We start from the raw sequence: 57,671 nt of genomic DNA, 5'->3' as shown, positions 1-57,671 counted from the left end.
AAGAACCGCGGGCCAGGGAAGTATTTGCGCATCTGCCAAAAAGGGGGGATCACCAATGGCGAATATCATCACAATGGCCGCAAGGCGCCGCCGGACTGCCGAAGACATGTTGGCGGGAACCGCGCTGGCGGGAGAATTCGGCACGCGCGGATTCTCCCGCTCGCTGCTGCTGCTCGCGGCCGGCGCCGCGCTCTCCGTCGCCGGCCAGGCGCATGCGCAGCAGGCTGCCGAAGCCGAGGTGGAACAGGGTGAAGACATCATCGTCACCGGTTCGCAGATCGCACGCACCGGCTTCGACACGCCGACCCCCGTCACCGTCGTCAGCACCGCCGACTTCGAACGCGTCGGCGCCCCCAATATCGCCGATGCGCTCAACCAATTGCCCGCGCTGAAAGCGAGCGTCACGCCCGAAGCGACAACCAATCTGTCGAAGCTGTCGGGCGCCAATTATCTCGATCTGCGCGGCCTGACCTATCTGCGCACATTGACGCTGCTCGACGGCAAGCGCCCGACGCCCTCGTCGCCCGAAGGTGTCGTCAATATCAACACCATCCCGCAATCGGTGATCTCCGGCGCCGAAGTCGTGACCGGTGGCGCATCGGCCGCTTATGGTTCGGACGCAGTCGCGGGCGTCGTCAATTTCAAGATCGACCACAAGCTGCAGGGCGTGCGCGGTAGCGCGCAATACGGCATCAGCGACTATGGCGACAATAAGGGCTATCTCGTCAGCCTCGCTGCGGGCACCCGCTTCGCCGACGGTCGCGGCCACATCATCGTCGGCGGCGAAATGGCCGGCAGCAAGGGCATCCCGAACTATGCGGGCCGCGGCTGGGGCGACTATGGCGTCATCGACAATCCGGCGAGCACGCCGACCAACGGCGAACCGACCTATATCCTCGTCAACCAGCCGCGCGATTCGACCGCCTCCTATGGCGGCCTGATCAACAGCGCGACGGGCACCAACGGCACCGCATTGCTGCGCGGCATCCAGTTCGGCGCCGGCGGCTCGACGTCGATGTTCAATTACGGCACGAATCAAACCGCCTTCTCGCACCAGGGCGGCGACGGCGTCTGCGGCATCTGCGACGCGGTGTTGAAGCAACCCTATAAGCGCTGGTCGGCGATCGCGTCCGGCGAATTCGAATTCTCGGAAGCCGCGACTCTCTATGCCACGGGCAGCTATGCACGTTCCGATGTGAAGAATGCCCCGTCGATCACCGGCAACGACCAGATCACCATCCAGGCCGACAATGTCTTCATCCCGGCTTCGGTGCGCTCGATCCTGACCGCCAATCCGACGATCACCAGCTTCACCATGGGTCGCGCTCTCAACGATTATGCGCGCGGCTATATCAACAAGAAGGCGACCAACTGGCAGGGCATCATCGGCCTGCGCGGCAATATCGGCGGCGGCTGGAGCTATGATGCGTCCTACGCCTATGGCAAGGCGCGCGACTACACCAACTTCGCCGGTGCACGCATCACCGCGAACTGGCGCAATGCTCTCGACGCGATCGACGATCCGCGCACGGCGGGCGTTGTCGATCCGATCTGCCGCTCGACATTAACCAACCCCACCAATGGATGCGTTCCGCTCAACCTGTTCGGCGTGATCGCGCCGGGTCAGCAGGCTGCGGCCATCGATTACATCACCGGCGATTCGATCCGCGACTGGCACATGAAGCAGCAGACCGCGGACCTGATCATCCGCGGCACGCCGTTCTCGCTGCCGGCCGGCGATGTCGGTCTGGCGGCCGGCGTCCACTGGCGCAAGTTCGAGGTCGACGTTCGCTCCGATCCGCTCTCGGCCAGCCGTCCCGGCGGCGCGACGGTGTTCCGCGTCGGCAACACGATCCCCTTCAAGGGCGCACAGGAAGTCAAGGAAGCCTTTGGCGAAGTCCTGATCCCGATTTTCCGCGATCAGCCTTGGGCGAAGAGCCTCGAACTCGACCTCGCCGGCCGTATCACCGATTATCAGACGTCGGGACAGGTCGAGACCTGGAAGGCTGGCCTCAACTACACGATCAACGATGTCGTCCGTCTGCGCGCCACGCGCTCGCGCGACATCCGCGCACCCAACCTGCAGGAGTTGTTCGCCAAGGGCCAGACGCTGATCTATCCGATCACAGATTCGGCGCGCAGCGAAAACTATACGATATCGGGTACGTCGTCGGGCAACCGCTTCCTCGTACCGGAGATCGCGAACACCTTCACCGGCGGCCTCGTCCTGTCGCCGGCGCGCAACCTGCAGGTCTCGCTCGATTATTATAATATCAAGATCGGCGGTGCCGTCGCCGCGCTGAGCGCCCAGCAGATCATCACCCGTTGCAATGGCGGCGATGCCGGTGCGTGCCTGCTCATCACGCGTGAGGCCGCTTCGGGCGGCCTGCCCGGCCGCATCAGCGGCGTCACCCTGGCGCCGGTCAACTTCCAGTCGATCAAGACCTCGGGCCTCGATATCGAGGCGCGGTACCGGACCAGCCTGTGGAACGGCGATCTCGATCTGCGGTTGCTCGCCAACTATATCGACAAGCTGACGCTGGTCGGCGATGGCGGCGCGGCATTCGAGCAGGCGGGCGCGCTGTCGCAGGACTTCATCGACGGCGTCAACGGCTCTCCGCATGTCCGCATCACGGGCACGGCGAGCTACAGCACCGAACGGTTCACCACCGCCCTGACCGGGCGTTGGGTGGGTGGCGGCATCATCACCCGCGACCAGTCCGACTCCACCAAGCCGCCTTTGACGCCGTTGCTCGACAAGCTCTATGCCAAGGGCCGTCTCTACCTCGACCTCTCGGCGGAAGTGACCTTGTTCAGGCCGATCGGCAGCGACAGCAAAGTCGCGTTGTTCGGTTCGATCCTGAACGTGCTGAACACCGATCCGCCAATTATGGGCTATGACTGGGCGACCGCACGTCACCTCTACGACGTGATCGGCCGGCAGTTCACCGGCGGCGTCCGCTTCAACTTCTAAATTCCAGGACCCGATAGTCCGCCGCCGCTCCCTTGAGGCGGCGGACCATGCTAGGCGGCAACCTCGGTTGCCGCCTTTTTTTGTCCGGCGATCGCGATATCGCGCGTGTTGCCCGAGCGATGTTTTCGATCTTTGAAAAAACTGGCGACGCAGCGCCTCGGATCGCCCTATTCCCCGCTTTCGGTGCTCGTGGGAACGATCCGCCCCTTTTTCCGATCGAGCCACGCCGGATTCGTCGGACTGCCTCAAAATCGTAGACTGGATCGGGAAAGACAGCTCGCGAAGCCGCATTATCCGGCACGGCTGCGCGTTTAGCACTTGACGCCCATTCTTCTAATTGAGAAAAAATTATCAGAATCGAAAATTTGCCTGACCGCGAACAGGGGCGTGCAGGCGGAGGAGGCTTTTTCCGCAAATCCGCGATACACAGGGGGAACAATAATGCCGAACACTATCTCAACGACCGAAAGGCATCGTCGCATTGCCGGGGCAATGATGGCGGGGACGGCACTCGCGGGGGATTTCCAGATGCACCGGGCGTCGCGCTCGCTGCTCCTGCTCGCGGCCGGTGCCGCGCTCTCCGTCGCCGGTCAGGCCCATGCGCAACAGGCCACCGCAGCCGAAGTCGAAACGGGTGAGGACATCATCGTCACCGGTTCGCAGATCGCGCGTACCGGCTTCGATACACCGACCCCGGTCACCGTCGTCAGCACCGCCGACTTCGAACGCGTCGGCGCCCCCAACATCGCCGATGCGCTCAACCAGCTGCCCGCGCTGAAAGCGAGCGTCACGCCGGAAGCGACGACCAACCTGTCGAAGCTGTCGGGCGGCAACTATCTCGATCTGCGTGGCCTGACCTATCTGCGCACATTGACGCTGGTCGATGGCAAGCGCCCGACACCATCCTCGCCCGAAGGCGTGGTCAACATCAACAATATCCCGCAATCGGTGATCGCCGGTGCCGAAGTCGTGACCGGCGGTGCATCGGCCGCTTACGGTTCCGACGCGGTCGCGGGCGTCGTCAACTTCAAGATCGACCACAAGCTGCAGGGCGTGCGCGGCAGCGTCCAGTACGGCGTCAGCGACTATGGCGACAATAAGAGCTATCTCGGCAGCTTCGCCGCGGGCACCCGCTTCGGCGACGGTCGCGGCCATATCATCATCGGCGGCGAAATCGCCGAGAGCAAGGGCATTCCCAACTATGCCGGCCGCGAATGGGGCGACTATGCCGTCATTGCCAATCCGGCGAGCACCACGACAAATGGCGAGCCGACCTTCATACTCGTCAACCAGCCGCGCAGTTCGAACACATCCTATGGCGGTCTGATCAACAGCGCGACAGGCACCAACGGCACCGCGCTGCTGCGCGGCATCCAGTTCCTGGGGGGTGGCCAGACCTCCGCGTTCAACTATGGCGATCTGCAGACCACCAACTCGCATCGCGGCGGCGACGGCGTCTGCGGCATCTGCGATGCGGTGCTGAAGCAGCCCTATAAGCGCTGGTCGGCATTCGGATCGGCGGAATTCGAGTTCTCGCCGGCAGCCACTCTCTATGCCACCGGCAGCTATGCGAATTCCAAGGTGAACAGGGGCGCGTCGATCACCGGCAACGACCAGATCACCATCCAGGCCGACAATGTCTTCATCCCGGCTTCGGTGCGCTCGATCCTGACCGCCAATCCGACGATCACCAGCTTCGTCATGGGCCGGGCCCTCAACGACTATGCGCGCGGCTATATCAACAAGGACACGTATAACTGGCAGGGAATCATCGGCCTACGCGGCAATATCGGTGGATCGTGGAGCTATGACGTGGCCTATGCCTATGGCAAGGGCCGCGACTATACCGACTTTGCCGGCGCCCGGCATACCGCCAACTGGCAGAGAGCGCTCGACGCGGTCGACGATCCGCGCACGCCGGGCGTGGTCGATCCCATCTGCCGCTCGACACTGACCAACCCCACCAATGGCTGCGTTCCGCTCAACCTGTTCGGCGTGATCGCGCCGGGACAACAGGCCGCCGCGATCGACTATGTCACCGGCAGCTCGATCCGCGACTGGCACATGAAGCAGCAGACCGCGGACGTGATCATCCGCGGCGAGCCCTTCTCGCTGCCGGCCGGTGCGGTCGCCATCGCGGCGGGCGTCCACTGGCGCAAGTTCCAAGTGAACGTGCTCTCCGATGAGCTTTCGGCGAGCCGGCCGGGCGGCGCAACGGTGTACCGCGTCGGCAACACCATTCCCTTCGCCGGCACCGAGGAAGTCAAGGAAGCCTTCGGCGAAATCCTGATCCCGATCTTCAGCGACCAGCCCTGGGCGAAGAATTTCGACCTGAATCTCGCCGGCCGCATCACCGACTACAAGACGTCGGGACAGGTCGAAACCTGGAAGATCGGCGCCAACTACACCGTCAACGATGTCGTCCGCCTTCGCGCGACGCGGTCGCGCGACATTCGCGCGCCCAACCTCCAGGAACTGTTCGCCAAGGGCCAGACGCTGATCTATCCGATCACCGATTCGGCACGCGGAGAGAATTATTCGGTGTCGGGCACCTCGTCGGGCAACCCGTTCCTGAAGCCGGAGATCGCGAACACCTTCACCGGCGGCCTCGTGCTGTCGCCGGCACGCAACCTCCAGATCTCACTAGACTATTATAATATCAGCATCGAGGGTGCGGTCGCGGCGCTCAGCGCGCAGCAGATCATCACGCGTTGCAACGATCAGGCCGATGCCGGTGCGTGTCTGCTCATCACGCGCGACGCGGGCGGCGGCCGCATCTCCGGCGTGAAGCTTGCGCCGGTCAACTTCCAGTCGATCAAGACCGAAGGCCTCGATGTCGAGGCGCGTTACCGGACCAGCTTCTGGAACGGCAATGTCGATCTGCGCGTGCTGGCCAACTACGTCAACAAGCTGACCTTGATCGGCGACGGCGGCGTGAAGACCGAGATGGCGGGCGCCCTCTCGCAGGTCTTCATCGACGGCATCAACGGCTCGCCGCATCTGCGCGTCACCGGCACCGCGGGCTACAGCACCGATCAGTTCAACGTGAACCTGACCGGCCGTTATATCGGCGGCGGCATCGTCACCCGCGACAAGCCCGTGGCGACCAAGCCCTATCCGGCGCAGATCACCGACAAGCTTCATGCGAACGGTCGTCTCTATTTCGACCTGTCGGGTGAAGTGACCTTGTTCCGGCCCACGGGCAGCGACAGCAAGATCGCGCTCTTCGGCTCGATCCTGAACCTGCTCAACACCGATCCGCCGATCACCGGTTACGACTGGGCGACCGCGCGGCATCTGTACGACGTGGTCGGACGTCAGTTCATCGGCGGCGTCCGCGTCGCCTTCTAAAGCACTGTGTCCCGCCGTCTGCCCCCATGGGCGGCGGGTCCATTCCCCGGCGGCGGCTTCGGCTGCCGCCTTTTTTGTGTCCGGTTGCGGATGGCAGCGATGTCGCCCATGAAGCATCCGACGCACATATGAGGCACACGGGACTGGACATGACACGGATCGGAATCATCGGAAGCGCGGGGCGGATGGGCAAGGCGATCGCCGACGCCGTGGCGGATGCCGGTGCGACGCTCGCGGGCGGTATCGATGCCGGCGGTGACGTCATGGCATTGGCCCGGGCCAGCGACGTGCTCGTCGATTTCTCGGTGCCCAAGGCGCTGGTCGGCAATGTCGGTGCGGCGGTCGCGGCAGGCGTGCCGATCGTGATCGGCACCACCGGACTCGGCCCCGACGATCATCAGACCGTCGACGACGCCGCGCGCCATGTTGCCGTCCTTCAGACCGGCAATACCTCGCTCGGCGTCACCCTGCTCGCCGCTCTGGTCCGCCAGGCGGCCGAACGGCTGGGCTCCGATTGGGACATCGAGATCGCCGAGATGCACCATCGCCACAAGGTCGATGCGCCATCGGGTACGGCATTGCTGCTCGGTCAGGCTGCTGCCGACGGGCGCGGCATCGATCTGACCAGCCACAGCGATCGCGGCCGCGACGGCATGACCGGTGCGCGCACCGAAGGACATATCGGCTTCGCGGCATTGCGCGGCGGATCGGTCGCCGGCGACCATTTTGTCGTCTTCGCGGGCGAGGGCGAGCGGATCGAACTCAACCACCGCGCCGAGAGTCGCGAGATCTTCGCGCGCGGCGCGGTCCGCGCGGCGCTCTGGCTCGCGGGCAAGCCCGCCGGCCGATACCGGATGGCGGACGTGCTCGGGCTGTGAAGAAAGCCGATATCTTCGAGTTCTTCTCGCGCCTGCACGAGGACAACCCCTCGCCCGAGACCGAGCTTGAATACGTCAACACCTATACCCTGCTCGTTGCGGTCGTGCTGTCGGCGCAGGCCACCGATGCCGGCGTCAACAAGGCGACACGCCGGCTGTTCCATGAAGTGACCACGCCCGAGGAGATGGTCGCGCTCGGCGAGGCCGGGCTGAAACAGCACATCAAGACGATCGGCCTGTTCAACGCCAAGGCGAAGAACGTCATCGCCCTGTCGGAAATGCTGATCGCCGAGCATGGTAGCGAAGTGCCCGCCGACCGCGACGCGCTCGAACGGCTGCCTGGCGTCGGCCGCAAGACCGCCAATGTCGTAATGAACACCGCGTTCGGCGCCGAGACTTTCGCCGTCGACACGCATATCTTCCGGATCTGCAACCGCACCGGACTGGCCCCCGGCAAGACGGTGCTCGCGGTGGAAAAGGGGCTGGAAAAGGTGACGCCCCAGCCGTTCAGACTTCCGGCGCATCACTTACTGATCCTGCATGGTCGCTATGTCTGCAAGGCCAGGAAGCCCGAATGCTGGCGATGCATCGTCCATGATCTTTGTGCGTTCAGGCCAAAGACACCTCCGCCGGCGCATGCGGGCGGGAGAGCAGGAAAGGACGAGTCGTGAAGCGCTCAATCATCTTCGCCGCTGCCGCCTTCGCCGCCACGGCCATGCTCGGCGCTGGAGCCGCCCAGGCCGGCAAGGACAGGAAGGCGATCCCCACCGCGACCCCCGCCGGCAAACCGCTGAGCTGCATCCCGATCACCCAGATTCGCGAGACGCGGGTCCATGGCGACAGGACCATCGATTTCCACATGTCGGGCGGCAAGGTCTATCGCAACACCCTGCCCTATGATTGCAGCTCGCTGGGTTTCGAGGAGCGGTTTTCGTACAAGACCTCGCTCAACCAGCTCTGCTCGACCGACATCATCACCGTGATCCGTACGCCGATCTCGGTTTCGGGCCCAAGCTGCGGTCTCGGCCAGTTCCAGCCGGTCACGCTCGCCAAGACCAAACGCGGAAACTGAAAATCTCTCGCCAAGCGCGCGGCGCTTTGCTAAGCGCCCCGAAGCTTGCCGCCTGGCGTGCATGCACCCATAGCTCAGCTGGATAGAGCGCTGCCCTCCGAAGGCAGAGGCCAGAGGTTCGAATCCTCTTGGGTGCGCCACGCGGTTCACGGCTCCTGAAACATTCCGCGCACTGCACATATCGGGGAAATCGCCCTGGGGCGTTTCGGCGGCCAGCGCCGGCAGGAGGAGCAGCGACGCTTTTGACGGCCGCAATATGCGGAGCGAGGGCTCGCCGATCAGATCTCAAATTCGCTGAGCGAAGAGACCTGTTCCCCCGGGCCATAGTCATCATCCGCGCACAACGACGGGATGGCGCAACCGCAGCGTATCGAGAAGATGTTCCACCCGGGCGACTTCGCTGGTGCTCCCGCTCGGCGTGATCGACCAATTGCAATGCGGATGGGTCGACAGGCTGTAGACCCGCACATCGCCGACGACGGCGCGCCAGCGCCGCCGGCTGCCCGCTTCGCGCGTGAGCATCGTGATGAGAAGATCCTGGAGGTCGCGCGCGGTCATGGGTCGGGGCGCGTGTCGCGCCGAATGCCGGAATTTGCAATGCCCCATGTCGTGGCGCGATCGGCGACATATCCGCAGAGTCCGCGATATCGCGACCACCGATATCGATTTGATCGGACATGGCGCAATTTGTACCTATGACCGCGATGCACGCGCCTTTCGACAGTTTCGCAGCCGGGATGACCGGCACGGCGCCCGATCCGCGCATCGAAAAATGGAGCATGACGCGTGGCGGATGAAGCGGTTGCGCTGACGCCGGCGCTGATCGTCGAAGACGATCCGGCGATGCAGTGCAGATTGACCCGGCTCGTTGCGGACATCGCGCAGAGCGACGCACCGATCGCGACGGCCGGCAGCATCGCGGCGGCGCGGCGCATCCTCGACGACCGGCACTTCGCCTTCGCGCTAGTTGATATCGGCCTGCCCGACGGCGATGGCTGCGACCTGATCGCCTGGCTGCACGATCATCGGCCGGCGATGACGGTGGTCGTCATTTCGGCCTGGGGCGACGACGCGGTCGTGCTCGCCGCGCTCAAATCGGGCGCGATCGGTTATCTGCTGAAGGAACGCGAGGATAGCGAACTCGCCTTGTGGCTGCGCAGCATCGAGCGCGGTGGCGCGCCGATCGATCCGCTGATCGCACGCCGCATCCTCACTTTGCTTCCCGCCCAGCCGCCAGCGCGCAAAAGCGAGCCGTCCACCGACCTGCACCTGACCGCGCGCGAGCGCGGGATATTGGAGCTGGTCTCGCGCGGGCACAGCAACCGCGAGATCGCCGAACGGCTCGCGCTCTCCCGCCTAACGGTGGAGGGCTATACCAAGGCGATCTATCGCAAGCTGGCGGTGGGATCGCGCACCGCCGCCGTGCATGAAGCCAAGAGCCTGGGCCTGCTCGATTGAGCCCCCTTATCCCCGTGCGATGGCTGCCGGTGCGATGGCTGCTCTGGGGCCTCTGCCTTTTGCTCGCCGCTTCGTGCGCGCCAACCCCGCCGCGCGATGCCCCGGCGCCGACCACGATTCTCGCCGCCGAAGCGGTGCCCGCCGGATGGGACGGCGCGACGCCGCCCGCCACCGGCTGGACGCGCGTCGCGCTGCCGGACGGATGGGACGCGCGCTGGCCCCGGCATGACGGCGTCGTCTGGTACCGCGTCCATTGGCGGCAGACCGCCGCGCGGCCGGCCGGCCTGCTGGTCGACTATGCCTCGCTCGCCAGCGCGATCTTCGTCAATGGCAGTCTGGTCGCGCGCGACGCCAGCCTGGCCGAGCCGCTGTCGAGAAGCTGGACCCGGCCGCATTATTTCCTGCTGGACCCGCCGGTGCTGAAGAAGGGCGAGAATATCCTGCTCGTCCGAGTTTCCGGCCTGGCGGCCTATCAGCCGGGTTTCGGCACGGTGACGGTCGGCGATCCCGCCGTGGTGAAGGCCGAATTCGCGCGCCGGCAGTTCATGCGCTTCGACATCAAATTCGTCACCATCGCACTCAACGGCGCGCTGGGTGCCTTTTTCCTGATGATCTGGCTGCTGCGCCGCAAGGAAACTGTGTTCGGCTGGTTCGCGCTCGCCCAGTTCGCCACCCTGGTCTTCAACTGGAATTTCCTGGCGCAAAGCCCCGGCCCCTTCACCACCACCCATGGCTGGCAGGCGATGAACATCGTCGCCAATCTGGGCATGAGCATCTGCTACGCCATCTTCCTGTTCCGCTTCGGCGAGCGGCGATATCCGCGGACGGAGGCGGTGATGGGCGCGGCATGGCTGGGGCTGGCGCTGCTGGCGATGGCGGCGCCCGCCTGGATCGGCGCCAATCGCGCGCCCTGCTATCTGGCGAGCGGCGTCATCTATTATGCCAGCATCGCATGGCTGGCGGGGCGCGCGCTCGATTGCCGCAGGCTGGATTATAATGTGCTGCTCGCCTGCCAGCTCGTGCCGGTGCTGGCCTCGCTCCACGATTATGCGCTGCTGTTCGGCTGGATCCGGGGCAGCGACTATATCTTCGGCATCGCCACCATCTTCATGCTGGCCGCCAGCGGCTTCGTCATCGCCTATCGCCTCGTCGCGGCGACGCGCCGTATCGAGGGCTTCAACGCCGAGCTGCGCGACGAGGTCGATGCCGCCACCGTCGCGCTTTCCGACACGCTCGCGCGCGAGCACCGGCTGGCGCTCGCCCATGCCCGCGCCGAAGAACGGCTGCAGCTTGTCCGCGATCTGCATGACGGCTTCGGCGGCACGCTGGTCGGCGCGATCACGCGGCTGGAACAGGCGACGCGCGACATGCCCGACGGCCATATGGCCGCGATCCTGCGCGAGATGCGCGACGATCTCCGCCTCGTCATCGACACCACGACACGCGAAGAGGATGATCTGGTCGGCCTGCTCGCCCCATTCCGGCATCGATCCGGCCTGCTGCTCGAGGCCATGGACATCGACAGCCGCTGGCATCTGGAGGGGATCGACGGCATCCTGCTCGACAGCGCCGCCAGCCTCGATCTGCTGCGGCTGTTGCAGGAAGCGCTGACCAATGTGCTGAAGCACAGCCGGGCCACGCGGGTGGACGTGCGGATCGCGCGGGCCGGAGGCCGCATCTGCGTGGAAGTGCGCGACAACGGCAAGGGGTTCGCGGCGGGGACGGGTTCGGGAACCGGGCTCGCGAGCATGAAGCGCCGCGCCGCGCGGCTGGGCGGATCGCTCGAGATCAGCGGAGACACGGGCGGCACCACGCTCCGCCTCGACTTTCCCGAACCGGCATAATTGCCGATCTTTACAGAGATTTAACAACATATACCCCCGGTTTCGGGGATACCAACGCGGCCTGAGCCCGCCTAATTCTCCGGCCATGGCGATGCCCGGAGATCGGTCCGGCGCGGGCCGCGTTGAAAGATGATCCATGGCATATAGTCGCTCGGGCAGTGAGTTCCTCGTCAACACGCAAACCGCGCTCGACCAGATGGAGCCGGCGATCACCGGGTTGGCCGGCGGCGGCTTCGTCGTAACCTGGCGCGACGAAAGCGGCATCGGCGACGACACCAGCCTGTTCGGCATCAAGGCGCAGATCTACAACGCCAGCGGCGTGCCGGTCGGCGGTGAATTCCTCGTCAACAGCGAGACCGCCAATCCCCAGGCCGAACCCGCCATCACCGCGCTTGTCGGCGGCGGTTTCGTCGTAAGCTGGACCGATTTCAGCGGCGTGGGCGGCGACGCCAGCGCCTCCGGGATCAAGGCGCAGATTTATGACGCCACCGGCGCGCGCGTCGGCGGCGAATTCCTCGTCAACACCCAGACGACGAGCCAGCAGGTCGCACCCAGCATCACCGGACTTGTCGGCGGCGGTTTCGTCGTGAACTGGGCCGATTTCAGCCAGTCGGGTGGCGACACCAGCGGCTATGGCGTCAAGGCGCAGATCTACGACGCGGCCGGCGCGCGCGTTGGCGGCGAATTCCTCGTCAACACCCAGGTGACGGGCTGGCAGCTCGAACCGGCGGTCGCCAGCCTGACCAATGGCGGCTTCGTGATGAGCTGGAGCGACGCCAATGGCGACGGCAGCAGCTACGGCATCAAGGCGCAGCTCTATGACGCGACCGGCGCGCGCATCGGCGGTGAATTTCTCGTCAACACGCAGAAAGCGGGTTTCCAGACATTGCCGACGATCACCGGTCTCGCCAATGGCGGCTTCGTGATCGCGTGGAGCGACACCAATGGCGACAGCAGCGGCAATGCCGTCAAGGCGCAGGTCTATGACGCTGCCGGCGCGCGCGTCGGCGGTGAGATCCTGGTCAACACCCAGACGACGGGCTGGCAGTACGAACCGTCAATCACCAGCCTCGCCAATGGCGGCTTCGTTATCAGCTGGACCGATGAAAGCGGCATCGGCGCGGACGCCAGCAATGCCGGGGTGAAGGTTCAGATCTTCAGCGCGACGGGCGCCCGCGCCGGCGGCGAATTCCTCGTCAACAGCAAGACCGATTTCACCCAGGCGGCGCCGACGATCACCGATCTCGCCGATGGCGGCTTCGTCGTGAGCTGGCGGGATTTCAACGACGACGGCACCATCTACAATATCAAGGCGCAGGTCTATCAGTTCGTCAACGAGGCGCCGGGCGCCATCTCGGTCACTCCCACCGCGGTGGATGAGAACGTGCCGGCGGACACGACGGTGGGCATCGCATCCGCCGTCAACCTCGACGGCGACACGCTGAGCTGGTCGCTGGAGGGCGCGGACGCGGCGCTGTTCGCGATCGACCCGGCCACCGGCGCGATCACGACGGCGGCGGTGTTCGATCACGAAACCTGCGCCAGCTACGAGATCACGGTCAAGGCCACCGATGCGGGCGGGCTTTCGAACAGCGCCGCCCTCGCCATCACCATCGGCGACGTCAACGAGGCACCGGTGCTGATCGGGCTCGATACGACGCTGTTCAACGAGGGCGCTCCCGCCGGCACGCTGGTGGGCACGGCCTCCGCCGGCGATGTCGATGGCGACACGCTGAACTGGTCGCTCGGCGGTACCGACGCCGCCCTTTTCCAGATCGATGCGGCGACCGGCGCGGTCACGACGAAAAGCGATCTCGCGGCCATCGCGGGCGGCCAGTACAGCATCACCATCCGCGCGACCGATGGCGGCGGCCTGTTCGACGAGGAGACCGTCTCGCTCACCGTCAACAACCGCCCGGCGGCGACGGGCGACAGCCTGACGCTCGACGAGAATGCGGCGAGCGGCAACCTCACCGCCCTGCTGCTCGGCAATGATCTCGACGAAGGCGTGCTCACCATCACGGGCGTGGGCACGGGCGGGACGCTGGGCGTCGTCATCTTCGACCCCGCCACGCAGCGGCTGGAATATGTGGCGGACGCGGCGGCGTTCGACGCGCTGCGCCCCGGCGAGACCGCGACCGACAGCTTCACCTATGCGGTGACCGACGCGGGCGGGCTCACCAGCATGGCGACGGTGACCATCACCATCACCGGCATCGTCGACGGCAAACAGATCGTGGGCGGCGGACGCGGCGGCAACATGCTCACCGGAACGGCGGACGAGGACCGGCTCTACGGCTTCGCCGGCAACCAGCGGCTGGACGGCATGGGCGGGGATGACACGCTGATCGGCGGCGGCGGCAACGACACGCTGACCGGCGGGGCCGGCCATGACATATTCGTGATCAACTTTCAGGACGGCGCCGACGTGATCACCGATTATACCCCCGGCGAAGACACGATCGATCTGGCCGATGGCCTCGATATCATGGGCAGTGTCGTCGGCGATACCAATGGCGACGGCATCGCCGACCTCACGCTCACTCTCGAACTCGGCGGTTCGGTCACCCTGCTCGGCATCTCCGACATTGGCCAGGTCACGTTTGCCTGAGGCGACCTGCGGTTCGACGGAATCATCGAACGGCTCGAACATCGCGGTCAAACAAACATCTGGAGCAGGATCAGATGCCAGCGAAGGACTCGACATAGCGGCTCGGCGAACGGCCGAGCGTGCGGCTGAACATCTCGGTAAAAGCGCTGGCGCTGCCATAGCCGACGTCGAACGCCACCTGCGTCACGCTATGCCCGACGGCCAGCAAGGATAGCGCCTTGAGCAGGCGGACATCGCGAACCCAGGCGGTGAAGGCCATGCCGGTCTCCTCGCGGAAGGCACGGGTGAAATTGCGGCGGCTCATCCCCGCCGCCGACGCCCAGCGATCGAGCCCGGCATCCTGCGACGGATCGTCGAGCATCGATCGGCAGATCTTCGCAAGGCTGCGGCGCTGCGGCATCGGCACCGAGAGTGGCGTGATCGGCGTGCGGACGATCTCGTCGAGCAACAGCGCGATCAGCCGGCCGTCGCGACCCGCTTCGTCGTACAGCACCGGCATCGACGCCGCAGCCAGGATCAGTTCGCGGAGCAGCTTCGAAACCTCGACCACCCGGCAGACCGCGGGAAGCGACGCCTCGCCAGGATCGACATAGAGCGTGCGCAGCGAAACCGGACCGACGCACTGCAATGCATGATCGACCTCGGGCGGCACCCAGACGGCGCGCTGCGGCGGTACCGTCAGGCTGAAATCCGCCGTCGTGACCGTCATCACGCCATCCATCGCGAAGATCAGCTGCCCGCGCGCATGGCGATGGACCGGATCATAATGGCCCGACGGATAATCCTCGGCGAGCACTGCGACCCGCCGGGGGATATGCTGGCAATCGGCGCTCGATCTGCGGCGCGCCATGATCAGTCGCCGCGTTTCAAAAGGGCGCTCAGCCAGTCCGCGGTGTCGACATGCGCGCGTTCGGCGACAGCCGCCACCGACACGGCTTCGAGAAAGCTGTGCGACGCGCCCGGATAGATCTTCATCACCGTATCGACCCCCGCCGCACGCAGGCGCCGTTCCATGTCGATATTTTCGTCATACAGGACATCGCAGTCGGGAACGCACAGAAAGGCGGGCGGAAGCGCATCGAGCGTCGCATGGAGCGGGACCGCCAGCGGGTGCTTCTCATCATAGCGATCGCCAAGATAGTTCTGCCAGAAATCGTCCATCTCCTGCCCGCCCAGCATATATCCGGGTCCGCCGTAGATGCGATAGGAGCCGGTGTCGCAATCATTGTCGAAGGCACCATAGTTGAGCACCATGCCGGCGACGGCATCGCCCTCCCCAGCGTCGCGCAGCACGATCGCAGCCGACAGCGCCAGATTGGCGCCTGCCGAGTCTCCACCGGTCAGGATCCTACCGGGATCGATGCCGAGCGTTTCGCCATGATCGCGCAGCCAACGGACAACGGCCACCGTCTCGTCGAGCGCGCGCGGAAAGCGCACCTCCGGCGACAGGCTGTAATCGACACCGACGACGCAGATGCCGGCGCGTCCCGCATATTCGCGCATCAGCCGGTCATGCGTGTCGATGCTGAAGATCGTCCACCCGCCACCGTGAAGATAAACGAGCGCCGGCTTGGCGACTCCGGCCGGACCGGGGTCGAGGATACGGATGCGCACGCTCGAACCGCCGACCGGGACCTGGTGTTCCCGGACCTCGGCCATTTCCGGTCCACCCTTGGTCCAGGGCCCGCGGACCGCCTCCGCAACCTTGCGCGCTTCGGTCACCGGCAGGCTGTCGAGCGGCGGATGCTGGGACCATCCCTCTCCCATCGCCCGGATGAATGCCGCGATCTCCGGGTCGAGCGCCTCCGCCCTGCGTGTCGGATCGCCGATGGCGGTTTCGATGGTCTTCATGGGATATCCGGTCTCCGTCCGTAAGCAACGTCCTCGCACTATCGGAAACAACCGCCCCGCCCGCATTCCGTATCAGGACGAATATTTTCGTTTGCGGGCCAAAGCGGACAATCCGGCCCACCGCCGAACGGGCTGGCCCACATGCCGAATATTCCGGCCCGTCCAAGCGAGCGTCTGTGCGAGACTTGACGATCGCATCGCGGCAGACTGGATGTGCCGTCGCGCCCAGCAGGAGTCCTCCACCATGTTTGCCATCTCGCCTTCGATCGACGTCCGCAACGAACCCGTGCGCAGCTACGCGCCCGGATCGTCCGAGCGCGAGAGCCTGCGCGCCACACTCCGGACAATGGCGGGCGAGCGGATCGAGCTGCCGCTGGTGATCGGCGGCCGAACGGTGACGACGGGCCGGCTGGAGACCGCGATCTGCCCGCACGACCATGCGCATATCCTGGCGGACGCGCATCTGGCGGGATCGGAAGAGGTCGGCCAGGCCATCGCCGCCGCCAAGGCCGCCTGGCCCGACTGGTCGCGCACCCCCTGGGAAGCGCGGGCGCGGATCTTCCTGAAGGCGGCCGATCTCGTTTCCGGTCCATGGCGCGACCGGCTCAATGCCGCGACGATGCTCGGCCAGTCCAAGACCGCGCCGCAGGCGGAGATCGATGCCGCCGCCGAACTTGCCGATTATTTCCGGTTCAACGTCTCCTTCATGCTGCGCATCTATGGCGAGCAGCCGATTTCGTCGGACGGTGTGCGGAACCGGTTGGACTATCGTCCGCTCGAAGGCTTCATCTACGCGATCACGCCGTTCAATTTCACCGCGATCGCCGGCAATCTGCCCGCCGCGCCGGCGCTGATGGGCAACACGATCGTCTGGAAACCATCGACGACCGCGAAATATTCGGCGCATTTCGTGATGGCATTGCTGCGCGAGGCGGGATTGCCCGACGGGGTGATCAACCTGATCTACGGCGACGCCGCGGCGATGAGCGCGCAGATCCTGGCCGATCCCGATCTGGCCGGCATCCATTTCACCGGATCGACCGGGATATTCGACGCGATTCTGCGCGACGTCGCGGGCCGGAAATACCGTAACTATCCCCGGATCGTCGGCGAAACCGGCGGCAAGAACTTCACCCTCGCCCACCCGTCCGCCGATATCGATGCGCTGGCGACCGCGATCATCCGCGGCGGATATGAATATCAGGGCCAGAAATGCTCGGCGACCTCGCGGGTCTATGCGCCGCGCTCCTTATGGCCTGCGCTGCGCGACCGGCTGGTCGCCGATATCGAGACGATCCGGGTCGGCGACGTTTCCGACTTCACCAATTTCATGGGTGCGGTGATCGACGAGAAATCATGGCACAGGCAGGTCGCGGCGCGCGACGCCGCCGAACATTCGGCATCGGAGACGCTGATCGCCGGCGCCGCACCCGATATGAGCCGGGGCTATTTCGTGCCGCCGACCTTGATCGAAACCGTCGATCCGGCCTCGCGCTTCCTGACCGAGGAGTTTTTCGGGCCGATCGTCACCGCCTTCGTCTATGAGGACGACGCGTTCGAGACGATGCTGGACACGATCGATGCGGGAAGCGCCTATGGCCTGACCGGCTCGATCTTCTCCCGCGACGCCTGCGCGATCGAAACCGCGCTCGACCGGCTGCGCCACACCGCCGGCAATATCTATGTCAACGACAAGTCGGCGGGTGCCGTCGTCGGCCAGCAGCCCTTTGGCGGCGCGCGCGCCTCGGGGACCAACGACAAGGCGGGATCGATGTGGAATCTGGCGCGCTGGGTATCGCCGCGCACGATCAAGGAGACGTTCGTTTCCCCAACCGATTATCGTTATCCCGCAATGCTGCCCGATCAGGCGTAGAAGCCCAGTTAAACCACGCGATCGGGCGGCTCATCGCCCGCCAGCCAGGCTTCCAGATTGGCGAATGCGCGCATGCCCATCGCCGTCCGTGCCTCGCGCGTCGCGCTGCCCAAATGCGGCAGCATGACGAGATTGGGCGCATCATGCAGCGCGGGGGCGATGTTCGGTTCGCCGACGAACACATCCAACCCGGCACCCGCTATCGTGCCGGCGTGCAATGCGTCGACGAGCGCCGCTTCGTCGACTACGCTGCCGCGTGCGGTGTTGATCAGAATGCCCGTCGGCCGCATGGCCCGAAGTTCGGCAGCCCCGATGAAGCGTTCGGTCTCCGCGCCGCCGGGCATGTGCAGCGAAACCACATCTGCAACCGACAGCAGCCCGGTCAGTTCGGGCTCGAACCGCGCGTCCAGGGCCCGCTCCACCGTGGAATCCGCGCGGCGGCGGCTGTGATAGACGATCTCCATGCCAAGCGCCCTGGCCTTGCGCGCCGTTGCCTGGGCGATCCGCCCAAAGCCGATCAGGCCAAGCGTCTTGCCCGCCAATTGCATGCCGATCATGTGCGTCGGCCGCCACCCCGTCCATTGCCCCGCGCGCAATTCGCCGGCGCCTTCGCCCGCGCGGCGCGCGACCATCAGCATCAGCAGGATCGCGATTTCGGCGGTCGCCTCGGTCAGCACATCGGGCGTGTTGGTGACGATCACGCCGTTGCGGCGACAGGCCTCCAGATCGATATGATCGACGCCCGCGCCGTAATTGCACAACAGCCGCACCGTCCGGCCGGGCTGGTCGAGCATCTCGGCAGTGATCCGGTCGGTCACGGTCGGGCAGATCACGTCGTACCGCGCCATCGCGTCGGTCAGCGCCGCCGCACCCATCGGCGCGTCGCCATCGTTCAGGCGAACATCGAGACGTGCGGCGAGCAGCGTCTCTACTTCGGTCGGCCATTTCCGGGTAACGAGGATAGGAGCGGTCATCACATGGTCCGGATGCTGGAGGAATGATGGGCATATCGAGCGAAACGGCGGTCGCGGCAATACGCGCCGTCTTCGCAGCCGAACGCATCGCACCCGCCGACGGAGAGGCCGTGCTGCCCAGCTATCTCGCCATCGCCGACTGGCTGCTGGCGAGGTGCGAAGCCGCCGGCCAGCCGCTCATCGCCGGAATCTGCGGCGCGCAGGGCAGCGGAAAATCGACGATGAGCCTCGTGCTCGCCGCGGCGCTCGATCGCGCGGCCGGGCTCAAGGTGGCAAATCTCTCGCTCGACGATTTCTATGTGTCGCGCAGGATCCGGGCCGAACTGGCCCATGACATCCATCCGCTCTTCGCATCGCGCGGCGTTCCCGGAACCCACGATATCGGTCTGGCGATGGATGTCATCGACCGCCTGCGCACCGCGTCGGACGGCTCGACGGTCAAGCTGCCACGCTTCGACAAGGCCATCGACGACATCGTCGCCGCAAGCGAATGGCCGATCTTCATGGGCAAGCCGGACCTGATCCTGCTCGAGGGCTGGTGCGTCGGTGCCCGCCCCCAGGCCGATGCCGCACTGAGCGATCCGGTCAACCGCCTCGAGCGCGAAGAGGATGTGGACAAACTCTGGCGCAGCGCGGTCAATGCCCGCCTCGCCGACGACTATCAGGCATTGTTCGCTGAGCTCGATCTGCTGATCATGATTGCCGCGCCGTCGTTCGACGCGGTCTTCGCCTGGCGACGCGAACAGGAACACAAGCTCGCCGCGCGCGTCGCAGCCACAGGCAATGCGGGCAACGCGATCATGGACGACGCAGCGATCGCACGCTTCATCGCGCATTATGAGCGGCTGACCCGGCACATATTGTCCGAGATGCCGGATCGCGCCGACGGCGTGCTCGCACTCGATAGCGAGCGCAGCGTCCGTTCGCTCAGGCTTCGACCGGCGAAGGAACGGGTCTGATCGTTCAGCGCTTCATGTCAGGCGAGACAGGCGTCGAGCAGCCGCTCGAATGCCGGCCCGCCGCGGATCGGATCGGCGGCGGGCAATCCCAGCCGCTCGGCATAGGCCGCGATCTCGGCCTCGGCCGCTTCGGCGGAAAGCGCGCCGGTGTTGAGGCTGATCCCGACGCAACGGATCGCCGGATTGGTCCGGCGCCCCAGAGCGACGGTCTGTTCGATCACCGCCTCGACCGATGGCAGCGCATAGCCGGGATGACCGAGCACCTCGCTGCGGCCGGGTTCATGGCAAACCACGAATATATCGGGCTGGCTGCCATGCAATAGTCCGAGCGAGACCGCGGCATAAGCGGGGTGGAAGATCGACCCCTGCCCCTCGATGACGTCCCAGTGATCGGCTGGCGCATCGGGGCTCAGCATCTCCGCGGCCCCTGACAGGAAATCCGATACGACCGCATCCATCGGCATGCCGCCGCCCGCGATCATGATCCCGGTCTGCCCCGACGCCCGGAAAGTCGCGTCGACTCCTCGGGCCTGCAATCCGCTGGCGATGGCGAGCGCAGTGTATTTCTTGCCGAGCGCACAATCGGTGCCGACCGTAAGCAGCCGCCGGCCACTGCGCTTCTTGCCGCTTCCCACGCCGATTTTCGCCGGCGGGGTACGAACGTCGATCAGACGGCGACCAAGCCGCTCGGCCGTGTCGTGCAGTTCCGGAATGTCACCCAGCCTGGCATGCATGCCGCTGACCAGATCGAGCCCGGCCTCCAGCGCTTCGACCAGGGCCGCGATCCAGCCGGTCGGAATCACCCCGCCGACATTGGCGACGCCGATCACCAGCGACTGCGCGCCCTTTGCGCGCGCTTCGGCGGGCGTCATCGGTGTCAGGCCGGCCGAAACCGTCGCGCCGGCAAGCGCGAATTCGCCCACGCAGCGATCGCCGGCCCAGTCGCGCAGGCCGAATGCGGTCTTCGCATAGCCCGACAGGGTCGTGTCCCCCAGGAACAGCAGATAGGGCTGCGGCAGGGCCTGCGCGCCCGTGTCTGTGAAGCGTTGTTGAATCGTCATCTCCTGTCGTCACGGGTTACGGGGCCGATCGGAACGACATCTCGCGCCGGACCGGATGGTCGGTCGTTCATTTCCAGATCGTGCCGAGCAGCCGCTTGAAATTGCCGCCCAGCACCAGGCCGATATTCGCGTCGGACCATCCGCGCCGGATCAGCTCCTCGGTCAGGTCGAACATCTTCATCGGATGATCGAAACCCTCGATGTCGATCTTGTCGCGGAACGCGTAGCTCGCCTTGTAGAACGCCTTGAGCTGCTTGTACTGTTCGGGCGGCATATCGTCATAGCCGTTGAGATCGGCGTCCGATCCGATGCCGACATGATCCACGCCGATCAGCTTCACGACATGCTCGATATGATCGACCATGTCGGACAGCGTCGTCGGCTCCTTGTCCTTCACGAACATGCGCACGCCGGTGATCCCCATCACGCCGCCGGCCTTGCCGAGCGCCAGGATCGCCTCGTCGGTCTTCGCGCGCGGGTGGTTGGAAAGCGCGCGGCAGTTCGAGTGGGTGAAGGCCAGCGCGGGCTTGGACAGCGCGATCGCGTCGAGCGTGGTCTTGTCGCCCGAGTGCGAGACGTCGACGAGCATGCCCGTCTTGTTCATCGCCTCGATGATCTCAGCGCCGAAATCGCTGACGCCGCCGTCGACACGCTCGGTGCTGCCCGATCCGATCAGGTTCTGGGTGTTATAGGTCAATTGGGCGCAGCGCAGGCCGAGCCGGTAGAACAGGGTGACATCGTCGGGGCCGTTGAATTGCTCGGCATTCTGCAGCCCCATGATCATGCCGATCTTGCGTTCGGCCTTGGCGCGCTCGAGATCCTTGATCGTGCCGACCAGCGAGAACAGGTCAGAGTTGCGCCCGGCAAAGCCCTGCCACGCCGCCAGAAAGGTCAGCGCTTCCTCGCGTGCCTTCGCGCCACCGATCCCCTCGGCATTGTGGAAACCGGTGATCCCGCACGATTTGAAATCGGCGATCTGCTGCGGCGTGAGCGGCCGTGCGAACACGTCGGGCGACATGTCGATCTTGGGCACCGCCAGCATGTCGATCACCAGCGTCTTTTCGATCAGGTCGAGCGTGCGCTTCGAATAGCGCTTCGCGGAGCCCGGGGCGGCGGCATAGCTGCCCGCATTGATCATCGGGAAACCGAGCGCGGTCGCGACGGCGGCCCCTTGCAGGATCGCGCGGCGGCCCAGGCGCATATGTTCGGACATCAAAGCCTCCCCTGCAACATCCATCCAATCAAGGATGGTATTGTCCTGATTGGAAAAATGTCAATCGACTTTGGCGATCCATGTCGGGTCGACCGCGCGGACCGGACGATCGAGCATCCGCAGCAGTCCGGCAGCGACCGTCGCGATCACCGCAAGCAGCGCGAAGAAGCCGCCATGATCCATCCGGCTCCAGAAGGTGCCGACCAGCCCGGCAGAGAGGCTGCCGGTGAAAATCGCGAGATACCAGGCCGCGACTGTCGTCGCGCCCAGCCGTGGCGGCGCGAGCCGCGCGAACAGGCCAAGGCCGGTGGGCAGGATGAACAGCTCGCCCAGCGTGAAGATCACGAAGAAGATCGCCAGCCAGATCCAGCCAGCGCGCGCATCCGACGACCATTCGACACAGGCCAGCATCAGATAGGCGGCAGCGACGATCAGCGCGCCCGTCGCCATGCGCCGCGCCGGCGGCGTATCACGCCCCGCATCGGCGCGCCTCCGCCAATAAGCGAGCAGCGCCGGCGTCATCAGCATCACCATCAGCGGATTGAGCGACTGGAACCATGTCATCGGTATGGTGAAGCCGCCTGCCGCACGATCGATACCTGCATCGGCCCACAGCGCGACAGTGTTGCCCACCTGCTCATAAGCGCCGCGGAACACCGTCACGCACAGCGCGATCGCGCCCAGCACCATGAAGGTGCGGCGATGATCGGCCCAGCGCATGGGGGGCAGGTCCTCGGTCGGCTTACGCGGGGCTTCGGGGGGCAGATAGCGCTGCCCCATCAGATAGATGACCAGCCCGGCGAGCATCCCGATCCCGGCCGCGCCGAAACCATAATGCCAGCCATAGACTTCGCCGAGCGTGCCGCAGATCAGCGGCGCCAGGAAGCCGCCGATATTGATGCCGACATAATAGACATTATAGGCCCAGCCGCGCCGCGGATCGCCCGCCTTGTAGAGATCGTTGATCTGGCTGGGCAGGCTGGGCAGGAACAGCCCGTTGCCCAGTGCGATCGTGGCGAGCGCCACATAGAAAAGCGGCTCGAACGCCATCATGAAATGGCCCGCCGCCATGATGCTGGCGCCGATGATGACTGCGCGGCGCTTGCCCAGCAGCCGGTCGGCGATCACGCCGCCGACGATCGGGGTGAAATAGGCGCAGGCCGTATAGGCGCCGTAGACGAAGGACGACTGGCCCTGGCTCATCAGCAGCTGCTTGGTCATGTAATAGACCAGCAGCGCGCGCATGCCGTAATAGGAGAATTGTTCCCACATGTTCGTGAGGAACAGGATGGTCAGGCCGCGCGGCTGACCAAACCAGCCGCGCGCCGTGTCGTCGCTCATGCGGCGGCGGACCTTTCGGCGCCCCACACCTTTTCGTCGCACCAGGCTGTACCGTCGCGATAGACGATGCCGGGCTTGCGATCCTGTTTGAGGAAGATCGGGCCGTCGAGATCGTTGATGTCGCACAGCTGACCGAGCAGGAAGCCCGGCGTCATGCCAAGGCTGGTGCACACCATATTGCCCACCATCACGCCCAGGCCCGCTTCGCGGGCCGCATGCGCGATCAACAGGCCCTCGGTCAGCCCGCCGCACTTGTCGAGCTTGATGTTGAACACATCGAACCGGCCGACCAGGCCGGGCACGTCGGCAAGCGTCAGCGCGCTTTCGTCCGCCGCGATCGGGATCGGCGATTTGTAGCCGTCCAGATCGGCCTCGCGCCCACGCTTCAGCGGCTGTTCGATCAGCTTCACATCGGCCGCGACCATCGCTTCGACCAGCGCGTCGAGATCGGCGATGTCGAAGCCCTGATTGCCGTCGACGCCTAGCCACACATCGGGCCGCGCCGCGCGGATCGCGTTCACGCGGGCGATGTCGAGATCGAGTTCACCGGTGAGCTTGATCTTGATCGAGCGCGCATGATCGAACGCCTTGGCGCCCTCCGCCATCACAGCCGGATCGTCGGCGCCGAGCGTGAAGGTGGTGACGAGCGGACGGGGCGCATCGAGCCCGGCCAGCTCCCAGACCGGCCGCCCCGTCCGCTTCGATTCCAGTTCCCACAAGGCGGCATCGACCGCGTTGCGACCGCCGCCCGCCGGCATGATCGCCCGCAACTCCTCTCGCGAAAGGCCCGCCTCAATCGCGGTGCGGGCTTCCTCGATCGCGGCGAGCATGTGCGGCACGTCGTCGCCGAGATAATAGACGCCGGCCGCCTCGCCGCGTCCGCGATGCTCGCCGTCATCGAGGGTCACGAGAACGCAGTCCGCCGCTTCGAACACATAGCCCGAAATACGGAAGGGTGCGGCGAGAGGCAGGGTTTCGACAGAAGTACCAAGAGTAAGGCGTGACATCAGAAGTGCACCGTCATTGCTATGAGTCCAAAGGTCCAGGCGACGTAGAATACGGTCAGCGTGGCGACAACCAGCAGCACCGCCCAGAGCTTGCTCGTCCAGCGACGATTGCCCTTGAACGCGAGCACCAGGTTCCACGCCGCCAGCGCCACGGCGCCAACGAAGATGATCAGGCTGAGGATCTGGAGCGTCCAGAGCAGTCCGTTGGACGCCGCCGTCAGATTGGCGAGATCGCCCATCAGCACCGTGAAGGTGTAAATCCACGTGCCGAGCATGGCGAGGGCGAGGCCCGCGCCGAGCCGCATCGCGCGATAGCCGAGCCGCGCGCGGCCCTCGAGCGCGAGCGGCGTCTTGTACCGGCGACGGATCAGCGCGGCGATCGGCCAGTGCAGCAGCGTCAGCAACAGGACCAGCAGGCTCGCATAGAGCAAAGGCTTGAGCCAAGCGCCCGACTGCGAGGCGGGCACGCGATCGAACACCATGAAGGGCGAGACGCCGTCGAACGACCAGCGCACGACCTTGCCGTCGACCACATTGGCCGAAAGCCGCTCATGCCCGTTGGCATCACGCCAGACGAAGGGGGCGATCTCCACCCATTTGCGCGGCTGGCCGGCCAGATCGGTCAGCGCCGGGATCAGCAATTCGCCCTTGGGGCCGGCGCTCACCTCGGTCTGGCCGAGCAGGTTGGTGATCGCCATGAAGTTGTTCTCGCCACGGCGGCTGCTCTGCCACAGCCCAGCCATCATCCGCGCATGTTCGGCCGAGGTCTTGGCGTCGATGCTGCCGTCCTTCGGCGCGATATTGGGCAGATAGCGGTCGGCGAAATCCTCGAACAGCGCGCTGCGCAGGCCGCCGGCGGCGCCCTGCTTGCCCAGCGCGTTGAACGACACGTAGAAGCCGATATTCTCGTTCATGAAGAGATGCAGCGAGGTGTGGAACACCTGCGTGTCGCCGAGATGCGCGATCACCTGGCGGCCGTTGATATTGGTTTCGAAAAAGCCGAGCTCCATCCGGTTGACCACCGGCAGGATCGTCGTCGGCGTATCGTGCATGAGCTTCGCGGTCTCGGGCTTGAGCAGCCCCGCGCCGCCGTTCAGATGCGCGATCATGAAGCGCGCCATGTCCGCGCCGGGCGAAGCCAGACTGCCGGCGGGTGCGGGGCCGACGATCTCATATTGGGCCGCGGGCGACGAGGCCTCGCGATAGCCCGAGGCCATATCGGGCACCAGCGCCTTGGGCAGCGGCTGGCGGAAGCTGGAATGCGCCATGCCGAGCGGCTGGAAGATGCGGCGCTCGACATAATCGTCGAACGGCATCTTGGCGACGCGCTCGACCACATAGCCGGCAAGTGCCGTGGCATAGTTGGAATAGGCCGGGGTGGTGCCCGCGTCGAAGATGCGCTTGGGCACCCATTCCTTCAGATAATCGCCGAGCGGGGCGAGATATTTGATGTCGTAGAACATGACGTTCTTCGCATGCTCCTCGAAGCCCGCGGTGTGCGTCATGATCTGGCGCATCGTCACCGGCTTGCCGTTGCGCGCCGGGATCTTGAAATCGATATAGCTGTTCACATCGGCGTCGAGGTCGATCTTGCCTTCCTCGACCTGCTGCATCACCGCCGTCCAGGTGAACAGCTTGGAGACCGATCCGGGGCGGAACAATGTGCGTTCGGGATCGACGGGCTTGCGCTTGGCGACATCGGCATAGCCGAAGCCGCGCTGGGTGAGCACCTGGCCATCCTTGACCACGACGACCACCGCGCCGGCGAGATCGCCGGTCTTGAGCGCATAGGGCATATAGCCGTCGAGCCAGCTATCGACATCCTGTTTGGTGAGCGCGGGCTGGCCGGCAAGAGCGGGAATGGCGGCGGTTCCAGCCGCGCCACCCGCGGGTTTGGCGGCCGGCGGCGGCACGATCGTCGGCGCGGGATTGATCGCCTGCTGCGCAGCGGTCGCGCCCGCGACCAGCATCAATGCGGCAGCGGCGAATAACTTGATCGATCGCATGTCCGTCCCCCTTGCTCGGCCCGCAGCAACATCCTGCTACGGCCCGATCCCCTCGATATGTTCTGAACGGGACATTCTGGTCCCGATTGGAAAATTGTCAACACGAACTCTTGGCCAAATCGGACCGGCCGGCCGGCCGCCGCCAAAACCGGGGTGAGATGCGTACTTGCCATTGCCGCGTCCATATAACTTGTATAACCATACCCATAAGAATCGGGAGAGCGACGATGGTGTATGTCCTGGGCGGCTGGCAGAGCGACTTCGCGCGGAACTGGGATCGCCAGGGCATGGGCATCGGCGATGGTTTCGTTGATGCCGTCCGCCAGGGGCTCGATGCGGCGCAACTCGATGCGGCCGAGATCGAGAGCGGCCATGTCGGCAATTTCGTCGGCGACCTTTTTGCGGGTCAGGGGCTGCTCGGCGGCTTTTTCGGCTATGTCGACCCCGCGCTCGACGGACTGCCGACCGCACGCCACGAGGCGGCTTGCGCTTCGGGCAGCGTCGCGGTGCTCGCCGCCGCCGCCGAAATCGAGGCCGGCCGCTACGATCTCGCCTGCGTCGTCGGCATCGAACTGATGCGCAACGTGTCCGGCCAGGCGGCCGCGGAGCATCTTGCCGCTGCCGCGTATAAAGGGCGCGAGTTCGGCGATGCGGCGTTCGTCTGGCCGCGCGCATTTTCGGACCTCGCCGAAGAATATGATGCGCGCTGGGGCCTGAAATACGAACATCTCGCACGGATCGCCGAAGTGAATTTCGGCAATGCCCGCCGCAATCCCAACGCCCAGACCCGCGCCTGGCAGTTCGGGCCCGACAGCTTCACCGAGAATGACGACGCGAACCCGGTGGTCGAGGGCCGCACGCGCAAGAATGATTGCGGCCAGATCACCGACGGCGCGGCAGTGATCTTCCTCGCCTCTCCACGGCGCGCCGCCGAATATGCCGAAAGACGCGGCGTGCCCGTCGAGAGCCTGGCGCGCATATCGGGTTGGGGCCATCGCTCCTCGCCGATCGGCTATCGCGACAAGCTGCGCCTTGGCGCGGGCGCCAGCCATGTCTTCCCCCAGGTCAAGCGCGCGATCGACGATGCGCGTGCGCGCGCCGGAATCGGCGGGGTGGAGGCGATCGACGCGGTCGAGACGCATGATTGCTTCGCGATGACCGAATATATGGCGATCGACCATCTCGGGCTCACCGCTCCCGGCGAGGCATGGAAGGCGATCGAGGCCGGCGATATCGAGATGGGCGGCCGGCTGCCGATCAATCCTTCGGGCGGGCTGATCGGCCTGGGCCATCCCGTCGGTGCGACGGGCGTGCGCATGCTGCTCGACGCCAACCGACAGGTGACCGGCACCGCAGGGGACATGCAAGTCGACAATGCCCGCCGCGTCCAGACGCTCAATATCGGCGGATCGACCACCACCACCGTCAGCTTCGTCGTCGAACGCGCAGCATGATGAACCGGCGCACGATGGTGGGCGCGAGCGTTGCGGCGCTCGCCATCGGTAGCGGCGCACAAGCAGGAGAAACCAAGATGCCCGATACGCGCTTCCGACAGTTCCAGGCCGTGATCGATGCGTGGAAGCGCAAGGATGTGGAGTTCGTGATCGGGCAGATGGCCGACGATATCGTGTGGCACTATGCCGCCGCGATCGCGCCGCCCGCGCGCGGCAAGGCCGAAGCGCGCGCCTTTATCGAGCGTTTCGGCAAGTCGATCGGCGAGGTGCGCTGGCGGATCTTCGCGCATGCCGAGGATGGCGACCGCCTGTTCGTCGAGGGGGTCGACGAATATGTCACCACCGATGGCAAGCAGGTCGCGGCGCCCTATGCCGGGGTGATCGAGTTCCGCGGCGACAAGATCACCGGCTGGCGCGACTATGTCGATCGCGCCACGATCGACGCGATGAAGGCGGGCGGCGCCTATCCGCCGCAGGTGACCGAACTGATCAGCCGCCCCGCCGCATGACGAGCCCGAGCGAGGCGCCCTTCCGCGAGGCGGAGTTCATGGCGGTCGACCTCGATGTCGACCGGCGCCCTGACGGCACGATCGTCATCCGCAGCCGGGTGCCGCTGCGCGATCATGACCCCAACATGCCGCGCGCCTTCGCGGCGCGCGCGGCCGAACGCAGCGATGCGTCGGCAATCGGCTGGCGCGATGCGCAGGGCAACTGGGCCTATCGCAGCTATGCCCAGCTCAAGCGCGACATCGACGGCGCCACCCAATGGATGCTCGACACGCTGCCGCGCGGATCGGCGATGCTGGTGATCGCGGAGAACAGCCTGCCCGTCGCGGTGCTCAGCTTCGCCGCCTTCGCGGCGGGCGTGGTGCTGGTGCCCGTCAGCATGGCCTATGGCCTGGTCGGCGGCGATCACGCCCGGCTGCGCCATGTCGTGGGCAAGACGCGCCCCGGGGCGGTCTATGCCGATCCCCATCCCGCGATCGCGGCCGCAGTGAACGCGGTGTTCGACGCCGATGCGATGGTGATTTCGACCGACCCCGCCACGTTCGGGCGCGGCACCGCCTATGACGCGATCGTCGCGACCGAGCCGCGCGACGCCGTCGCCCAGGCGATCGCCGCGATCGATCCCGACGCGCCCGCGATCCACATGCTCACTTCGGGCTCGACCGGCCTGCCCAAGGTGGTGCCGCAATCGATGCGCGCGCTTGCCGCCTGCGGCGCGCAGGGGCTCGACATGATCGGCAAGGCGGCGGGCTGGGATCAGGTGATGCTCGACTGGCTGCCCTGGCACCATGCCGCCGGCGCGTCGGTGCTGCGGACCTGCCTGCTCGAAGGCGGCACGCTCCATATCGACGCGGGCAAGCCGGCGCCGGGCCTGTTCGAGACCTCGATCGCCAATCTCCGCGACATCTCGATCGCCTATTTCAACAATGTCCCCGCCGGCTATGCGATGCTGGTCGAGGCGCTGGAGGGGGACGCGGCGCTGCGCGCCAGCTTCTTCCGCAAGCTGCGGCTGATGCTCTATGGCGGCGCCGGCCTGCCCCAGCATGTCTATGACCGGCTGCAGGCGCTGGCGGTGCGGGAAACCGGGCACCGCATCCATATGACGACGGGCTATGGCATGACGGAGACCGTCTCCGGCTGCATGGCGATCCATTTCCCCACCACGCGCGTCGGCATCGGCCTGCCCGCACCCGGGCTCGAGCTGAAGCTGGTTCCCTATGACGGGCGGTACGAGGTGCGACTGCGCGGCCCCAATGTGATGAAGGGCTATCTCGACGAGCCGGAGAAGAACGCGACCGTGTTCGACGAGGAAGGCTATTATCGCACCGGCGATGTCGCGACCTTCCACGATCCCGGAGATCCGGGCCAGGGCCTCGCCTTTGCCGGCCGGCTGGCCGAGGAATTCAAGCTCGCCAACGGCACCTGGGTGCATGGCGGCGCGCTGCGCGAAAAGCTGCTGAAGGCGCTTGCCGGGCAGGTGACCGATCTTGTCCTCGCCGATGACGGGCGCCCCTATCTCGCGATGATCGCATGGCCCCGGCCGGGCGCCACGCTCGATGCGATCGCGGCCGGCGTGGCGGAGGCCAATGAAGGGCAGCATGGCGGATCGGCGACGGTGCGCCGCGTCGCGCTGTTCGACACGCCGCCCGATCCGCGCGCCCACGAGGTTTCGGACAAGGGCACGATCAACCGCCGCGCCGTGCTCGATCACCGCGCCGGACTGGTCGAGCGCGTGTTCGCCGACGTGCCGGACGACAGCGTCCGGGTCATCTGAATTTCTGGGGGAAACAAGATGCTGCTTTCGATGCTGGTGACCAATGCGCTGATCCTGGCCGGCTGCTTCGTGCTGCTGTGGCTGATCTGCCTGCCGATGCGCGACGTGACGCCCGTCGACAGCTTCTGGGCCTGGGGCATGCTGGTGATGGCGGCGACAAGCTATGCCCAGGCCGGCGGCGATCCGCAGCGCAAATTGCTGCTGCTAGGCCTGTGCGGGCTGTGGGCGGCGCGGCTGGGCAGCTACATGATCTGGCGCTGGCGCGATCATGGGCCGGATCGGCGCTATCAGGCGCTGCTGGGCAAGGCCGAATCCGCGAAGGGCTGGAGTTTCGCCAAGGCATCCGCGCTGCTGGTGTTCGCGACGCAGGCGCCTTTGCTGTTCGTCGTCTGCCTGCCCGTCCAGCTCGGCCAGGTCGGTGCCGCGCCGACGGTGGGCGTGCTCGGCTGGATCGGCGCGGGCGTGGCGCTTGCCGGCATCCTGTTCGAGACGGTGGGCGATGCGCAGCTCGTCCGCTTCAAGCGCGATCCCGCCAATGCCGGCCAGGTGATGAATCGCGGCCTGTGGCGCTATACGCGCCATCCCAATTATTTCGGCGACGCGCTCACCTGGTGGGGGCTGTGGCTGATCGCGGCGGAAACCGGCACCGGCCTGTGGGCGCTGCCCGGGCCGGTGCTGCTCACCTGGACGCTGATGAAATGGTCCGGCGCACCGACGATCGAACGCCGCCTGGGCAAGACGCGCGAAGGCTATGCGGACTATGTGCGGCAAACCTCGGGCTTCGTGCCCTGGCCGCCGAAGCGGGTTTGAGGAGCGTGGAATATCGTCAGGGCCGCCCATCCTGAGTAGGGACTGAGCGAAGGCGAAGGCCCGTATCGAAGGACGCATCATGCATCCTGCGTCCTTCGATACACCGTTTCGCCAAGCTCAACGGTTACTCAGGATGAACGGCTTGGAGTGATGCGCCGTTAGCCAGCCGCGCCACCGCCGCCGCATATTGCCCCGCGATCTCATCGACGATCGCGCCGACCGGCTCGATGCCCCGGACCGCGCCGACGCCCTGCCCGGCCGCCCAGAGATCCTTCCACTTCTTGTGCGTATCGCCGCCATAATCGCGCGTCGCAGCGCCGCCCAGCGCGGCGGGATCGTAACCGCAGGCGATGAGCGAGGGGATCAACCAGGATGCCGGGGTGCCGGTGATCGCGGCGCTGACGATCAGATGCTCCAGCCCGCTCGCGACCACCATGTCCTTATAGCCGGCCACCGCCATGCTTTCCTCGGCCGCCAGAAAGCGCGTGCCCATATAGACGAGGTCGGCCCCCGCCGCGATCGCGCCCGCCACGCCCGCGCCATCGGCGATGCCGCCGCCGACGCAGATCAGCCCACCAAACTCGGCGCGCAACGCGGAGATGAAGGCAAAGGGGGAGAGGAAGCCGGTATGCCCGCCGGCCCCCGCCGAAACGCAGACCAGCCCGTCAGCGCCCGCCGCCGCCGCCTTGCGCGCGAGCGGCACGGTGATGACGTCGGCCAGCACCGTACCGCCATAGCCATGCACCGTCTCGATCGCGGGCGCGGGGCTGCCCAGCGCGGTGATCACGATCGGCGGCTTGTGCTTCGCCACCAGCGCCAGATCGTCGGCAAGCCGCGCATTGCTCGAATGGGTAACGAGGTTCGCCGCCCACAGGCCCGGCGCATCCGCCGTTTCCGCCGCGATCCGCGCCATCCAGCCGTCCAGTTCCTCCGCCGTGCGGCAATTGGGCGTGGGAAAGGCGCCGACGATGCCGGCGCGCGCGGCGGCGATCACCATGTCCGGCCCGGACACCAGGAACATCGGCGCGGCCACCACCGGCAGGCGCAATTTCTCGATCATCCGATCCGCTCCACGATCATGGCGACGCCGACACCCTGTGCGCCCGTCGCGACCACCAGCCCCAATGTTCCATCCGCCGCGTCGAGCGCGTCGAGCAATGTCGACAGCAGGATCGCGCCCGTGGCCCCCATCGGATGCCCCTTGGCGATATGGCCGCCGCCGACATTGACGCGGGCGGGGTCCGGCGCGCGATCGCGCATGAACTTGGCGATGGTGACGCCGAATGCCTCCATGAACTCGATCCGATCGATCCGGTCCAGCGTCAGCCCGGCGCGATCGAGCGCGATGTCCATCGCGGCGAAGCCGGCGGTCAGCGAATCGCGCGGATCCCCGCCGGCTTCGGCGATCGCCAGGATGCGCGCCCGCGCGCCCGCTTTCGGGCCGAGCAGCGCCAGCCCGGCGCCGTCGGCCATGGGCGGCGCGTGACCGACGCTGTGGCGATGGTCGATCGGCGCGTCGCCGATCACGCCGCGATACTGATCGGCCAGCACCGCGAAGGCGGGCGGCAGCGCCGCGAGCCGCGCGGCGTCGGTCGGGCGCACCGCCTCGTCACGGTCCAGCCCGGCGACGGCGATGCGCGAGGCGAGCAGCTCGGGCCGATCCTCCGCCGCCACCGCACGCGCCTGCGATGCGAGCGCGACGGCGTCGAGCGGCGCGCGATCGATCCCTTCCTTTTCCGCCAGCAGATCGGCGGCGAGCGCGACGGGGATGTAGCGCCTGGACGGATCCATGTCGGTGGCGGTATAATAATCCGCCTCGTCGGCCATGAAGGCGACGCGCGACAGCATCTCCACCCCGCCGCCCAGCGCCCATTGCGTCTGGCCGGCAGTGATCGCCGCGGCGGATAGGCCGATCGCGCTGAGCCCGGACGCGCAGAAATTGTTGATCGTGTGGACGGGCATCGCGTCGGGCAATCCCGCCTTCAGTTTCGCCACCATCGCGACATGCCCGCCCTGCGCGCCGATCTGGCCGACACAGCCCAGGGTCAGCCGCCCGGCGCGGCCACGCGGATCATGGCCGCGCGCCTCCAACGCGTCGACGAGATGCGTCACCAGCGATTGCGGCGTCTCGCCCGCCAGCCCGCCATCGGCGCGCGCCTTGCCGCGCGGCGTGCGCAGCGCATCATGGATATAGACGTCCGTCATGATGCGGCCCGCCAGGCGGACGGCGGCGCGAATGCGAACAGGCCGGGGGGCGCCGCGACCACATCGGGTATCGCGTTGATCGCCACCGCCATCGTCGCGTCGGTCAGCGCGCGCGAGGGCGGTGCCGCCGGATCGGCTTCGGATATGTCGAGCGTCATGCGGATATTGGGCCGTCCCTCGATCCGGATATCCCAATGCCCGTTATTATGTGGATGCAGCGAGGGATCGGCGGTCCACAGGATCGACAATGTGAAATCCGCGCCATTGGCGAGATGCGCGGTCCAGCGCCATTCGGTCGCCGCCACGGTGCCCGCCGGGATCAGCCCCGCCTGCACCGCAATGTCGCGCGGCGCCAGCGTCAGCCGGTGATCGGGGGTGATCGACGCGATCGTCGTCTTCATGCTGTGCGCCGCGAAATGCAGCACTTCGGAAAACAGCGTCGAGTAGAGCGTAGCGAGCGGGCCGTTGCGGATGTCACGCGTCGCCGGATCGCTGCCCAGCCCCATCAGGTCGAACACGAAGGCGGGGCTCGCCATCGCCGAGGCATCGACGGTTTCGGAAACGGTGAGCGAATCGAGATCGACGCACATCGCTGTCGCCGCCAGCGCCAGCCGCTCGACGATCATGCCCGGATTGACCCCGACGCCCGCCAGCGTCGCGCCGCCCGCGACCGCGGCGTCATGGAGCCTGCCGGCATATTCGGCGCCCTGTGCCGAAGGCCAGTGGAAGCCCGCCGTCGAAATCACATTCTTGCCCGAACGCAGCAGCGCTTCGACGTCGGGGACGAGCGCGTCATAAGGCAAAGTGATGCGCGGCGCGTGGATGACGACGTCCGCATCGATGGCGAGGATCGCGTCGCGATCATTCATCGCCGCGATCCCGACGGCCGGGCGTCTGGCGATTTCGCCGGCATCGCGCCCCGCCTTGTCGGCGGAATAGACATAGACGCCGGCCAGTTCGAGACCGGGATGGTCGATGATCCGGCGCAGCGACGTGCGGCCCATCGATCCCGTGGCCCATTGGATGACTCGGATCGAAATAATATTCCTCCCCCGCATTTCTTCGTTCGTATCGCCCCAGTCCCGCGGCATGATCAGAACCTAGATCACTTGCCGGGCGATGTCAGTATCTTTATGAAAGTTTGAAAGCACAAGGGGAGAGAGCGATGTTCCTGACGCCGGCCGAACGCACCGCCGACCATATCTCGCGCGGATGGTGGGACGGCATCTGCGTCGACACCCTGTTTCAAAGGGCCGTTATCGCGGGCGGCGACACCGAAGCGATCGTCGATCCGCTCAACCGCGAACAGCTAGACGGGCGCACGCCCGAACGCCTGACCTGGCTTGCACTTCAGGACCGAGTCAACCGCATCTGCGCCGTATTCCTCGCTCAGGGCCTGACCAAGGACGACCGCATCTGCGTGCAACTGCCCAACACGATCGACGCGGTGACGGTCTTTCTGGCGGCGGCACGACTCGGACTCATCCTCAGTCCGGTGGTGATGCAATATCGCGCGCACGAATTGTCGCACATCGTCGCGCAGGCCGCGCCGCGCGCCTTCATTACCATTCCGGTCTTTCACGGCCATGATCATGCCGCGATGGCGGCCGCACTGGCCGAAGCGCACCCCGGAATGACCGTGCTGATCTTCGGCGAGGCGACGCACGGCATCAATCTGCACGCCGCCGCCACATCCGCCGATCCAGCGGGCGTCGCCCCCTGGCTTGCCGATAATCCGGTCGAGGCCGGCGAAGTGCTGACGATCTGCTGGACGTCGGGCACCGAAGCGCGGCCCAAGGGCGTGCCGCGCGATCACAATCACTGGGTGCTCAACGCCCATGTGCTGGTCTGGGCATGCGAGATGGTGCCCGGCGATGTGCTGCTCAACCCCTTCCCGCTGGTCAACATCGCCTCGATCGGCGGGCTCGTGATGCCCTGGCTGGAGATTGGCGGGAAGCTGGTGCTGCATCATCCCTTCGATCTCGGCGTCTTCCTGAAGCAGATCGAGGCGGAGCGCGTGACCTATACGATCGCGCCGCCTGCCGTGCTCACCGCATTGCTCAAACAGCCCGCGATCATGGGTGATACCGACATCTCATCGCTGCGCGCGATCGGATCGGGCTCCGCGCCGCTGACGCCCTGGCTGATCGAGGGCTGGGCCGACGGCTATGGCATCGAGATCTGCAATATCTTCGGATCGAACGAAGGCATGTCGCTGATCTCCAGCCCCGCCGACGTGCCCGACCGGGCGGAACGCGCCCATTTCTTCCCGCGCTTCGGCGCGGCCGGCGTGACATGGGACAGCCCGATCGCGCGGGTGATGCGCACCCGGCTGGTCGATCCGGCTTCGGGCGAGGAAATCACGGTTCCCGGACAGCCGGGTGAGATGCAGATCAGCGGCGGCACGACCTTCGCCCAATATTGGCGCTCACCGACGCTGACCGACGCCGCATTCGACGGCGAATGGTTCCGCTCGGGCGACCTGTTCGAAATCGCCGGAGAAGGGCCGCTCGAACGCTTCTACCGCTTTGTCGGCCGGTCGAAGGAGATCATCGTGCGCGGCGGGGTGAACATCTCGCCGGCGGAGATCGACGAACTGCTCGTCGGCATCCCCGGCGTGCGCGAGGCCGCGAGCGTCGGCGTGCCCGACGCCGATCTTGGCGAACGCATCGCGGTGGCGGTCGTCGTCGAAGCGGGCGCGGAGGCGCCGAGCGTCAAGGATCTGGGCGAACGATTGGCAGCCGCGGGGGTGGCGGTGTTCAAGCGCCCGGAACGCGTGGTCGCGGTCGAGGCCCTGCCGCGCAACGCGATGAACAAGGTGATGCGCGCCGAACTGCGCGCGCTGGTGCTGGCGGCGGAGACCTGACCCGCCGAAAGGTATGAACGACTAACACAGTGTCATTCCCGCGAACGCGGGAATCCAGGAGATGTCGATCATAGAGCTCTACGACACTGGATTCCCGCGTTCGCGGGAATGACATGAGTGGGCGGGGGCCTGCCCCAGCTCAAGCCGCCAGCCGCTCCCGCCGCTCGGCCTTGGCGATTTCCAGATCCTTGCGCTCGACCCAATGCGCATGGGTGCCGCTGCAGATCTTGTGCGGCAGCGCGATGCGGCAGATGGGGCCGTCCTCGAAACGCTTGCAATCGATGATGATGCATTCCGACGTGCCCCTGTTCTCGTCGGTGATGAAGCTGATCAGATAGCCGTCATCCTCTTCAGTGCTGCCAGTGCGCGGCGCGAAGGGCGCTTCGGAGGCGTAGCGCCCCTCCTCGAGCGTCAGCGTCCAGGATTCGCCGGTCTGCATGTCGTGCTTGACCAGCCCGTTGAACAGGAACCAGCCCGGTTTTGCGACCGCGCTATAGGCATAGCGATAGGGCTGACCCAGGAAGCGCTGGTTGATCATGCCGAATTCGAGGATGCGATCGTCCAGCCGCTCCTCGCGCGTCTTCCCGGTCTTCAGGTCGAAGCGCCAGCGATGGAGCCGGGGACGCATGCTCGACTGGTCGAGATAGGCCATCAAATGACCATAGCCGTCCTCGTTCGGGATCGGTTCGGGCGTCGGATTCTCCTGGAAATAGCCGTCGACGATCACCTCGTCGCCATCCTCATAGGCATTGTTCCAGTGGAGCACATAGGTCGGCTCCGCCTCGAACCATCGGATATCGCCGTCGCCGTCGCGCGGCACCAGCGCGAAGCGGGTCGGTACCCCCTCGTGCAGGCGCACGGCATGGATATCGCGCTTGAGCAGTTCGGCATCCCAGAAGACCGGCATGTCGTTGAGGATCGCCCAGTTCTGCGTGAAGATCATGTCGTGCGGCAGACGCGGCCCCGGCGTCGGCACGGGCGTATAGCGGGTCAGCCGACCGGTCCGGTCGACGGTGCCGTAATGCATATAGGGCGCGTGCGTCGAATAGTTGAAGAACAGCAATTCGCCGGTCAGCGGATCGAGCTTGGGATGCGCCGAGATCCCGTCGAGCGGCACCCAGGGGGCGACGCCCTCGGTCTCCAGCGTTTCCGGATCGAGCACATAACCCTCGCCACACTGATAGAAGGTCGCGATCGCCTTGCCCGCATGGACGATGACATCGGTGCTCGCGCTGTCCTTCAGCCCGCCATGCGCGCCGAAACCCCGACGTTCGGAAACGCCCGGCCCGTCCATCAATCCACCCCATAGCGAACGGCCCGCCGCCTGTTCGGCATCGAAACAGCGCGTGCGGATGAAACGGTTGCGATAACTGGCCTTGCCGTCCCGGATATCGATCTGGTGGATCATGCCGTCGCCATCGAAGGGATGGTGGCGCCCGGCCGGCTGATGGATCTGATTCTCGGTGTTGCGCAGATAGATGCCGTCGAGATCGTGCGGGATTTCTCCCTCGATCACATCGAGTTCGGTCGCGTTCACTTCCTCCATCTGCGGCGTCCATGCGCCGTTGAGATAGGGATGGTTGCTCGGCTGGAGCGACGATCGGATCGGCGGCAGACGCTCTACCTTCATGCTGCACCTTTGCTGCGGTTAATTCGGTTGCAATAAGCGCATTGGTCTGGTTACGCAAGTTTGTCGCCCCTCAGGGGTTGACCTGAGCCGCGCAACCCGACAGCATCGCTTTCATATTCATACCAATAGGAGAAGAGCATGCGTTTCGGGATGCTGGCAGCCGCATTGATGGCCGCCATTTCGCCCCCCGCCTTCGCAGGCGATTCGCCGCAACAGGAGAAGAGCGTGGCAAAGGATCCGAAGATCGCGGTGGTCGAACGGCAGATCGAGGCCTGGAACACCAGGGACTGGAAAGGCGCGGGCGAAATGTTCGCCGACAACGCGGTTCTCCATTCGATGATGATCGAGCCGATCGCCGGGCAAAAGGCGATCGCGGAACGCATCGCCCAACTCGGCGACGGCATCGAATCGATCAAGCTCGACATCCGCAATATCGGCCGCGTCGGCGACGTCGTGTTCATCGAGCGGGTCGACCGCTTCGTCTACAAGGGCCATGCCGGCGCGGTGCCCGTCGTCGGCGTGCTCGAGGTCGAAGGCGACAAGATCACGGCGTGGCGCGAATATTATGATCGCGCGACGCTGGTCCGCGAAATGGGCCTGAGCGCGGATTTCCACAAAGCCGAGGGCGAATAGGATGGATATGGACGGGCGGAGCGGCGCGCCGCCCGATCCGGCCTATCCGCGCCCGGTCGTCGCATGGGGCGTGGTGGCGGCTTTGTTCGTCGCCTATATCTTCTCGTTCATCGACCGGATGATCATCGGGCTGCTGGTCGAGCCGATCAAGGCCGACCTCAGCCTGTCCGACACGCAGATCAGCCTTTTGCAAGGCATGGCATTCGCGCTGTTCTTCACCATCGCCGGCCTGCCGATCGGGCGACTGATCGACCGCGCGCCGCGAATGAAGGTGGTGGCGGCAGGCATTGCGCTGTGGAGCCTGATGACCGCTCTCTGCGGCACGGTGACGAGCTATTGGCAATTCTTCGTCGCGCGCATGGGCGTCGGCGTGGGCGAAGCGGTGCTGTCCCCCGCCGCCTATTCGATCATATCCGACAGTTTTCCGCGCCGCCGGCTGGGGCTGGCGATGGGCGTTTACGGCCTCGGCTCGGCGATCGGCGCCGGGCTGGCCTTCATGATCGGGGCGGTGGTGATCACGCTCGTCACCCAGGCGGGCGATATCACCCTGCCCGTGTTCGGCACGATGCGGCCCTGGCAATTCGCCTTTGTCTGCGCGGGGCTTCCCGGGCTCGCGGTCGCCCTGCTGTTCCTGATCCTGCCCGAGCCGGCGCGCGAAGGGATTGCGGACAAGGCACCGCCACCCGTGGTGCCGCTGGGCGAGGTCGTCAGCCATGTCGGCCGGCGCGGCGGCCTGTTCTGGTCGATCTTCATCGGCGTGAGCGCGGTCAATTTCTCGGTGCTCGGATCGGTTTCCTGGCTGCCGGCGATGCTGATGCGCGCATTCGGCATGGAGATGCATGATGCAGGTTATCTGGCGGGCGGGCTGCTGATCCTGGGCGGGCTGATCGGCATGATCGGCGGCGGCGTGCTGATGGACCGCTATGGTGACGGTGCGCCGCATGCGCGCATGAAATTCTGTGCCTGGGCGACCGCCGCGGGCACATTGGGCGCCGCCGCCTTTCCGCTCGTGCCTTCGCTTGGCGGCTTCGCGATCGCCTTTGTCCTGTTCTTTTCCGCCGCCGCGGTCACGGTGGGTGCGGCGCCGTCGACGTTGCAGCAGCTCACCCCGAACCGGATGCGCGCGACGGTTTCGGCCGCCTATGTCTTCGTCATCAACCTGGTCGGGCTGGGGTTGGGGCCGACCGCGACCGCACTGATCGGCGATACGCTGTTCCCCTTCGAATCGGGCATGCGCTATGCCATCGCGATCATCGCGCCGCTCGGCTATCTGATCGCCACATTGTTCTTCTGGCGGGCGGCGCGGCTGGCATCGAACGAGTGGCACTCGACCCGGGCCGCAGCAAGCTTATATGCTTGATCGTGATGCACGGCGATAATCTGATCCGGACCTGTTCCATCTGGCGCGCGCTCGAAGTGGTGGGCGACACACCGACCCTGCTGATCCTGGAAGCGGGATGGCTCGGTGCGCGGCGTTTCGACGTGCTGCGCCGGCGCACCGGCCTGCTGAAAGCATTGCTCAGCGATCGGCTGAAGCGGCTCGTCGAAGCCGGCATGCTCGAAAAGAAGCTCTACGAGACCAGCCCGCCGCGCCACGAATATGTGCTGACCCGCAAGGGCCGCGACGTCTATTGGACCTCGCTGATGCTGCTGCGCTGGGAACAGCGCTGGGCCGACCGGGCGGGCAAGATCGGCGTGATCCTGACGCATAAGCCCTGCGGCAAGACCTTCGAGCCGACACCCGCCTGCGGCGCCTGCAACGAGACGATCGATGCGACCGTGGTCGACTGGAAACCCGGCCCGGGCGTGGGCCTGATGGCGCCGCTCTACAGCCGGCGGCGGCAGCAGCGCGACAGTTCGGAGGATGCGACCTCGCTGTTCGACGAGGCGGCGCGGATCATGGGCGATCGCTGGGCCAGCCTGATCATGCGGTCGATCTTCACCGGCATCAACCGCTTCGACGATATCCGCCGCGACACCGCGATCGCGACCAATATCCTGTCCGAACGCCTTGCCTGGCTCACCTCGATCGGCGCGATCCGCCAGGTCCAGTACGCCACCAGCCCGCCGCGCTACGAATATAAGCTGCGGCGCAAGGGCGTGGATTATTACCCGGCGCTGCTGATGCTGATGAAGTGGGGCGACACCTATTATTGCTCGCCCGAAGGGCCGCCGCTGCTGCTGACGCACAAGGCGTGCGGCAAGCCGCTCGACCCGCAGGTGATCTGTTCCGAATGCCGCCTGCCGATCCGCCCCGACGAGGTGGAATTCGAGATCGTCGAAGGCGACGAACGCGACGCCGCCTGACACGATTCATACTTTCATTATCATACCTACACCGCTAGCATCCTGTCAGGGAGAGCGATGCGATGAACGACGACATCGGACGGGTTGTGATCGTGACGGGCGCCGGCAAGGGGCTGGGTGCCGCCTTCGCGCGCGCCTGGGGCCGAGAGGGCGCGCGCGTGGTCGTGAACAATCGCGCACGCGCCGGCGAGCCGAGCTCGGCCGAAGCCGTGGCGGCGGAGATTCGCGCCGCCGGCGGTGACGCGGTCGCCGATACCCATGCGGTCGACGCGCCGGGCGCGGCGGACGCAATCCTGCGCGCCGCGCTCGACGCCTATGGCCGTGTCGACGCCATCATTCTCAATGCCGGGATCACCGGCACCGCCGCCAAGCTCGGCGCGATGGAGGAGGCCGATCTTCGCACGGTGATGGAGATCAATTTCTTCGCGACGGCCGCGATGGCGCAGGCGGCGCTGCCGCATCTGGAGGCCAGCCCGGCCGGGCGGCTGCTGTTCGTGTCCTCCGCCGCCGGGCTGCACGGCGTACGCGGGCGATCGCCCTATGCCGCGTCCAAGGGTGCGGTGAACGCCTTCGCGCTAACCATCGCGGACGAGATGCGGCGCAGCACCGTCCGCACCAATGTGATCTGCCCCTATGCCGCCACCGCGATGACGGTGGCCGATGGCGAGCCCAGCGATCCGCTGATGGCGCCCGACAATGCCGCCGCCATGGCGCTCTATCTGACGAGCGCCGCGTGCGACCTCAACGGCCAGATCCTGATGGCGGGCGGCCGGCGCTTCCGCCGCGCCCGCGTGATGGAGGCGCCGGGCGCAAGCGCGCCCGATACCGATCCCGCCTGGATCGCCGCCAACATCGCCACGATCGGCGACATGGCCGATGCGCGCGAATTCGTGGGCGCGGAAGCCGCCTTCGCCGATCTTTACGCCGATGCCCGGCGCGACAGTCAGAAAGGGAGAGCATGATGCGTTTGACGGTGGAGCAACTGCTCGATCGGCAGGAGATAGAGGATGTGCTGATCAGCTATGCGCGCGGCGCCGATCGCGGCGATGCCGATCTGATCGCCGCCGCCTATCATCCCGACGCGATCGAGGATCATGGCGGGGTCTTTGTCGGGCCGGCGAGCGACTATGTCGCGGTGATGCGCAAGATCCTGCCGGGCGCGCCGCTGATGACGCATATCTGCACCAACATCACGATCGAGCTGGATGGCGATCACGCGCTCAGCGAATGCTATTTCCTCACCTTCTCGCGCCGCGACGGGGGCGAGGACAGTTATGACAGCCTGACCATGGCGCGCTGCGTCGACCGGTTCGAGCGGCGCGACGGCGCGTGGCGGATCGCGCATCGGCGGCTCGCCTGGGAATGGAATCACGAGATGCCGGTGAACGAGACCTGGGGGCGCGGCATGATCATTCCCGACACCGCGAAAGCGGTGCGCGGCGCGAAGAAGCCGCACGACATCCTTTACGGCGAATGGACCCGGCAACGCGCAGGAGTAGCGGCATGAAGATCGAGGGATGCACGGCGATCGTCACCGGCGGAAATCGCGGGATCGGCGAAGGCTTTGTCGAGGAACTGATCGAACAGGGCGCCCGCCGCGTCTATGTCGCCGCCCGCGCGCTGGCCGATGCGGAAGCGGCCTGCGCGAAGGATCCCGAACGGCTGGTGCCGATCGCGCTCGACGTGACGCAGGAGGATCAGGTCGCGGCCACCGCGGCGCGCTGCCAGGATGTCGATCTGGTGATCAACAATGCCGGCGCGTTCAACCGCGTGACGCTGATGGACGCACCCGACCTGAGCGCGATGCGGCAGGAGATCGAGACCAATTATCTCGGCCTCGTCGCCATGTGCCGCGCCTTCGCGCCGATATTGAAGGCGAATGGCGGCGGCGCGATCGTCAACGTGCTGTCCGCCGGCGGCATCATCGCGGTGCCCAGCATGGGCGGCTACAGTCCGTCCAAATTCGCGGCGCGCGCGGCGAGCGATTGCATCCGCGCCGAACTGGAACCGCAAGGCACGCATGTCGCGGCGCTGATCGTCGGATCGGTCGACACGCGCATGGCCAGCCACGTCACCTGGCAGGAGAAATCGACGCCGCGCGATATCGGCAAGGCCGGGCTGCTCGCGGTCAAGCACCGGATCGACGAGCATGACACCGATCCCCATTCGGTTTCGGTGCGCGCCTTCCTGGCGCGCGATCCGCACACGATCAAGCGCTCGATGGTCAAGGCACTGCACGACGGGAGGCGCTGAGATGCACGCGAACACGATCGAAACCCTGCTCGCCAAGCAGGATATCCAGGACGTCATGGCGCGCTACGCCCGCGGCGTCGATCGCGCCGACGGGCCGCTGCTCCATAGCTGCTATTGGGACGACGCGATCGAGGAACATGGCAGCAGCTATTCCGGCCCCGCCCGCCCCTATGTCGACGGCGCGGTGCAGCGGCTGATGAAGACGGGCACGATCTGCCACTATGTCTGCAACATGCATGTCGAGCTCGACGGCGATACTGCCTGGGTGGAAAGCTATCTGCTCACCTTCGCGCGCTTCCCCAAGGGCGAAGAGCCCTGGGATACGCTGACCGGCGGCCGCATCGTCGACAAGTTCGTCCGCCGCGACGGCGAATGGCGCATCCTCCACCGCAAGATGGCGTTCGACTGGAACCACGACATGCCCGCCAGCGAGGGCTGGTGCCTGGGCCTGTTCAAGCCCGATGACCCGCGCATGGTAATGGGCGAGAAGGGCAGCGGGGATCTGAGCTACACGCGGTTTTGATTCACCTCTCATCGTCATGCTGAACTTGTTTCAGCATCCATGCCGCAATCCGCACCGTCGCATGGGTTTCAGCATGAACCCTGAAACAAGTTCAGGGTGACAGTAGAGCAACAAGAAGGGCGGCAACCTCACGGTTGCCGCCCTGTCAGTTTGGCCGAGGAGGGCCTTAGAACTTGATCGACACCTCCGCGCCATACTGACGCGGCGCGCCAAGGCGGCTCACCTCATCGCCGAAGAACGCGATGATATTGGTGCGATAGAGCGTGTTGGTGAGGTTGCGGCCCCAGAGCGAGAAGGTCCAGTCGCCGCGATTTGGGGTGATCGAGATGCGCGCGCCGAGCTGGCCATAGGGATCCTCGCGCTGCAGATTGTCCGGCGCCCAGAACATCCTGCCCTGGCGGCTGTAATTGATGTTGGCGCGCAGGCCGCGTTCCCAGCTGCCCAGGTCGGTGACGAAATCGGCGCCGACATTCCACTGATATTTGGGCGTGCGCTGGAGGAAATTGCCCGAATTGTCGTTGCCGAGCGAATCGATGAAATTGATATATTTCGTGTCGAGCAAAGTGACGCCGCCATTGAGCGTCAGCCCGTCGGTGACCGCGAGCGTCGCTTCCATCTCGACGCCCTTGATCTTCGCATCCGCCGCATTGTCGGTGATGTTGCACAGGCAGGCGGCCGAGGTCTGGGTGACCTGCAGATTCTTGTAGCGCATCTTGAACGCGGCGATGTTGAGGCGGAAACGGCGATCGAACAAGTCGAGCTTGGCGCCGACCTCCCAGCTGTCGACGGTCTCGGGATCGTAGCTCGATTGCGCCGCGACCGCGTTCGCCGGATCGTCCTCGAACCCGCCGCCCTTATAGCCGGTGGCGAAGGTCAGGTAGAACAGCATGTTGCGATTGGGCTTGAACTCGGCGGTCACCTGCGGCGTCATTTCGCTCCAGGTATCGCGATAGGGCGTGGTGAAGCTCTGCCCTTCGCGGAACGTGCCCGCGAGCGGCGTCAGCGCGACGAGGTCCGTCGGATTGAACTTGTCGCCGCCCTCCACCGAGATGCCGGTGACGCGGCCCGATTTCTTGTCCTTCGAATAACGGACGCCGCCGACGATGTGGAACATCTCGTTGAAGCGGTAGCCGAGCTGTCCGAAGATCGCATAGCTCTCGTTGGTCGCGCGATTGTCCCAATGGCTTTCACCCGACAATGTGGTGAGCGCGGGCAGCGGCACTTCCGCCCAGAATTTGTCGAGCTTGCTCACCTTGTCGTGCTGGTAATAGGCGCCGATGATGTAATCGAAGCCGCTGTCCTCCACCTCCGGCGAGACCAGCCGGACCTCCTGGGTGAACTGGCGGATATGCTCGTCCTCATTCACCGGGAAAGTGAACAATGTCGGCGAAATCACGCCATAGCCATTGTCCGGTCCGATGCCGGTCTGGTCATAGACGTTGAACGCGTCGCCCTTGCGATAGCCGGTGATCGAGCTGATCGTGCCGATGCCGCCCAGTTCCTTGTCGAGCCGGAGCGAGAGACCCCATGCCTCGCGGTTGAGCTGTTGCGGCGTATCCGCCGCGTCGCCCTTGTAGCGCGGCCATTCGGGCAGGCTCTCACGCACGCCCAGCGGCTTGCCGCGGATCGTGCCGATCGCCGCACGGGCCGCGCTCCACGGGCCCGAGCCCGCCGCCGGCCCGTCAAGCGCGACGCTGTGGAAGCCGTTCGACTTGTCCTTGGTATAGTCGAACACCAGCCGCGCGGTGAAATCGCTGCCTTCGGGCGCCAGCTTGAGCTGTCCGCGCATCTGGAAGCTGTCCGCATTGTCGAGATCGACATCGTGCAGCAGATCGTGGTTGAAGCCGTCGCGATTGCGATACTGGAACGACAGCCGCGCAGTGAGCGGGCCGGAGATGGTGCCGGTGATGTGGCCCCGCGCCAGCTTCTCGTTGTAATTGCCATAGGAGACAGCGATCGCACCGCCGGTCTCGGCCTCGGGCTGCGCGGTCAGGATATTGATCGCACCGCCGACGACGTTGCGGCCGAGCAGCACGCCCTGCGGCCCGCGCACCACTTCGACGCGGTCGATGTCGTACAGGTCGAAATTGAACAGGCCCGATCGCCCGACATAGACGTCATCGACGAAGATGCCGATCGACTGGTCGGCCGACGGACTGTCGAGCCGGGTATTGGTGATGCCGCGGATGTTGAATTCCTGGTCGATCGGCGTCAGCGCGGTGAAGGACAGCGACGTCGCCGAGCCGGCAAGATCCTCGAAGCTGAGCACGCGCGCATTTTCGAGCGCTTCGCCGCCAAATGCCGAGATCGCAGCAGCCGTATCCTGCACCGTCGTTTCGCGGCGCTGCGCGGTGACGACGATATCTTCAAGCTGGGGGCCCGATGCCGCCTGTTCGGGAGCAGCCTGCGCCCATGCGGGCGAGCATGCCGAGGCCAGCCCCAGGGCGATTGCGAGATACGAAACGCGCGCACCAATGCCGTTCATGAAATCCCTCCCTTACCGACGCCGATCGAGCTTTGCCCGTCGGTCGTTTCGATGTGGAAGCTATGCCGATTAAGTCGGTTCGTCAATGCAAGTTAGTGCGGTTGCACTTCACCCTGCGCGCGCCGCGTAAATTCGCGATCCGTCCATGCGGCGATCAAACCACCACTTTTGTTCGATATCATGCCGATTTCGAGCGGAGGCGCCGACCGATATGAACCGCATCGCGGCTAGAGCCCGAAGTGGATTTCGCAAGCGAACCCGTTTGGACGATGGGACATGGATAGCGAGACGATGGGACCGATCCATCGGCTCCTATCGTCGCGCTTCGAAAAAGCCTCGCAACAGACCTGCCGCCTCGTTTTCGCCCAGGCCGGCATAGATTTCGGGGCGGTGATGACAGGTCGGCTGGTCGAAGACGCGTGCGCCATGCTCGACGCCGCCGCCCTTGGGATCCGATGCGGCATAATAGAGCCGGGCGATCCGCGCATGCGCGATGGCCCCGGCGCACATCGCGCAGGGCTCCAGCGTCACCCACAGATCGCATCCGGTCAGCCGCTCCTGCCCCAACGCCTCCGCCGCGCGGCGGATCGCGAGCAATTCGGCATGGGCAGTGGGATCGGGTCGCGTCCGCGTCTCGTTGGCGGCGCTGGCGATCAACCTGCCGTCGCGCATCACCACCGCGCCGATCGGCACTTCGCCATCGCGCGCCGCGGCCTTGGCCAGCGCAAGCGCCTGCTTCATGGGTTCGGGCAAGGGAAAGGCCATCGCCTCGCCTTAAAGACTGATTCTTTCGGGAGGAAGCGGTCAGGCTTTCGCGGAACGCCGAAAACCAGCAAAGGCATCGGCCAGCCGCACGGTGGAACCACCCAGCACGACAAACAGCGCAAAGGCCATGCCGGGTAGATAGAACAGCACCGTCAACGGAACCGCGATCCAGAAATCGCGGCCCATGCCGCGTGCCAGAAACACGCCGAGAGGCGGAAGCAGGATCGCGGCAAGGATGATGGCGATGCGCATGGTGGGATGAACGAACGACGGCGTGTCGGGTTTCATGGGCGCGAAGGTTGACGCGAATCGTCCAGACCGCTAGTGGCCCACGCTTTCCAGACGCTTTGATTTCAGGACAAAGACGATGTCGCGCATTTGCGAACTGACCGGCAAGGGCCGCCAGGTGGGCCACAATGTGTCCCACGCCAACAACAAGACCAAGCGGACCTATCTGCCCAACCTGCAGAATGTGACGCTGATGTCCGATTCGCTCGAAAAGAGCGTGAAGCTGCGCGTTTCGACGCACGGCCTGCGTTCGGTCGAGCATAATGGCGGCCTGGACAATTGGCTGCTCAAGACCTCGGACGAAAAGCTGAGCCTGAAGGCGCGTCGCCTGAAGCGCGAAGTCGTCAAGAAGGTCTCGGTCGCGGCCTAAGCCGCTTACCGATTCGAATTCGAACGACGTGGCGTCGGCCGATGGAAATCGGGCGGCGCTTAGTCGTGTCTAGTGACTACCATCTGTCAGCTCGAACTTCAGCAACAGGCTGTCCTGCAGCGGCGTCCCGAAATTATCGTCCGACGCCAGCCAGACGATCGTGCGCCCGCCCTCGCGGGTGATCGCCAGTGCCTCCATATTGTCGACCGCCAGCGGCGGCGCCAGCGTTGCGATCGCCTCCCCCATCGCCACGCCATCGCGCTCGATGGATTTGGGATCGAGGATCGATAGCGTCGCCTTGAACAGCGGCCAGATGCCGAGCCGCCGGTGAAGGACCAGCACCCGCCCGTCGGGCAATTCGGCGGCGTCGGTGACGCGGAAACCCGATGGTGGACGATAATAGAAGCGGACGCTCTTTGCCGCAGGATCGGTCGGATCACGATCGAACAGCAAGGCCTCATCGGCGCCCGGCGGCCCCTTCCCCGTCTCCGAAAGCACCAGGAAGCGCCCTGAGCGCAGCCGCGCCATGGCTTCGGCGCCGCCATTGCCCGGCCATTTGCGCATCTCGGGTGGGCGACGCTCCACCTCGCCTCGCACAAGGCCGGGCGAGTAGCGCCAGATCGCATTGCGACTTTCGAACCCCACCCAGATTTTTCCGGTCGCCGGATCGCGCGTCATGGATTCGCTGTCGCGGTTGCTCTTGAGACCGTCACCGCCCGGACCGGCTGGGAGATTGCCGAATTGCGCGGCACCGATCGTATCGCCCGGCCCCAGCGCAAGCCGAACGAATCCGCCGGCGTCGTTGAGCAACAGGATTTCACCGTCTGCGACCATCAATGACGAGAAGCTGCCGAATGCCGGATCGGGATTCTCCAGCCGCCAGCCCTTGAGAAATTTGAGAGGCCCGACCTGAATGCGCGTCGGATCGGATGAGTCGAGGGGGATGGGAATCGCGGTCACCGGACTGCTCGGCCCCAGCACGGGGCGCCGCATGTCGAATTCATTGTCCCCACCCAAGGTCAGCAGGATCGGCAACAGGAGCGGGATAAACAGGCGCATCGCCCGCGCTTCTAGAGTGCTTCCCGAAAAAGTGGGAACCGGTTTTTCGGTCGGAAAGCGCTCCGGATATTTCCCCGCCCGCGCTTGCCGGCCCTTCGCTTTCCTGAACGCCGGGCAACGGCATCTGAACGGCGGATAACATGTGCGTTCAGGCGAGCCTCAAACGAATCAGGGCATAAGCATCTCATCGGACGGAGGTTGGCCCCGCCGCCGAGTTGAAACGCAAGGAGAAGACCATGTTCAAGAAACTGAGCCTTCTGGGTGCCACGCTCGCAATGGGCGCCGCCACCCTGATCCCCGCTACGCCGGCAATGGCGCAGCGCGACGGATATCATCGCGGCTACGACAATTACCGCGGCGATCGCGGCTATCGTGGCTACGACAATTATCGCGGCTACAATGATCGCGGCTACCGCGGCTATCGCGGTGACCGTTACCAGTACCGCAACAATCGCGGCTATCGCGGCAATGACGGCTATTATCGCTGCCGCCGCGACGGCACCGCCGGCACCATCATCGGTGCGATCGCCGGTGGCCTGCTCGGCAACGAAGTCGCCGGTCGCGGCGATCGGACCGAAGGCACGATCATCGGTGGCGCCGTGGGCGCCCTGGCCGGCCGCGCCATCGACAAGTCGGACAGCCGCTGCCGCTAAGCCAACAGCATTCCTCGGTGTAGCGTAACGAGGACAGGGGAACGCCGCGAACTGTACATCGCGGACCCCAGAGGGCCGGAACCGAAAGGTTTCCGGCCCTCGCGTTATTTGGGCCCATTGGGGCGGGTCGCATTTCGGGTCAGGCCGTCGCGAGAATGGTGCCGCGCGAGAACCGGAGCGCAGCGTACTTCAGTACGTGAGCACCGGAAGCGCAGCGCGGTGCCGTTCGCAGCAAGGCATCACCCGAAAGGCGGCCCGCCCCTACTCGTTATCGAACAACGCGGCGAGCTGCTCCACCATCGTGCCGCCCAGCTGCTCGGCATCCATGATCGTCACGGCTTTCTGATAATAGCGCGTCACATCATGCCCGATGCCGATCGCGACCAGTTCGACCGACGACCGGTTCTCGATCCAGTGGATCACCTGGCGCAGATGCCGCTCCAGATAGCTTCCCGAATTGACGCTCAATGTCGAATCGTCGACCGGCGCACCGTCGGAGATCACCATCAGGATGCGGCGCTCCTCGTGCCGCGCGATCAGGCGGTTATGCGCCCATAACAGCGCCTCGCCGTCGATATTCTCCTTGAGCAGCCCTTCGCGCATCATCAGCCCGAGCGATTTCTTCGCCCGGCGCCAAGGCTCGTCGGCCTGTTTGTAGACGATATGGCGCAGATCGTTGAGCCGGCCGGGCATTGGCGGCCGGCCCGCGGCGAGCCAGTTCTCGCGCGCCTGCCCGCCTTTCCACGCCCGCGTCGTGAAACCGAGTATCTCGGTCTTCACCCCGCAACGCTCCAGCGTGCGCGCCATGATGTCGGCCGAGATCGCGGCGATCGAGATCGGTCGCCCGCGCATCGAGCCCGAATTGTCGATCAGCAAGGTCACCACCGTGTCGCGAAACTCGGTCTCGCGCTCGATCTTGTAGGACAGCGAATGGCCGGGGCTGACCACGACGCGCGCCAGCCGCGCGGCGTCGAGCATCCCTTCCTCCTGGTCGAAGTCCCAGCTGCGGTTCTGCTGCGCCATCAGCCGGCGCTGCAGCCGGTTGGCGAGCTTGGTCACCGCGCCCTGGAGATGGACGAGCTGATGATCGAGATAAGCGCGCAGCCGGTCGAGTTCGTCTTCATCGCACAATTCGGCGGCAGTCACCGTCTCGTCGAACTGATTCGTCCAGATCCTGTAGTCGAACTGCGCGTTGAGATCGGGGATCGGGCGGTTGGGGCGGACGGGCAGCATCCCCTCCTCACCCTCGTCGCCCAGCTCGGCGTCGGTTTCCGACGCCATATCCTCCTGCGCTTCGCCGGCTTCGCCATCCTCGCCTTCGCTGCCGTCAGGCTCACCGCGCGCCTCGCTCTGGCCATCGGAGCCGCCGGCCTCGTCATCGCCGTCGCTCTCGTCGCCTTCTTCGGGATCTTCGCCTTCGCTCTCGTCGCCGCCGTCATCGGCCGAATCGGGGATCACGTCGCCGTCGATCAGCTCGAGATCCTCGAGCAGGCGCGTGGCGAGCTTCTGGAACGCGACCTGATCGTCGAGCGCGAGTCCGAGCGCGTCGAGATCGGCGCCCGCCTTCTCCTCGATCCAGTCGCGCACCAGCGACAGCCCGCCCTGTGCGGCCTCAGGCACAGGCTCGCCGGTCAGGCGCTCGCGCGCGAGCAACGCGATCGCGCTCGACAGCGGCACCTCGTCGCGTGACCGCGCGCGCGTGATCGGATCCGATCGCATCCGCATCGCGTGCGCCTCGGCCAGATTGGCCTTGACCCCGGCCATGGTGCGGCCGCCCAGCGCCTCGACGCGCACCTGTTCCACCGCGTCGAACGCCGCGCGTGCCACGGCATCGGCAGGCGCGGCGCGGGCATGGAGCGCGGCATCGTGATGGCGCAGCTTCAACGCGAAACTGTCGGCGAATCCTCGCGCTTCGGCGACTTGCTCGGGCGGCAGATTGCGTCCGGGCATCGGCACCTTCAGATGCCGTCCCGCCTGCACCGGTGCATCGGCGGTGAACGCAAGCTCCACCTCCGGCTCACGCGCGATCGCGCGCGCCGTACCGGTCAGCACCGCCTTGAAGCGGTCGAGGGGAGTCTGTTCGGCCACGGCGCCTCAGGCTTTCCCGACGACGCTTTCGGGCAGGTCCTTGCCGAAGACGCGCTGGTAATATTCGGCGACCAGCGACCGCTCCGCCTCGTCGCACTTGTTGAGGAAGCTCAGCCGGAACGCGAAGCCGACATCCTTGAAGATCAGCGAATTCTGCGCCCAGGTGATCACGGTGCGCGGGCTCATCACGGTGGAGATGTCGCCATTGATGAAGCCCTGGCGGGTCAGATCCGCCACCTTCACCATGTTCTCGACCTCTTTCTTGCCGCCCTCGTGATCATATTCGCCCGATTTGGCGAGCACGATCTGCGCCTCGACCTGGGCGGGCAGATAGTTGAGCGTGACCACGATGTTCCAGCGGTCCATCTGGCCCTGGTTGATCTGCTGCGTGCCGTGATAGAGGCCGCTGGTGTCGCCCAGGCCCACCGTGTTGGCGGTGGCGAACAGGCGGAACCAGGGGTTGGGCCGGATCACGCGATTCTGGTCGAGCAGGGTCAGCTTGCCCTCGGTCTCCAGCACGCGCTGGATCACGAACATCACGTCGGGGCGGCCGGCATCATATTCGTCGAACACCAAGGCGGTCGGCGTCTGCAGCGCCCAGGGCAGCAGGCCCTCACGGAACTCGGTCACCTGCTGACCGTCGCGCAGCACGATCGCGTCGCGGCCGATCAGGTCGATACGGCTGATATGCGCATCCAGGTTGATGCGGATGCACGGCCAGTTGAGCCGCGCCGCCACCTGCTCGATATGCGTCGACTTGCCGGTGCCGTGATAGCCCTGGACCATCACGCGCCGGTTGTGCGCGAAGCCGGCCAGGATCGCGAGCGTGGTATCGCCGTCGAACACATAGGCGGGATCGAGATCGGGAACGCGTTCGTCCGCCTCGCTGAAGGCGGGCACCATCATGTCGGTATCGATGCCGAACAGGTCACGGACGCTCACCTGCTTGTCGGGTGCGTCCATCACCGTCGACTCGCGGCTGTCGGGCTGGGTGTTGGGTATGTCGGTCATGGATCGGCCTGCATGCAAGAGAGTCGCGGCCCGGTTAAAGGCTGGCGCGCGCGGATGCAACGCGAACGCGTCAGCCGGACCCGGGTGGCGCCTTCGCCGGAATCGGAAACAGCGTCGCGAAATGTTCGGCAAGGGCGCGATCGCCCTCCATCCGCAGCAGCCCGCCCTGCGCCAGATCGTCGTACGACACGCCCGCATAGACCGCGGCGGCGACGCCCGACGGATCGCCGGTGAAGATGAGGTCGGGGCGCTCCACCGCACCGCGCCCGATCGCCACCGCGCCGTCGTCGAGGGTCAGGAAGAACGCTTCCTCGCCCAGATGAAAGGCGATCCGCATGGTCAGCCCGCGCGACCCCGCGGGGTCGATCATCGTGCGCAGCGACAGCATCAACGAAACCGCACTGAACGGGCGCGTCGGATCGTGCAGCGGCGAGCGCGCCGCCCAGCGCCCGAGCGCCTGGAAAACCGGTCCGGCCTCCTTCCCCCATTGAGTCAGCCCATAGACCTGAACCGATGCCGGCGGCGGCAATTTGATCCGGGTGACGATGCCCGCTTCCTCCAGCCCGGTCAGGCGCTGGGTCAACACATTGGCACTGATCGCGGGCAGGCTCTTGCGCAGCTCGCTGAAGCGCCGGGGCCCGAGCATCAGCTCGCGCATCACCGGCAATGCCCAGCGTTCGCCGATAATGTCCATGCCATGGGTCGCCGCGCAGGCATCGTCATAACGGCGCTTTTGTGCGGCTTCGGATACGTCGGTTATTTTTTGTAACTTCATAGTTGCTTTTTATAACCTCGCGGCGCATCAGGGTCAAACAGCGATTCGAATAGGGAGAGGATTTCGAAATGGCGAAGATGATATTCGTGAACCTGCCGGTGGCGGACGTTGCCAAGGCGAAGACCTTCTACGAAGCGGTGGGCGCCACCGCCGACCTCCGCTTCTGTACCGACGACACCGCGATGATGGCGTTTTCGGACACGATCGTTTTCATGCTGATGTCACATCAACGGTTCAACGATTTCACCACAAAGTCCGTCGCAGACACGCGCACGACCACCGAAGTGCTGCTATGCCTGAGCGAGGACAGCCGCGACGGAGTCGAGGCGACCATGGCGAAGGCGATCGACGCCGGCGCAAAGGCCGATCCGACGCCGCGCCAGGAGATGGGCGACTTTATGTACGGCCGCAGCTTCGAGGATCTCGACGGCCATATCGTCGAATTGATGTGGATGGATGTCGAAGCGGCAATGGCCGCGTGGAGCGAGCCGGCAGCCGCCTGAGCCGCCTGCGAACGCAATGACGGAGAGGATCGGATCATGACGAACCTGCCGGAGATCACCGCCTTCAAATGGGTCCCGCCCTTCGCCCAGGGGCTGGTGCGCGACACCAGGGCGCGCTGGGCATTCGAGGAACTGGGGATCGAACACAATGTCCGCCTGATGGAGATCGGCGACAACAAGACCGCGGCGCACCGGACGCTCCAGCCCTTCGGCCAGCTCCCCACCTATGCGGACGGCAGCGTCGAAATCTTCGAATCGGGGGCGATTGTGCTGCATATTGCCCGGCAGAAACCCGGGCTCCTGCCCGCCGACGATGCCGGCGCCGCACGGGCCACAGCCTGGCTGATCTCCGCGCTGAATTCGGTCGAGCCGATGATCTTCGACCTCGTCATGGTCGACATTTTCGACAAGGACGAAGCCTATGCGGCGCTGCTCCGCCCCAAGGCGGTCGAACGGCTTCGCGAACGGCTGGGCGATCTCGCCACCGCGCTGGGCGACAAGACCTGGCTCGATGGCGACACCTTCACTGCCGGCGACCTGATCATGATTTCGGTGCTGCGAACGCTGCGCCACACCGATCTCGTCGCCGAACACCCGAATCTCGCCGCCTATATGGCGCGCGGGGAAGCAAGGCCGGCCTTCCGCAAGGCGTTGGCCGATCACATGGCGGTTTTCGAGGGCGCAACGCCCCCCGCCTGGTTCGCATGAGGAGAGAAACAATGACCTATGTCGATGGATTCGTCGCAGCCGTTCCGGCCGCCAACAAGGAAGCCTATCGCAAGCACGCGACCGACGCGCTGGCGCTGTTCAAGGAATTCGGCGCGACCCGTATGGTCGAATGCTGGGGTGACGATGTGCCCGATGGCAAGGTCACCGATTTCAAGGGTGCGGTGAAGGCCAATGACGACGAGGTCGTCGTCTTTTCCTGGCTCGAATATCCCTCGAAAGCCGTGCGCGACGCCGCCGTCGCGAAGATGATGTCCGATCCGCGGATGGAGGCGATGGGCGCGAACATGCCCTTCGACGGCCAGCGCATGATCTTCGGCGGGTTCGAGGCGATCGTCGACGACAGCGGCGAGGGGGTCATGGGCTATGCCGACGGCTATCTCGTGCCCGTGCCCGCCGGCAAGAAGGAGGCCTATCGCGCACTGGCCGCCAAGGCCTCACAGGTATTCTTCGATCACGGCGCAACCCGCGTGGTGGAGGCATGGGGCGACGACGTGCCGACCGGCAAGGTCACCGACTATGCGCGCGCGATCAAGGCCGAGGGTGACGAGACCCCCGTCTTCTCCTGGGTCGAATGGCCCTCGAAAGAGGCCCGCCAGGAGGGCTGGAGAAAGGTGATGGAGGACGAGCGCATGAAGCCCGACGGCTCCGAAATGCCGTTCGACGGCCAGCGCATGATCTATGGCGGCTTCTCGCCGCTCGTTGACGCCTGACACAGGCTGGAGCGCCGAACGATCAGGCTGAATCGTTCGGCGCTCCGGATTTCCTTTTCAAAAATGACGATCCGTCGGGTGGGTTCAGCCGATCGGAAAGGCCCTGAGGGAGAGCGCATATGTCGAACGCACATGGCGAATTCATCTGGTACGAATTGATGACGTCCGATCCGGACGCGTCGAAGACATTTTATGACGACGTCGTCGGCTGGACGATCGGCGACAAGCCCGCCCAGGGCATGGACTATCGCATGATCGCCGCACCCGACGGCTTCGTCGGCGGCGTGATGGCGCTGAATGCCGACATGATCGCGGGCGGCGCCGCGCCGACCTGGATGGGCTATTTCGGCGTCGACGATGTCGATGCCTCGGTGGCCGCGATCACCGCTGCGAGCGGCCAGGTCCACCTGCCCGCGACCGACATTCCCGATGTCGGCCGTATCGCGATGGTGACCGACCCGCAGGGTGTCGCGATCTATGTGATGCGCGGGAACAGCGACGAGAGCAGCACGGCCTATAGCCGGACGGCGATGGGCCATGTCAGCTGGAACGAGCTCCAGACCACCGACGATGCCGCCGCCCTGGCCTTTTACGACCGGCATTTCGGCATCAAGAAGGTCGGCGCGATGGAGATGGGCGAGATGGGCGATTACAGCTTCATCGCCAACACCGACGGCGGCGACGCGATCGGCGCGGTGATGAAGGCGCCGCCGGGCGTTCGCCCGGGCTGGGGCTTCTATTTCCGCGTGCCCGACATCGATACCGCCAAGACCCGCGTGGAAACGGCGGGCGGCACCATCACCCATGGGCCGATGGAGGTTCCGGGCGGTGAGATGGTGCTCAATGCGATCGATCCCCATGGCGTCCATTTCGGCCTGGTCGCGCCGGGCAAATAAGGAGACGGATCATGTCCGAGAAGATCATTCCCTGTCTGTGGTTCGACGGCAATGCCGAGGAAGCCGCCGATTTCTACGCAGCGCACCTGCCCGATTCGCATGTCGGCGCGGTCCATCGTTCCCCGGGCGATACGCCGAGTGGGCGTGAAGGCAGCGTGCTCACCGTCGAATTCGTCGTTGCCGGCCAGAATTTCGTCGGTCTCAATGGCGGCCCATACTTCAAGTTCAACGAGGCGGTGAGCTTCCAGATCATGTGCGAAGATCAGGCCGAGGTCGATCGGCTGACCGACGCACTGTCCGCGGTGCCCGAAGCCGAGCAATGCGGCTGGGTGAAGGACAAGTTCGGCCTGTCCTGGCAGATCGTACCGCGGCGGCTGCTTGCCTTGCTCGGCGATTCCGATCCCGCACGCGCCAAGCGGGCGATGGAGGCGATGATGCAGATGAAACGCATCGACATCGCCAAGGTGGAAGCTGCCGCGGACGGCGAACTGGTCGCCTGAAGCCATTATGAGCCCGGTCGAAAGGCCGGGCTATTTTTTCATCGATTCGCAATATCTACCGTGCTAATAGACATATAGATGAGCGCGACAGAGCGTCTGCTTGCAACACCTGACCACCCGGTCTGGGCCGCGCTTTTCCCTTACACCATCGGCCCTGCCGACGCGGCCTTGTCCTTCGCCGACCGCCTCGCCCGCGAAAATGGCTGGAACGACGCGCATGCCGCGCGCGTGATCGAGGAATATAAACGCTTCTGCTTCCTCGCCGCGACGGTGGATCATCAGGTCACCCCCTCCGATGCCGTCGACCAGGCCTGGCATCTCCATCTCACCTATAGCCGCGACTATTGGGAGCGCTTCTGCCCGGAGATACTCGGCCGCCCGCTCCATCACGGCCCGACCGCGGGCGGCGGCGCGGAGCAGCATCGCTATTTCGAACAATATGCCGAGACGCTCAAAAGCTATCAGCACGCCTTTGGCGCGCCACCGCCCGCGGATCTTTGGCCGAGCGCGGCGCGGCGGCTGATCGACGATCCCAGGGCACGGCGCGTCCATCCGCGTGACGCATTGATCATCGACCGAAAGATCGCCCGGCCCCTGCTGTTCCTGGCCGGCGCCATCGCGGTCATCCATTTCCTCTACTGGTAGGGAGCAATAGACAGCTTATGCCACTCGGACCCTTCGACATGACCGGCGGCCCGTTTCTGGTGCTGTACGGGATATTGCTGGTGTTCACGATCATCGCCGGCTTCAGGATTCCACGCTGGCTGCAGCCGCCCGGTCGCGATCAGCGCGTGACCGACCCGGACGACCTCGCCTGGCTGGCGGGCGGCGCGACGCGCTTCGCCGACACGGTCGTCGCCAGGCTGCTGGCGATCCGCGCGCTCGACATGATCGGCAAGGACGATTTCCGCGCGGTCTCGCGCGATGCGGGACAGACCAGCGCCGAGCGCAGCGTGCTCGCCATGCCGCAACCGATATCCTGGTCCGCGATCGAGAAGACGCTGCAGTCCCATGCCGAGCCGGTCGAGCGCAAGCTTGTCGCCTCGCGCCTGCTGATGGATCGGGCGACGGTCTTCCAGATGCGTTTCTGGCAGACATCGCCCTATCTGCTGCTGCTTGCCTTTGGCGCGACCAAATGGCTGATCGGCGACGCCCGCGAACGCCCGACCGGTTTTCTCACCGCCTTCCTGGTCGTCACCGTGATCTTCGCCCTGATCCGTTTCTTCACAGTCGATCGCCGCACCCAGGCGGGCCGCGATGCGCTCGACCATGCCACGGCCCAATCCGGACGGCTGAAACAAGCCCCGACAAATTCGGAAATCGGCATGGCCGTCGCACTGTTCGGCACCACGGTGCTGGTCGGCTCGGGCTGGGCGGACTTTCACACTCTGCGAAATGCCGGCT

Annotated in this window: 51 protein-coding genes and 1 tRNA gene; 32 read left to right on the top strand and 20 right to left on the bottom strand. The window is 65.5% G+C overall.

Annotation, left to right across the window (positions count from 1 at the left end; translation table 11 throughout):
• Positions 1-55: 55 nt before the first annotated feature.
• The 6 genes from AC3WN8_RS22490 (at position 56) to AC3WN8_RS22465 (ending at position 8,415) form a co-directional block, all read left to right on the top strand.
• Entirely contained in the window at positions 56-2,974 is a 2,919-nt protein-coding gene (locus AC3WN8_RS22490; protein WP_492671728.1) for a TonB-dependent receptor plug domain-containing protein, read from the top strand.
• A gap of 528 nt (positions 2,975-3,502) precedes the next feature.
• A complete protein-coding gene (locus AC3WN8_RS22485) occupies positions 3,503-6,325 on the top strand; it encodes a TonB-dependent receptor domain-containing protein (RefSeq protein ID WP_492671727.1) in 2,823 nt (940 codons plus the stop codon).
• A 149-nt stretch (positions 6,326-6,474) separates the two neighbouring features.
• Positions 6,475-7,203 (top strand): 4-hydroxy-tetrahydrodipicolinate reductase, encoded by a 729-nt coding sequence (dapB, locus tag AC3WN8_RS22480; protein ID WP_492671726.1) that lies wholly within the window; start codon positions 6,475-6,477, stop codon positions 7,201-7,203.
• Positions 7,200-7,874 carry an endonuclease III gene (gene nth, locus AC3WN8_RS22475; RefSeq protein ID WP_492671725.1) on the top strand — a complete coding sequence of 225 codons (675 nt, stop codon included), beginning with the start codon at positions 7,200-7,202 and terminating at the stop codon, positions 7,872-7,874. Before dapB ends, nth begins: the two co-directional genes overlap by 4 nt.
• Positions 7,871-8,275: a hypothetical protein gene (locus tag AC3WN8_RS22470; protein WP_492671724.1), complete on the top strand. Its 405-nt coding sequence runs from the start codon at positions 7,871-7,873 to the stop codon at positions 8,273-8,275. Before nth ends, AC3WN8_RS22470 begins: the two co-directional genes overlap by 4 nt.
• A gap of 63 nt (positions 8,276-8,338) precedes the next feature.
• Positions 8,339-8,415: transfer RNA gene (locus AC3WN8_RS22465), tRNA-Arg, on the top strand.
• Between the two features lie 190 nt (positions 8,416-8,605).
• Here AC3WN8_RS22465 and AC3WN8_RS22460 read toward each other — a convergent pair.
• Positions 8,606-8,833, bottom strand: a complete 228-nt coding sequence (locus tag AC3WN8_RS22460) for a hypothetical protein (protein ID WP_492671723.1) — start codon at positions 8,831-8,833, stop codon at positions 8,606-8,608.
• A 228-nt stretch (positions 8,834-9,061) separates the two neighbouring features.
• Between AC3WN8_RS22460 and AC3WN8_RS22455 the strand changes: the two genes are divergently transcribed.
• The 3 genes from AC3WN8_RS22455 (at position 9,062) to AC3WN8_RS22445 (ending at position 14,188) form a co-directional block, all read left to right on the top strand.
• On the top strand, positions 9,062-9,733 hold the full coding sequence (locus AC3WN8_RS22455) for a response regulator (RefSeq protein WP_492671722.1): 672 nt from the start codon (positions 9,062-9,064) through the stop codon (positions 9,731-9,733).
• Positions 9,734-9,762: 29 nt separating this feature from the next.
• A complete protein-coding gene (locus tag AC3WN8_RS22450; RefSeq protein ID WP_492671721.1) occupies positions 9,763-11,577 on the top strand; it encodes a sensor histidine kinase in 1,815 nt (604 codons plus the stop codon).
• 136 nt (positions 11,578-11,713) lie between these two features.
• A complete protein-coding gene (locus AC3WN8_RS22445; protein ID WP_492671720.1) occupies positions 11,714-14,188 on the top strand; it encodes a cadherin repeat domain-containing protein in 2,475 nt (824 codons plus the stop codon).
• Positions 14,189-14,258: 70 nt separating this feature from the next.
• Here the strand turns inward: AC3WN8_RS22445 and AC3WN8_RS22440 are convergent, their stop codons facing one another.
• Together AC3WN8_RS22440 and AC3WN8_RS22435 are read right to left on the bottom strand one after the other, a co-directional pair.
• Complete coding sequence (locus tag AC3WN8_RS22440; protein ID WP_492671719.1) at positions 14,259-15,038, bottom strand: AraC family transcriptional regulator; 780 nt, start codon at positions 15,036-15,038, stop codon at positions 14,259-14,261.
• Positions 15,039-15,040: 2 nt separating this feature from the next.
• On the bottom strand, positions 15,041-16,039 hold the full coding sequence (locus tag AC3WN8_RS22435) for an alpha/beta hydrolase (RefSeq protein ID WP_492671718.1): 999 nt from the start codon (positions 16,037-16,039) through the stop codon (positions 15,041-15,043).
• A 244-nt stretch (positions 16,040-16,283) separates the two neighbouring features.
• Between AC3WN8_RS22435 and pruA the strand changes: the two genes are divergently transcribed.
• Positions 16,284-17,912 carry an L-glutamate gamma-semialdehyde dehydrogenase gene (gene pruA / locus AC3WN8_RS22430; RefSeq protein WP_492671717.1) on the top strand — a complete coding sequence of 543 codons (1,629 nt, stop codon included), beginning with the start codon at positions 16,284-16,286 and terminating at the stop codon, positions 17,910-17,912.
• An 8-nt stretch (positions 17,913-17,920) separates the two neighbouring features.
• Here pruA and AC3WN8_RS22425 read toward each other — a convergent pair whose 3' ends face one another.
• Positions 17,921-18,886 carry a 2-hydroxyacid dehydrogenase gene (locus tag AC3WN8_RS22425; protein ID WP_492671716.1) on the bottom strand — a complete coding sequence of 322 codons (966 nt, stop codon included), beginning with the start codon at positions 18,884-18,886 and terminating at the stop codon, positions 17,921-17,923.
• Positions 18,887-18,912: 26 nt separating this feature from the next.
• On the opposite strand from AC3WN8_RS22425, the gene AC3WN8_RS22420 reads away from it, so the two are divergent.
• Entirely contained in the window at positions 18,913-19,845 is a 933-nt protein-coding gene (locus AC3WN8_RS22420) for a kinase (RefSeq protein WP_492671715.1), read from the top strand.
• A 17-nt stretch (positions 19,846-19,862) separates the two neighbouring features.
• On the opposite strand, the gene AC3WN8_RS22415 is transcribed toward AC3WN8_RS22420, so the two are convergent.
• The 5 genes from AC3WN8_RS22415 to AC3WN8_RS22395 form a co-directional block, all read right to left on the bottom strand.
• Positions 19,863-20,906 (bottom strand): N-acetyltransferase DgcN family protein, encoded by a 1,044-nt coding sequence (locus AC3WN8_RS22415; RefSeq protein WP_492671714.1) that lies wholly within the window; start codon positions 20,904-20,906, stop codon positions 19,863-19,865.
• Positions 20,907-20,973: 67 nt separating this feature from the next.
• On the bottom strand, positions 20,974-22,119 hold the full coding sequence (locus tag AC3WN8_RS22410) for a dipeptidase (protein WP_492671713.1): 1,146 nt from the start codon (positions 22,117-22,119) through the stop codon (positions 20,974-20,976).
• 60 nt (positions 22,120-22,179) lie between these two features.
• A complete protein-coding gene (locus AC3WN8_RS22405; RefSeq protein WP_492671712.1) occupies positions 22,180-23,460 on the bottom strand; it encodes a peptide MFS transporter in 1,281 nt (426 codons plus the stop codon).
• Positions 23,457-24,467 carry a dipeptide epimerase gene (locus tag AC3WN8_RS22400; RefSeq protein ID WP_492671711.1) on the bottom strand — a complete coding sequence of 337 codons (1,011 nt, stop codon included), beginning with the start codon at positions 24,465-24,467 and terminating at the stop codon, positions 23,457-23,459. The genes AC3WN8_RS22405 and AC3WN8_RS22400 overlap by 4 nt, the downstream gene beginning before the upstream one ends.
• The gene (locus AC3WN8_RS22395; protein WP_492671710.1) at positions 24,467-26,473 is read right to left on the bottom strand and encodes a serine hydrolase domain-containing protein; all 2,007 of its coding nucleotides are present in this window, start codon (positions 26,471-26,473) and stop codon (positions 24,467-24,469) included. The genes AC3WN8_RS22400 and AC3WN8_RS22395 overlap by 1 nt, the downstream gene beginning before the upstream one ends.
• 227 nt (positions 26,474-26,700) lie before the next feature.
• Between AC3WN8_RS22395 and AC3WN8_RS22390 the strand changes: the two genes are divergently transcribed.
• The 4 genes from AC3WN8_RS22390 (at position 26,701) to AC3WN8_RS22375 (ending at position 31,018) form a co-directional block, all read left to right on the top strand.
• Positions 26,701-27,927, top strand: a complete 1,227-nt coding sequence (locus AC3WN8_RS22390) for an acetyl-CoA acetyltransferase (RefSeq protein WP_492671709.1) — start codon at positions 26,701-26,703, stop codon at positions 27,925-27,927.
• Between the two features lie 77 nt (positions 27,928-28,004).
• Positions 28,005-28,436 (top strand): nuclear transport factor 2 family protein, encoded by a 432-nt coding sequence (locus AC3WN8_RS22385; protein WP_492671708.1) that lies wholly within the window; start codon positions 28,005-28,007, stop codon positions 28,434-28,436.
• On the top strand, positions 28,433-30,208 hold the full coding sequence (locus tag AC3WN8_RS22380; RefSeq protein ID WP_492671707.1) for an AMP-binding protein: 1,776 nt from the start codon (positions 28,433-28,435) through the stop codon (positions 30,206-30,208). The genes AC3WN8_RS22385 and AC3WN8_RS22380 overlap by 4 nt, the downstream gene beginning before the upstream one ends.
• 18 nt (positions 30,209-30,226) lie before the next feature.
• The gene (locus AC3WN8_RS22375; RefSeq protein ID WP_492671706.1) at positions 30,227-31,018 is read left to right on the top strand and encodes a DUF1295 domain-containing protein; all 792 of its coding nucleotides are present in this window, start codon (positions 30,227-30,229) and stop codon (positions 31,016-31,018) included.
• Between the two features lie 124 nt (positions 31,019-31,142).
• On the opposite strand, the gene AC3WN8_RS22370 is transcribed toward AC3WN8_RS22375, so the two are convergent.
• From AC3WN8_RS22370 to AC3WN8_RS22360, 3 genes are read right to left on the bottom strand one after another with little or no spacing between them, the layout of a single operon-like run.
• A complete protein-coding gene (locus AC3WN8_RS22370) occupies positions 31,143-32,078 on the bottom strand; it encodes an NAD(P)H-dependent flavin oxidoreductase (RefSeq protein WP_492671705.1) in 936 nt (311 codons plus the stop codon).
• Positions 32,075-33,223: a thiolase family protein gene (locus tag AC3WN8_RS22365; RefSeq protein ID WP_492671704.1), complete on the bottom strand. Its 1,149-nt coding sequence runs from the start codon at positions 33,221-33,223 to the stop codon at positions 32,075-32,077. Before AC3WN8_RS22365 ends, AC3WN8_RS22370 begins: the two co-directional genes overlap by 4 nt.
• Positions 33,220-34,227, bottom strand: coding sequence for an NAD(P)H-dependent amine dehydrogenase family protein (locus AC3WN8_RS22360; RefSeq protein WP_492671703.1), 1,008 nt, complete (start codon positions 34,225-34,227; stop codon positions 33,220-33,222). Before AC3WN8_RS22360 ends, AC3WN8_RS22365 begins: the two co-directional genes overlap by 4 nt.
• A gap of 161 nt (positions 34,228-34,388) precedes the next feature.
• Here AC3WN8_RS22360 and AC3WN8_RS22355 point away from each other — a divergent pair, with 161 nt between their 5' ends.
• Positions 34,389-36,089, top strand: a complete 1,701-nt coding sequence (locus AC3WN8_RS22355) for a class I adenylate-forming enzyme family protein (protein ID WP_492671702.1) — start codon at positions 34,389-34,391, stop codon at positions 36,087-36,089.
• Positions 36,090-36,228: 139 nt separating this feature from the next.
• Here AC3WN8_RS22355 and AC3WN8_RS22350 read toward each other — a convergent pair whose 3' ends face one another.
• Positions 36,229-37,719, bottom strand: coding sequence for a carotenoid oxygenase family protein (locus tag AC3WN8_RS22350; protein WP_492671701.1), 1,491 nt, complete (start codon positions 37,717-37,719; stop codon positions 36,229-36,231).
• Positions 37,720-37,857: 138 nt separating this feature from the next.
• Here AC3WN8_RS22350 and AC3WN8_RS22345 point away from each other — a divergent pair, with 138 nt between their 5' ends.
• From AC3WN8_RS22345 to AC3WN8_RS22315, 7 genes are all read left to right on the top strand, one after another.
• A complete protein-coding gene (locus AC3WN8_RS22345) occupies positions 37,858-38,352 on the top strand; it encodes a nuclear transport factor 2 family protein (RefSeq protein ID WP_492671700.1) in 495 nt (164 codons plus the stop codon).
• Position 38,353: 1 nt separating this feature from the next.
• Positions 38,354-39,712 carry an MFS transporter gene (locus AC3WN8_RS22340; protein ID WP_492671699.1) on the top strand — a complete coding sequence of 453 codons (1,359 nt, stop codon included), beginning with the start codon at positions 38,354-38,356 and terminating at the stop codon, positions 39,710-39,712.
• Between the two features lie 5 nt (positions 39,713-39,717).
• Positions 39,718-40,659, top strand: a complete 942-nt coding sequence (locus AC3WN8_RS22335; RefSeq protein WP_492671698.1) for a winged helix-turn-helix transcriptional regulator — start codon at positions 39,718-39,720, stop codon at positions 40,657-40,659.
• Between the two features lie 62 nt (positions 40,660-40,721).
• Positions 40,722-41,621 carry an SDR family NAD(P)-dependent oxidoreductase gene (locus AC3WN8_RS22330; protein ID WP_492671697.1) on the top strand — a complete coding sequence of 300 codons (900 nt, stop codon included), beginning with the start codon at positions 40,722-40,724 and terminating at the stop codon, positions 41,619-41,621.
• Complete coding sequence (locus AC3WN8_RS22325; protein ID WP_492671696.1) at positions 41,621-42,166, top strand: nuclear transport factor 2 family protein; 546 nt, start codon at positions 41,621-41,623, stop codon at positions 42,164-42,166. Before AC3WN8_RS22330 ends, AC3WN8_RS22325 begins: the two co-directional genes overlap by 1 nt.
• Positions 42,163-42,912 carry an SDR family oxidoreductase gene (locus AC3WN8_RS22320; RefSeq protein ID WP_492671695.1) on the top strand — a complete coding sequence of 250 codons (750 nt, stop codon included), beginning with the start codon at positions 42,163-42,165 and terminating at the stop codon, positions 42,910-42,912. The genes AC3WN8_RS22325 and AC3WN8_RS22320 overlap by 4 nt, the downstream gene beginning before the upstream one ends.
• A gap of 1 nt (position 42,913) precedes the next feature.
• The gene (locus AC3WN8_RS22315; protein ID WP_492671694.1) at positions 42,914-43,435 is read left to right on the top strand and encodes a nuclear transport factor 2 family protein; all 522 of its coding nucleotides are present in this window, start codon (positions 42,914-42,916) and stop codon (positions 43,433-43,435) included.
• 166 nt (positions 43,436-43,601) lie between these two features.
• Here AC3WN8_RS22315 and AC3WN8_RS22310 read toward each other — a convergent pair whose 3' ends face one another.
• The 3 genes from AC3WN8_RS22310 to AC3WN8_RS22300 form a co-directional block, all read right to left on the bottom strand.
• Positions 43,602-45,920, bottom strand: coding sequence for a TonB-dependent receptor (locus AC3WN8_RS22310; protein WP_492671693.1), 2,319 nt, complete (start codon positions 45,918-45,920; stop codon positions 43,602-43,604).
• Positions 45,921-46,232: 312 nt separating this feature from the next.
• On the bottom strand, positions 46,233-46,685 hold the full coding sequence (locus AC3WN8_RS22305; RefSeq protein ID WP_492671692.1) for a nucleoside deaminase: 453 nt from the start codon (positions 46,683-46,685) through the stop codon (positions 46,233-46,235).
• A gap of 39 nt (positions 46,686-46,724) precedes the next feature.
• Positions 46,725-46,973, bottom strand: a complete 249-nt coding sequence (locus AC3WN8_RS22300) for a YqaE/Pmp3 family membrane protein (RefSeq protein ID WP_492671691.1) — start codon at positions 46,971-46,973, stop codon at positions 46,725-46,727.
• A 79-nt stretch (positions 46,974-47,052) separates the two neighbouring features.
• Between AC3WN8_RS22300 and rpmB the strand changes: the two genes are divergently transcribed.
• Entirely contained in the window at positions 47,053-47,343 is a 291-nt protein-coding gene (rpmB, locus tag AC3WN8_RS22295) for a 50S ribosomal protein L28 (RefSeq protein WP_492671690.1), read from the top strand.
• A 69-nt stretch (positions 47,344-47,412) separates the two neighbouring features.
• Here the strand turns inward: rpmB and AC3WN8_RS22290 are convergent, their stop codons facing one another.
• The gene (locus tag AC3WN8_RS22290; protein ID WP_492671689.1) at positions 47,413-48,402 is read right to left on the bottom strand and encodes an esterase-like activity of phytase family protein; all 990 of its coding nucleotides are present in this window, start codon (positions 48,400-48,402) and stop codon (positions 47,413-47,415) included.
• 236 nt (positions 48,403-48,638) lie between these two features.
• Here AC3WN8_RS22290 and AC3WN8_RS22285 point away from each other — a divergent pair, with 236 nt between their 5' ends.
• Complete coding sequence (locus AC3WN8_RS22285) at positions 48,639-49,055, top strand: glycine zipper 2TM domain-containing protein (RefSeq protein WP_492671688.1); 417 nt, start codon at positions 48,639-48,641, stop codon at positions 49,053-49,055.
• Between the two features lie 261 nt (positions 49,056-49,316).
• On the opposite strand, the gene cobT is transcribed toward AC3WN8_RS22285, so the two are convergent.
• The 3 genes from cobT to AC3WN8_RS22270 form a co-directional block, all read right to left on the bottom strand.
• Positions 49,317-51,143: a cobaltochelatase subunit CobT gene (cobT, locus tag AC3WN8_RS22280; RefSeq protein WP_492671687.1), complete on the bottom strand. Its 1,827-nt coding sequence runs from the start codon at positions 51,141-51,143 to the stop codon at positions 49,317-49,319.
• A 6-nt stretch (positions 51,144-51,149) separates the two neighbouring features.
• Positions 51,150-52,154 (bottom strand): cobaltochelatase subunit CobS, encoded by a 1,005-nt coding sequence (cobS, locus tag AC3WN8_RS22275; RefSeq protein ID WP_492671686.1) that lies wholly within the window; start codon positions 52,152-52,154, stop codon positions 51,150-51,152.
• Between the two features lie 70 nt (positions 52,155-52,224).
• A complete protein-coding gene (locus tag AC3WN8_RS22270; RefSeq protein ID WP_492671685.1) occupies positions 52,225-52,929 on the bottom strand; it encodes a winged helix-turn-helix transcriptional regulator in 705 nt (234 codons plus the stop codon).
• A gap of 68 nt (positions 52,930-52,997) precedes the next feature.
• Here AC3WN8_RS22270 and AC3WN8_RS22265 point away from each other — a divergent pair, with 68 nt between their 5' ends.
• From AC3WN8_RS22265 to AC3WN8_RS22235, 7 genes are all read left to right on the top strand, one after another.
• Positions 52,998-53,432 carry a VOC family protein gene (locus AC3WN8_RS22265; RefSeq protein ID WP_492671684.1) on the top strand — a complete coding sequence of 145 codons (435 nt, stop codon included), beginning with the start codon at positions 52,998-53,000 and terminating at the stop codon, positions 53,430-53,432.
• A 36-nt stretch (positions 53,433-53,468) separates the two neighbouring features.
• A complete protein-coding gene (locus AC3WN8_RS22260) occupies positions 53,469-54,140 on the top strand; it encodes a glutathione S-transferase family protein (RefSeq protein WP_492671683.1) in 672 nt (223 codons plus the stop codon).
• A gap of 11 nt (positions 54,141-54,151) precedes the next feature.
• A complete protein-coding gene (locus tag AC3WN8_RS22255; protein WP_492671682.1) occupies positions 54,152-54,871 on the top strand; it encodes a DUF1428 domain-containing protein in 720 nt (239 codons plus the stop codon).
• 119 nt (positions 54,872-54,990) lie between these two features.
• The gene (locus AC3WN8_RS22250) at positions 54,991-55,767 is read left to right on the top strand and encodes a VOC family protein (RefSeq protein WP_492671681.1); all 777 of its coding nucleotides are present in this window, start codon (positions 54,991-54,993) and stop codon (positions 55,765-55,767) included.
• An 11-nt stretch (positions 55,768-55,778) separates the two neighbouring features.
• Complete coding sequence (locus AC3WN8_RS22245; protein ID WP_492671680.1) at positions 55,779-56,267, top strand: VOC family protein; 489 nt, start codon at positions 55,779-55,781, stop codon at positions 56,265-56,267.
• A 78-nt stretch (positions 56,268-56,345) separates the two neighbouring features.
• Positions 56,346-56,912, top strand: coding sequence for a glycine-rich domain-containing protein (locus AC3WN8_RS22240; RefSeq protein ID WP_492671679.1), 567 nt, complete (start codon positions 56,346-56,348; stop codon positions 56,910-56,912).
• A 17-nt stretch (positions 56,913-56,929) separates the two neighbouring features.
• On the top strand, positions 56,930-57,671 hold a 742-nt coding region (locus AC3WN8_RS22235; protein ID WP_492671678.1), incomplete at its 3' end, for a TIGR04222 domain-containing membrane protein.

The organism is Sphingobium sp. FW305-3-2-15-F-TSA7 (assembly GCF_058787155.1).
Note: the sequence above shows the minus strand (reverse complement) of the source record. Positions and strands in the feature narration are given on the sequence as shown.

Coding starts and splice junctions, on each gene's coding strand:
- cobS (WP_492671686.1), bottom strand. CDS start 52,154: ATGACCGACATACCCAACACCCAGCCCGACAGCCGCGAGTCGACGGTG.
- AC3WN8_RS22350 (WP_492671701.1), bottom strand. CDS start 37,719: ATGAAGGTAGAGCGTCTGCCGCCGATCCGATCGTCGCTCCAGCCGAGC.
- AC3WN8_RS22440 (WP_492671719.1), bottom strand. CDS start 15,038: ATGGCGCGCCGCAGATCGAGCGCCGATTGCCAGCATATCCCCCGGCGG.
- AC3WN8_RS22370 (WP_492671705.1), bottom strand. CDS start 32,078: ATGATCGAGAAATTGCGCCTGCCGGTGGTGGCCGCGCCGATGTTCCTG.
- AC3WN8_RS22485 (WP_492671727.1), top strand. CDS start 3,503: ATGCACCGGGCGTCGCGCTCGCTGCTCCTGCTCGCGGCCGGTGCCGCG.
- dapB (WP_492671726.1), top strand. CDS start 6,475: ATGACACGGATCGGAATCATCGGAAGCGCGGGGCGGATGGGCAAGGCG.
- AC3WN8_RS22445 (WP_492671720.1), top strand. CDS start 11,714: ATGGCATATAGTCGCTCGGGCAGTGAGTTCCTCGTCAACACGCAAACC.
- AC3WN8_RS22290 (WP_492671689.1), bottom strand. CDS start 48,402: ATGCGCCTGTTTATCCCGCTCCTGTTGCCGATCCTGCTGACCTTGGGT.
- AC3WN8_RS22315 (WP_492671694.1), top strand. CDS start 42,914: ATGCACGCGAACACGATCGAAACCCTGCTCGCCAAGCAGGATATCCAG.
- AC3WN8_RS22345 (WP_492671700.1), top strand. CDS start 37,858: ATGCGTTTCGGGATGCTGGCAGCCGCATTGATGGCCGCCATTTCGCCC.
- AC3WN8_RS22270 (WP_492671685.1), bottom strand. CDS start 52,929: ATGAAGTTACAAAAAATAACCGACGTATCCGAAGCCGCACAAAAGCGC.
- AC3WN8_RS22375 (WP_492671706.1), top strand. CDS start 30,227: ATGCTGCTTTCGATGCTGGTGACCAATGCGCTGATCCTGGCCGGCTGC.
- AC3WN8_RS22305 (WP_492671692.1), bottom strand. CDS start 46,685: ATGGCCTTTCCCTTGCCCGAACCCATGAAGCAGGCGCTTGCGCTGGCC.
- AC3WN8_RS22250 (WP_492671681.1), top strand. CDS start 54,991: ATGTCGAACGCACATGGCGAATTCATCTGGTACGAATTGATGACGTCC.
- AC3WN8_RS22490 (WP_492671728.1), top strand. CDS start 56: ATGGCGAATATCATCACAATGGCCGCAAGGCGCCGCCGGACTGCCGAA.
- AC3WN8_RS22420 (WP_492671715.1), top strand. CDS start 18,913: ATGGGCATATCGAGCGAAACGGCGGTCGCGGCAATACGCGCCGTCTTC.
- AC3WN8_RS22285 (WP_492671688.1), top strand. CDS start 48,639: ATGTTCAAGAAACTGAGCCTTCTGGGTGCCACGCTCGCAATGGGCGCC.
- AC3WN8_RS22395 (WP_492671710.1), bottom strand. CDS start 26,473: ATGCGATCGATCAAGTTATTCGCCGCTGCCGCATTGATGCTGGTCGCG.
- AC3WN8_RS22385 (WP_492671708.1), top strand. CDS start 28,005: ATGCCCGATACGCGCTTCCGACAGTTCCAGGCCGTGATCGATGCGTGG.
- AC3WN8_RS22245 (WP_492671680.1), top strand. CDS start 55,779: ATGTCCGAGAAGATCATTCCCTGTCTGTGGTTCGACGGCAATGCCGAG.
- AC3WN8_RS22260 (WP_492671683.1), top strand. CDS start 53,469: ATGACGAACCTGCCGGAGATCACCGCCTTCAAATGGGTCCCGCCCTTC.
- pruA (WP_492671717.1), top strand. CDS start 16,284: ATGTTTGCCATCTCGCCTTCGATCGACGTCCGCAACGAACCCGTGCGC.
- rpmB (WP_492671690.1), top strand. CDS start 47,053: ATGTCGCGCATTTGCGAACTGACCGGCAAGGGCCGCCAGGTGGGCCAC.
- AC3WN8_RS22380 (WP_492671707.1), top strand. CDS start 28,433: ATGACGAGCCCGAGCGAGGCGCCCTTCCGCGAGGCGGAGTTCATGGCG.
- AC3WN8_RS22240 (WP_492671679.1), top strand. CDS start 56,346: ATGAGCGCGACAGAGCGTCTGCTTGCAACACCTGACCACCCGGTCTGG.
- AC3WN8_RS22365 (WP_492671704.1), bottom strand. CDS start 33,223: ATGACGGACGTCTATATCCATGATGCGCTGCGCACGCCGCGCGGCAAG.
- AC3WN8_RS22405 (WP_492671712.1), bottom strand. CDS start 23,460: ATGAGCGACGACACGGCGCGCGGCTGGTTTGGTCAGCCGCGCGGCCTG.
- AC3WN8_RS22300 (WP_492671691.1), bottom strand. CDS start 46,973: ATGAAACCCGACACGCCGTCGTTCGTTCATCCCACCATGCGCATCGCC.
- AC3WN8_RS22410 (WP_492671713.1), bottom strand. CDS start 22,119: ATGTCCGAACATATGCGCCTGGGCCGCCGCGCGATCCTGCAAGGGGCC.
- AC3WN8_RS22360 (WP_492671703.1), bottom strand. CDS start 34,227: ATGGGCCGCACGTCGCTGCGCCGGATCATCGACCATCCCGGTCTCGAA.
- AC3WN8_RS22325 (WP_492671696.1), top strand. CDS start 41,621: ATGCGTTTGACGGTGGAGCAACTGCTCGATCGGCAGGAGATAGAGGAT.
- AC3WN8_RS22320 (WP_492671695.1), top strand. CDS start 42,163: ATGAAGATCGAGGGATGCACGGCGATCGTCACCGGCGGAAATCGCGGG.
- AC3WN8_RS22425 (WP_492671716.1), bottom strand. CDS start 18,886: ATGACCGCTCCTATCCTCGTTACCCGGAAATGGCCGACCGAAGTAGAG.
- AC3WN8_RS22340 (WP_492671699.1), top strand. CDS start 38,354: ATGGATATGGACGGGCGGAGCGGCGCGCCGCCCGATCCGGCCTATCCG.
- AC3WN8_RS22330 (WP_492671697.1), top strand. CDS start 40,722: ATGAACGACGACATCGGACGGGTTGTGATCGTGACGGGCGCCGGCAAG.
- AC3WN8_RS22335 (WP_492671698.1), top strand. CDS start 39,718: ATGCACGGCGATAATCTGATCCGGACCTGTTCCATCTGGCGCGCGCTC.
- AC3WN8_RS22400 (WP_492671711.1), bottom strand. CDS start 24,467: ATGTCACGCCTTACTCTTGGTACTTCTGTCGAAACCCTGCCTCTCGCC.
- AC3WN8_RS22390 (WP_492671709.1), top strand. CDS start 26,701: ATGGTGTATGTCCTGGGCGGCTGGCAGAGCGACTTCGCGCGGAACTGG.
- AC3WN8_RS22265 (WP_492671684.1), top strand. CDS start 52,998: ATGGCGAAGATGATATTCGTGAACCTGCCGGTGGCGGACGTTGCCAAG.
- AC3WN8_RS22460 (WP_492671723.1), bottom strand. CDS start 8,833: ATGACCGCGCGCGACCTCCAGGATCTTCTCATCACGATGCTCACGCGC.
- AC3WN8_RS22255 (WP_492671682.1), top strand. CDS start 54,152: ATGACCTATGTCGATGGATTCGTCGCAGCCGTTCCGGCCGCCAACAAG.
- AC3WN8_RS22355 (WP_492671702.1), top strand. CDS start 34,389: ATGTTCCTGACGCCGGCCGAACGCACCGCCGACCATATCTCGCGCGGA.
- AC3WN8_RS22415 (WP_492671714.1), bottom strand. CDS start 20,906: ATGACGATTCAACAACGCTTCACAGACACGGGCGCGCAGGCCCTGCCG.
- AC3WN8_RS22435 (WP_492671718.1), bottom strand. CDS start 16,039: ATGAAGACCATCGAAACCGCCATCGGCGATCCGACACGCAGGGCGGAG.
- AC3WN8_RS22310 (WP_492671693.1), bottom strand. CDS start 45,920: ATGAACGGCATTGGTGCGCGCGTTTCGTATCTCGCAATCGCCCTGGGG.